Source organism: Phycisphaerales bacterium, assembly GCA_020852515.1.
GTDB lineage: Bacteria > Planctomycetota > Phycisphaerae > Phycisphaerales > UBA5793 > UBA5793.
In genome coordinates, this window is sequence record JADZAS010000015.1 from 114,007 (window position 1) to 171,209 (window position 57,203).

Sequence of the window (57,203 nt, forward strand, 5' to 3'; positions counted from 1 at the left end):
TTCTCCAATAAGCAGGTAGGTCAGGTAGTACCTGACGGCTGGGCGTGTGTTGGAGCGGCGGCGTGGCGCTTCTGCTGGGCCGGGTGTTTCTGTCGCCCCTTCGGGGCTTTGGTCGGGGTTTGATGTGTTCCACGGGTTGCGCTTTGCCTCCGGTGCGGCTGCGCTTCACCCGTGGCTACGTTCTCTGACCCCGCCGGGGTCGAGGCGTTGCACGGGTGGCACGTTCGACTGGGTGCCTGCCTTCGCAGGCATGACGAGGTCGGCGCATGTTCGGCTGGATGCCTGCCTTCGCAGGCATGACGGGGTCGGCGCACGTTAGTGGGTAGGTCAGGTGGAACCTGACGGTTGGGCGTGTGTTGAAGCGGCGGCGTGGCGCTTCTGCTGGGCCGGGTGTTTCTTTCGCCCCTTCGGGGGCTTTGGGGCGCTGCGGCTGCCGGTGCGGTTTCAGCCGGATGCTGAGGCGTTGGCGTGGCATCGGGCGAATGTGTTCTGGTAGGGTTGCGGGGCGGCGAGCGGCGGGGCCGGGCGGCGTGGGGCGCGTGACAGCGCCCAGGCATGGGATGCCTGGGCGCTGGGAAGGAGTGGTTGCTGGTGGAGCGGTGCCGGCGGGGTCAGCGGCGGCCTTCGCCGGGCTCGCGTTCGGGTTCTTCTTCGGGCTCTTCGGGTTCTTCGGGCTCTTCGCGATCGCGTGGGTCCATTTCATCGTCGTCCTCGGTGTCGCGGCCGAGGTAGGTGCCATCTTCGGCGACGGAAAATTCGAATGCGCCGGTGCGATCGCGTGCTTCGACGTCGTAGACCCAGCGGCCGTCTTCGTAGGACATGTCGATGGTCTCGACGGCGGCGCCGTTGAGGCTGGCATCGACGGTTCGGCGGACGGCGGGGGGCAGTTCGGCGTAGGAGACGGTGCGATCGCGATCGTCGTACTCTTCGGAAGCGCAGGCGCTGAGTGCCACGGCGAGACCCGCGGCGGCGAGCAAAGGGAGGCGGCGCAGGCCTTCGAAGTGGTGGGAGATGGGTGACATGGGGTGCTCCTTTCGTGGTTGGCGCGGCGGGCGGCAGTCGTGGCCGCACTGCTCGCGCCTCGGGTGATGAAAGGGCCGGGGCGGGGTGGTGGGTGATGGGCAAGATGCTGAAAGGAGGGAGAGGAAAGGGCGGGGGCCCGTTTGACTGGCGGAGCCTGGCTTTGGGCGGTGAAGCGCCGCGGCGGTTCATCGCGGGGCTATGCTGTAGGCCCATGAGTTGGACTGCTGCTGCATTGCTGCACCGCTGGGTTGACGCCGGCCGCGCCGGTGAGGCGGTTGGGCGCGACGAGGCGCTGGCGATTCTTGCCGACGATCGGCTGCCCCTGCTGGGGCTGATCGAAGCCGCGGGGCAGGTGCGCGAGGCGCACTTCGGCCGCGACGTGCTTATTCATCAACTGCACAACGTTCAGAGCGGGGCGTGCCCGGAGGACTGCGGCTACTGCGGGCAGAGCCAGCACAGCGAGGCGCCGATCCAGGCGTATCGCCTCAAGAGCCGCGAGGAGATTGTCGCCGAGGCCCAGCGGGCCAAAGACAACGGCGCGTATCGCTACTGCATGGTGCTGTCGGGGCGCGGGCCCAGCGATGAAGAGATCGACCACATGGCCGCGTGCATCGCCGAGGTGAAGAGTCGCTTTGGCCTGCGGACCTGTCTGAGCGCGGGGCTGCTGGATGAGGCGAAGGCCAGGCGCCTGGCCGACGCGGGGCTTGATCGCCTGAACCACAACCTTAACACGAGCGAGCGGCACTACGAGCAGATCTGCACGACGCACACGTTCGCCGACCGCGTGAACACGCTGGCGGCGGCGCGGTCGGCGGGGCTGGACCTGTGCAGCGGGCTGATCGTGGGCATGGGCGAATCGTTCGAGGACCTGATCGACGTGGCGTATCGCCTGCGCGAGTTTGCGGTGCCGTCGATTCCGGTGAACTTTCTCGTGCCGATTCCGGGCAATCGCGTGAACGACGCGGCGCTGCAGGGCCGGCCGCTCACGCCGCAGGTGGTGTTGCGGGTGCTGTGTCTGTTTCGGCTGGCGAATCCGACGGCGGAGATTCGCATTGGCGCGGGGCGCGAGGGGCACCTGCGCAGCATGCAGGCGCTGGCGCTGCACCCGGCCAACAGTCTGTTTGTCGATGGATACCTGCTGACGCGCGGCTCGGCGACGCGCGAGACTATTGCGATGATCATCGACGCCGGGTTCGAGGTGCGCCTCGATGGCGCGTGGCCGGCGGGACTGGAGCAGTTTGTTGCGCATGTCAAAGCGGGAGGCAGCGGCACCTTTGACGTCGACCACAGCGGCGAAGTCATCCGCGACGACCGCCGGCGCCAGCGCAATGCGCGCCTCGCCGAGGCCCCGGCGACGCTGCGGGTGAACGGCTCGCCGATCTGAGATCGAAGAGGCGCGGCGCAGACTCACCGATGCGGCGGTGCCGTGGTCAAGCGAGGCATTGCGAGCGCAGGCCACGCGAGTGCGCGGCTCGTAGACGAATCATTTTGAACGCCCGTTGCGCGAAGACGTGGGCCGCCGGTCGCAGCCTTCGATCAGACTCAGGCCAGGAAGCCGACCTCTGAACCACGGCACCGCGCTCACGGCACGCGCATTCCTCGACGCCGAACCCGCCTTACTCCAACTGTTCGCGGTACTCCGTCGGGCTCATGTTCTGCAGTCGGCGGAAGGTTGAGGTGAAGTGGCCGTGGCTGGCGAAGCCGGTCGCCTTGGCGATGGCCGCGATGGGCACGCGCTGGGTGGCGAGCATCCACTTGGCCATCTGCACCTGCCGCTGCAGGACGTACTGCTTGGGCGTGGTGCCGACCAGTTTCGAGAACGTGCGGTGGAAGTGGAACAGGCTCACTTCCACGAGTTCGGCGATGGTGTTGAGGCTGGGCGACTCGGCGTAGTGGTCGTGGATGTAGCCCACGGCCTTGGCCACGCGCATGTCGTCGAGGCTGCCAAGCGGCGGCAGATCGCCCCGATCCAGCGGCCGCAGCTCGAGATACCACTGCTCGGCCGACGCGGTCGGCAAGGCGCGGCGGCGCTCGAAGCGGATCCAGATCGGCTCGCCCGAGAGGTTGAACACCACGTCGTGCATCCGGTCGTCTTCGAGTTCGGGCCAGCGCTGGCTCGCCACCACGCGCAGATCGACGAGCACGCGATTGATGTCGATGTGTTCCGCGGCCAGCCAGAACTCGCCGCCCGGATCCGCGTGGATGACGCGATCGTCGTAGCCGACGAGCAGGCGGCAGACGTTTGGATCGCGCGGGCGGTTGAACTGCGCCGCCCAGCGCCGCATGAGCAGGCTGAGCGTGTGCAGATCGGACTCGCTGAACGTGCCCGACGGGCGCGCGGCGATGGCGATCCAATGACGCCGATCCGGAAAGCCGTCGGGCAGCGTGACGCAGGCGACGGGGGTCTGCGCGGGCAGATCCGCCGAAGCGAGCCGCGCCTGTTCGGCCGTGTCGGCCGCGGCGCCGCTGCGCATCGCCTGGAGGAAGACGCTGTCGTGCCGGAAGCCGGAGTCGAGCCATCCGCCGATGGTTTCCATGCTCAAGCCGTCAACGAGAATGAGTTCATCGCTGCGCGGCCGATGCGGCGCGATGATGCCGAGCATCACGCGGTCGCATTCGAGTCGCTCGCGAATTTCAGATCGAAGTGCGTCAATCCGCCTCATCCACCCGAACGGCTCGCCGGGCTGTGCCGCGTGAACCATGCCGTTGCCTGCAGCGGACGAGGTCGCGACTGATGTGGAACTGGACATTGAGAATCCTCCGAGAGTCGTGCTCGGGAAGGGAAGCTATTGCGGCGCAAACCGCACGGCCCCCGTCGCGGGGGGCATCTTTAAAGGATAGGTTCAAAGCGACATATGAGCCATGAGCGAACACACTATTGCCTGATTGCAACGCGTGTGCGCGAGCCGGTTTAGCGTTCATTCACATGGCGGTTCGGCGCGCGGTGCATCTTCATCCGGCGCCGGCGGACTGCTCGATCGTCCACTTCATCTCGGATCCGGTGCAGTCGATGTGCACCATGAAGAATCCGCCGCGATGGCTCAGAAACGCGGGCCAGATGATCTTTCGATCCGACTCGGGGATCGACAGGTAGGTCACGTTGTCGAGCGTGTGCCACTCGAGGCGGCCTTCATGAAGATGCGTGCGCACCACCTTCACCGGCCGCGTGACCTCGTAACAGAAAAGCAGCCAGTGCCCCTGGCCTTCATATGAACATTCGCTCACGATGCCGGCGAGGCGCAGGTCTTCCGCCGTCACGTCGATGTCGGCCTCTTCTTTAATCTCGCGAATGGCGCACGCCGTGGGGCTCTCGCCGAGGTGCTGCTCGAGTTTGCCGCCGATGGGCGAGTAGAGATCGGCGTTGGGCGGCTTGGCGCGGTGCAGCAGGAGCACCCGACCCTGGGCATCAAAGAGGTAGCAGAGTACGGCGATCCGGTATGGCAGGGCGGTGGACACGAGTCGGAATGTATCCTCCTTGCGCCGCCGCCGCCACACCATTCCATCGCCGACTCAATTCCGGCCGGCGAATTGGTCGATCCTTGCAGCAGTGCACTCGTATCATCGCGGCATCGCAACGGAGGCGGCAAAAGGTGGGCAAAACGGTCGTGAAGCCGGGCAGGGCGAAAACCAGCAGTCGTTCACTTCAGGCGGCCAGCGCCGAGCCGGCGTGGGACGTCGCCGGGCAGCATCTCTACTTCATCGGCATCGGCGGCTGCGGCATGAGCGGCCTGGCCCGCATGCTCGCGGCACGCGGCGGCGTGTGCAGCGGCAGCGACCAGACCCGCAGCGACCTCACCGACGCGCTCAACCGCGACGGCATGAACGTGGCCTTCGACCAGGAGAGCGGCCACCTTCCTGAGGAGTGCGATCTCGTCATCGCTTCGGCCGCGATCCGGGCCGACCACCCGCAACTGCTCGAAGCCCAGCGGCGCGGCCTGACCGTCATGCACTACGCCGAAGCGCTCGGCCGGCTCATGCTCGGCCGCACCGGCGTGTCCATCGCCGGCACGCACGGCAAGAGCACCACCACCGCCACGCTGGCGCACATTCTCATCCAGTGCGGCCGCGACCCGTCGTTCGTCGTCGGCGCCACCTGCGCGCAGATCGGCGGCGGCGCCCGCACCGGCGCCGCGGTTCAGCCCGGTTCGGGTCAGCCCGGCATCCTGCTGGGCGAGGCGTGCGAGTTCAACCGTTCGTTCCACCATCATCGCCCCACCGTCGCCGCGGTGCTCAACGTCGAGGAAGATCATCTCGACATCTACGGCTCGCTCGACGCGATCATCGAGGCGTTCCACGAGTTCGCCGCGCTGCTGCCGGCGCGCGACAAAGGCGGGTACCTGCTCATCGGCCATGACGCCGCCCATCGCGGCCAGGTCGCCGCGGGTCTGGAGTGCGCCGTCGAGACGATCGGCTTTTCGACGCAGGCGGACTGGGTCGTGCACTTCGATCCGCACTCGCACCGCGTCAGCCTGTCGCACGGCGGCGAGGACGTCGCTTCGTGGGTCGCGCCGATGCCCGGCGAACACAACGCCTACAACTCCGCCGTCGCCTGCGTGCTCGCGAGCCGGCTGGGCTGCGCGTGGGAGCGCATCATCTCGGCCGTCGAGTCGTTCGCCGGCGTTGATCGGCGGCTGCAGCGCCTGGGCAAGCGGGCCATTCCCGGCGGCGAGGTGATCGTCTACGACGATTACGGCCATCATCCCACGGAGATCGACGCGACGCTCCGCGCCTTGCGCGCCCACGAACGGCCCAGCCGGCTCGTGTGCGTGTTTCAGCCGCACCAGCACAGCCGCACGCGGTTTCTGCTTGAGCAGTTTGCGACGAGTTTCAGTTCGGCGGACGTGGTCATCGTGCCGCATATCTATTTTGTGCGCGACAGCGAAGCGGAGAAGCAGCGCATCAGCGCTTCGGATCTCGTCGATCGTCTGCGCCAGCGCGGCGTGCAGGCGATGCACCTCTACCCTTTCGAAGCAATCGTCGAGCAACTCGAGAACGTCTGCCGCCCGGGCGATCTGCTCGTGGTGATGGGCGCAGGCCCGGTGTGGAAAGTCGCCCGCCAGTTCCTCGGGCGGAAGTAACGCGCAAGAGTCCGCGCGGGGCATCGCTGGTAAACCACCGCGCGCCGGCAGTTGCCCCGAGTATCATCCTCTGCGAGCGCGCACCCACGCCCTCGGGAGGATGGCCATGAATACGCAACTGCTTTTGCTCATCGCTCTGCTGGCGACCTTCTGCACCGGCTGCCAGGCCGCCGGGGGCTCAAACGGCGCCGGCGAGAAGTTTCAGGGCTGGGGAACGGTTACCACGCTGTTCGCCCTGCCGCAGCGCCAGCCCGACTGGCCCGCGGGCGAACTCACCGGCAGCGGTTTTCAGCCCGACCCCGATGAGGACGGCCAGTCGCCGGGCACGCGCGCGATGCTGCTGAGCAAGGATTTCAAGGATGCAGCAGCGCTCAATGCCCGCCTCCAGCCCGGCCGGCGCGCGTGGGTGAAGGGACAGGTGTTCGAGCAGGTGATCCGCATCGATGAGATTGAAGTGCTGCCATTCACACGGGCGGGCGAGATTCCCATGAAGATGGTCAAGCCGGCGGCGCGGTTCGATCTCATGGAAGTCGGCGCCTGGCACAACCGCATGCCGCCTTCGAACGACACGCGCCACCTCACGCTGATGATCCGGGCCGAGAACACGGCCGCCGACCGCAAGCCGCGCACGGTGAAACTCGAGCGCGTCTTCTACTCGTTCGACAAGGAGCAGGAAGGCGTGCTGGCCGAGGATATGTCGCTCATCAACCCCGACACGGGCATGGCGGGCGGCAAGATGGAGATGACGCTCCCGCCGGGCCAGGCCGTGGACCTGGGCATCCGCGGCGAGGGCGTGTACCCCGCCGGCCACATCGACGAGGAAATCTACGTGACCGTCATTCTGAGCATCGACGGCGAGCGCATCATCCTCCGCGGCCACACGAGAATCATCGCGGCGGTGTGAATTCTCCAGCCCATGGCCGCCAACTTTCGATATCCTTTGGCGGTGCCTGGCGATGCAGTTTCCAGCGTGCGGTCCATTGTCGAAGACCTCGATGTCGAGGTCGAGTTTGATGCGCCCATCGGCGTCGAGATGACCTGGTACCGCGTCGGCGGGCGGGCCGATGTGCTCGCCAGGCCGCGCAGCGTCGAAGCCCTGTGCACGCTGATGCGCCGCTGCCATGAGACCGGCACGATCGCCCGCGTGCTCGGCTCGGGGGCGAATCTGCTGGTGGCCGACGAGGGCGTCGATGGCATCGTCGTTCACCTCGACCACGCCGCGTTCCGCGAAGTGTCCACCATCCACCGCCACCGCGTCCACCGCGCCGGCGTCGAAGGGCGGGCGGGCGACGCCGTGCGCGTCATGGCCGGCAAGTCGCTCGAGCAACTCGTCATCTCCACCGCCACGCAGGGCCTCAGCGGCATCGAGTGCATGGCGGGCGTGCCCGCGAGCGTCGGCGGGGCTATCCGCATGAACGCGGGCGGCAAGTTCGGCTGCATCGGCGACGCCGTCGCGGCCGTCGGCTGCATCAACGTCAAGGGTGACCTCGTCGTGCACGAAGCGCCGGACATCGCCTTCGAATACCGCCGCTGCTCGATCATCGATCCGGTCATCCTCTGGGCCGAACTGGCGCTCACGCCCGACGACCCGGCGCGCACGCACGCGAAGGTCAAAGAGATCTTCGCCTACAAGAAGCAGTCGCAGCCGATGGCCGCCAACAGCGCCGGCTGCGTGTTTCGCAATCCACCCGCGGGCGACGGCTCGGGCCGGCTGGTAAGCGCCGGCGAACTTATCGACCGCGCCGGCCTCAAGGGCACGAGCATCGGCGGCGCGACCATCAGCGAGCGGCATGCCAACTTCTTTACGGCCGAGCCGGGCGCCTGTGCCGATGACATCATCGCCCTGATCGATCATGCCGCACGCGTCGTGGAGGAAGAGTCAGGCTACGAACTGGTTCGGGAACTCGTCGTGTGGAAGCGGCAGGAAACGCGGCGCTCCGGCGAGCACGTTTAGCCGCGACCCGAAGGCTCCGCACAGCGGAGCGCCCCCTCGCGCAAGAAGCATGAATACCCACCCCATCAACGTCGCCGTCCTCGCCGGCGGGCCCGATGCCGAACGCGAAGTCAGCCTCATGTCGGGCCGGGAGATCGCCGCGGCGCTCAACGCAACCGGCCGCTACGCCGCGCGCCTCGAAGTGGTTGACCGCCTCACCGGCTCTGAACTCGCCACGATCGAAGGCGATGTGATCTTCCCCGCGCTGCACGGCCCGTGGGGCGAAGGCGGCCCGCTGCAGCGGTTGCTCGAGACCGACGGCCGGCCGTTCGTGGGCTGCGGTTCGACCGCCGCCGAAATCGCCATGGACAAGATGCGCACCAAGGAGATTTCAGAGTCGATCGGCGTGGCCACTCCGCCTGCGTGCATCCTGCACACGCTCGACGACGCGTGCACCGTGTCGCCGCCCCTGGTCCTCAAGCCCATCGACGATGGTTCGAGCGTCGATGTCCTCATCTGCCGCACGGCGGATGAAGTGAAGCACGGCCGCGCCGCGCTTCAGCCTCGCCGCAGCCGCATCATGGCTGAGCGGTTCATCCCCGGCCGCGAACTGACCGTTGGCCTGGTGGGCGATCGCGTCGGCTCGCTCATCGAGATCATCCCCAGCGTGGAGTTCTATGACTACGAGGCGAAGTACACGCGCGATGACACGCGCTACACCGTGAGCCCCGACCTGCCGCCCGAGCACGCGGCGCGGATCAAGGATGATGCGCTTCGCCTGTATCGCGCCATCGGCTGCCGCGACCTGGCCCGCATCGACTTCCGCTACGACGACGTGACCGACCCGGCCCGGCCGGCGTGGTGGATGCTCGAGGTGAACACCATGCCCGGTTTCACGAGCCACTCGCTGGTGCCGATGGGCGAGGCGGCCGGCGGCGTGCCCATGCCCGAACTGTGCGCCCGCCTGATCGAGATGGCCCGATCGCGCCACGAAGCGGGGCGTTCAGCGGCGCCGGGCCGATCTTGAAGCCGGCCCCCCGCTTTCTGCCGACATACTGGAGATACGCTCACTCCGAAACGGGAGAAGGTTGTGCATTTCTGGCCTTTCGGCGGCAAAGAAAAGTCAAAGCGGCCAAAGACCCGCGCCAAACCGGCCCAGGCGCCGGCCAAGCGCAGCGCCCCCGCCGCCGATCGATTCGGCTGGCGCGAGGCGGGGCTGTACATCGCCACTTTTGCGGCGCTGATCGCGCTGGGCGCGGGCGCCTGGGCGTGGTGGTCGTATCAGCCCGTTGATCTGCTCCGCGCCGAAGTCGCCTCGCGCCAGCCCCAGCGTGCGGACATGGCCGAAATCGTCTTCGCCGAGCCGGTCGTCGGCGTCGAGGGCGTGCGCGAGTCGCTGCTCGCCGCCGCTTATGCCGCCGCACGGCCCAACCCCTTCGACCGCGATGCGCTTCGCGCTATCCACGAGAGCCTCGTCGAGAGCCGGTGGATGGAGGATGCGACGATTCGCGTCACGCGCGACCTCGCTACGGTCGAGGTTGATGGAAGAGCGCAGCGCATCGACCGCATCACTATCCACGGCCAGTTCCGCCGGCCGTTTGCGATGGTGCGGCGCGACGAGACGGATTACGTCGTGGATGCGTCCGGCACGCGCCTGCCGGTGACGTATCGCGCGGGCCAGATCGCGGCCCTGCCGGCCATCGTCAACGCCATCGGACCGGTCCCCCCCATCGGCGGCATCTGGCGCGGCGGCGACATCACCGACGGGCTGCTGCTTATCGGCTACCTGCGCAAGCAGAATCGCGAGTGGTTCAGCCAGGTCCGCGCCATCGACGTGCAGAACTGGGATGGCGGTGACCGCAAGCGGGCGCATCTCGCGCTCATCACCGATCGCGGCTACCGCATCGCCTGGGGCCGCGCTGTCGGCCAGGAAGCCGGCATCGAACACCCCGCCTCACACAAGGTGCAGGCGCTCGACGCCTACTACCTCACGCGCGGCAAGACCATCGGCAGCCCGCAAGGCACGCTCTACATCAACCAGCCCCTGCTCACCCAGGACCGCCAGGTCCGCCTGACCGACCCAGGCGAAGAGCCGGGGTGAACGGCGGCGAAGCGCCGAGAGAGGTGAGAGGAGACAGGAGAAAGGAGAGCGGGCCTCGATGCCTTGGCGCCTTGCTGCCTCTCCCCTAATGCCCAGTGCCTAGTGCCTAGTGCCCGGCGCTTCGCCGCCCTGTCGACGATCCTGAGCCCAGTCGAAGGGAGCGAGGCTTTGCGAGTCGAAGGGTCACTCAAACTCATGCACGACGAGCTGGCTGATGGTGCACTCGTTCTGGACCACAGCCTGGAAGAGGATGGTCTGGCCGCGGGCGATGAGGGGGACGGGGCGCGTGATCGATGCGACGCCATCCTGGTCCGCAATGGCGCTGCCGATCACCGTCGGCTGATCGAGTTGCAGGGCGTTCTGCTGCAGGTCGCAGCCGGGGATGCGAGTGCCGCCGCTGTGGAGGGCGTAGAGGAACACGACCTCCGCGCCCGGCGTGGCGCCGGTGAGCGTAAGCGTGTTCGGACCGGGTGCGGCGCCAGGCACTGGCGAACTGAGTTCCATCGTCGGATTCACGGGATTGATCAGGAACGGATACAGCGTCAGCGGCTGGCCGGCCACGTATCCCTCGGCTGCAATCTGCCCAGCATCATTGACGTCCCGCGCCATGCTGATGCGCCAGTTCCTGCGGGGCTTGGGAGGCACGAGGTCGTCGAGGCGGCGCATGCCGTTGGTCTGGTCCCAGAGGAAGCCGTACACGTTAGTGGGCTGGCGGCCGACCCATCCGACGACTTGGCCGAGGTTGTTGATGCCCCAGGCGGAACTGCCGATACCAAGTTCTGAGTTGTGCAGATCGACAATCTGCCCATCCACCCAAGCGACGGCGTGAGCATTATCGTTGGGGCCATCCGATTGACCAACGATCTGGCCGAGTTCATTGATGGCAATTGCCGTGCTCGGGTCTGATCTCAAGGTGGGCAGAGCAATGACATCACCGTTCTCCCAAAGGACTGCCTTGCCGTTTCCGTCGGGGTCAACAGACCTGCCCACAAGCTGGCTCGCATTGTTGATGTCGTAGGCTGTTCCACCGCTCCGCCCGAGCGTTGGCAGGGTAGCCATCTTCCCGTTTTCCCAGAAGAATCCTCCTCCACTACCGCCCTCATAATCTGAGTACCCAGCAACTTGAGAGAGGTCGTTAATGGCATGTGCTACGCTCTCTTCACCACCCAGCGTTCCAAGGTCGATCATCTGACCATCGCGCCACAGAAATGCATGTTGATCGCCAAAGACTGATTCGCCGCCCCAGCCCACGACTTCACCGAGTTCATTGATATCTTGCGCCGAGCTCAGATGACCTCGAAACGAACCTAGGTCGGCGAAGTCGCCATTCGCTTCCCACATTGTCGCGTGGTAGTAGGTTCCCGACTCGAAATCCGAGACTCCCGCGAGGCGCCCTGTTTGTGTGAGCGACGCCGCCGCGCCTCCAATGCCATCCACGGCAGGCAATTGGAATAGCGCATACCGATAGTCCTGCGCGGCCGCGCTGTGAATGCAGCCAACGGCGCTCACGATTGCAGTCAGACTCATCAGACTGCTTCTAAGTGTCATCTCAATGATCTCCATTCTCGCAAATCCGCGCAAGAGTTTTCACTCTTCCGCTGATGAGTGAGTCGCCTAGTTGCAATCCGGACAGACGTCTTCAACGTCGCACCCTTCACCGTGCGGCACGAAGTTGCTGATGTTGTACTTCGCGGCGGCGTCCACGTAGGCCGTCTTCAGCGGGGTATACCGCGCCGTGTTCGTTTGCTCGAAGAAGCTGGCACTTCGCACCTGGTTGCCGATCAGGCCCTCAATCAGGAACGGGCTCTGCGTGTCCCAACTTGAGCCCGTCTGCCATTGGCGCGCCGACCAGCACGCTGCGGCGAAGCGAGCCTGTACGAATGTGCTTGAGTCCATCATCAGTGCTTCAACTCCTTTACTCAAATTGGGGCAGGAAAACGGGACTGGTACGATTGTTTGGCATGTTCTTCTCTGCGGTGTCACTCGGGCTCGCTCCTACTGAAACTCATGCACGACGAGTTGGCTGATGGCGCACTCGCTCTGGACCACGGCCTGGAAGAGGATGGTCTGGCCGCGGGCGATGAGGGGGACGGGCCGGGTGATGGTGGCGACTCCGTTGGCGTCGGCAATGGCGCTACCGATGATGGTCGGCTGATCGAGTTGCAGCGCGTTCTGCTGCAGGTCGCACCCGGGGATGCGCGTGCCGCCGCTGTGGAGGGCGTAGAGAAACACGACTTCTGCGCCAGGCGTGGCTCCGGTGAGCGTCAGTGTGTTTGGACCCGGCGCGGCGCCCGGCACGGGAGAACTGAGTTGCATCGTCGGATAGACAGGACTCATGATGAATGCGTGCGTCGTGAGAGGGCTGCCTGATACATACCCATTCGCTGCGATCTGACCGGCGTCGTTAATGTCGAAGGACATATCGATGCGCCAGTTTCTGCGGGGCTTGGGTGGCACGAGGTCATCGAGCCGGCGCATCCCATTGTTCTGGTCCCAGAGGAACCCGTACACGTTGGTCGGCTGTCGGCCGACCCAGCCCACGACTTGACCGACGTTGTTGATGCCCCATGCGGAACTGCCGATGCCAAGTTCTGAATTGTGGAGATCGAGAATCTGCCCATTCACCCATGCTACCGCGTGAGCATTATCGTTGGGTCCATCGGATTGACCCACAATCTCACCGAGTTCGTTGATGGCGATCGCGATGCTCGGGTCTGATCTGAGAGTCGGCAACTCGACCACATCACCGTTTTCCCACAATACCGCTTTTTCAGATCCATCTACGGTCCATGAGGAACCGACGATCTGCCCCAGATTATTGATGTCGTAAGCTGCCCCGCCGGATTGACCGAGGCTTGGCAGCGCTGACATCTCCCCGTTCTCCCACAGAAACCCGCCGCCACCCTCAAGCGCTTCGGCGACACCTACGATTTGAGTCAGATCATTGATGGCGAATGCTTCACTTTCTTTGCCACCAAGTGTGCCCAAGTCGATTATTTGTCCGTTTCGCCAGAGCACAGCGTGCTCATCGCTGCTCCTTGGCAGATTGCTCCAGCCGACGGCCTCGCCGAGGCTGTTGAGATCCTTCGTTTCGCTGCGCGTACCCCCGAGCGTGCCCAAATCGAAGAGCTCGAGCGACATCCACCCAACCCCATGGAACCCGACGGCGTCCGTGCTGGAGGCGCCTACGACATTGCCGGCTTCATCGATCGCACGCGTCCACGTGTGCGGTTCCTCTTGATTCAGTACGTGAAGTTCGAAGAGCGCGTAGTGAGAGTCTTGCGCCGCCGCGCCTTGAATGCAGCACAGTGCGCTCAATACTGCCGTCAGACCTGAAACACCATTGCTGAATGCCATCTCGGACACCTCCATCTGTATAAACCAGCGGAAGAGCTTTCACTCTTCCGCTGAAGAATGATCTACTAGTTGCATTCCGGGGCCGGAAAACGGGGCTGGTACGATTGTCTGACATGTGCTTCTCTGCGACTGCACGCGGACTGGCTCCTGCCGGAACTCCCACACCACCCACTGGCTGATAGCGCCTTCGTTCTGCACGGCGCGGCAAAAGATGCCTGCTCCCCCGCCTCGGGCGGCGGCAAAGGCGTCATACAACCTACCCGATCCTGCGGACTTGTGCAAGGGCGAATGAGGAATTGCGACTCAAAACGGGGAAGATTCCGCGCTGGCGCCCTCGCCGCTCAGTACATTCCCGCCGGGCTGGCGGACAAGGTGAGGTCGTCGATCTGGCCGGCTTTGAGTTTCAGGCAGGCTAGGCCGGCGATCATGGCGGCGTTGTCGAGGCAGTAGGCCATCTGGGGCAGGTGCAGTTGCAGGCCGTGGCGGTCGGCCAGGCTCTGCGCGTCTTTGCGCAGGCGCGAGTTGGCGCTCACGCCGCCGCCGATGATGATGGACCGCGGCGCCTGGCTGCGCTGGCGCTGCTGCTCGATGGCGCGCTGGAGTTTGAGCATCACCGCGCCGACGGCTGCGCGCTGGAACGACGCGCACAGGTCGTCGATCTCGCTTGCGGAGAGGTCGGCCGCGTCGCGCTCGAAGGTCGCGCCCTGGCCGCGGCCCGTCGGCGTGCCGCGCACGGCATAGAGCAGCGCCGTCTTGAGACCGGAAAATGAAAAGTCAAGGCTGTCGGGCTCGAGGCGCGAGATGGGGAAGTCATAGACATCTTCGCGGCCGCGGGCGGCGCGGGCATCGACGCGCGGCCCGCCGGGATAGCCCAGGGCCATGATCGTCGCCGCCTTGTCATACGCCTCGCCGACGGCGTCGTCGATGGTGCGGCCGATGCACTGCACATCGAGTGCGCTGCGCATGTCAAACAGGCTCGTGTGCCCGCCGGAGACGACCAGGCCGATGGCGGGAAACTCGGGGCAGCGCTGCGCATCGAGGCACGCCGCGTGCAGGTGCGCGATGATGTGATCGACGCCGATGAGCGGCTTGTCCCACGCCCACGCGAGCGCCTTGGCCGCCGCCACGCCGACCAGCAGCGAGCCGATGAGCCCCGGGCGATGGCCGACGGCCACCGCGCTGAGGTCATCAGGCCCGACGCCGGCCTGGTCGATGGCGCGCGCGATGACGGGGTAGATGCGTTCGAGATGGGCGCGGCTGGCGATCTCGGGCACCACGCCGCCGAACTCTTCGTGCAGATCTTCCTGCGTGGCGACGATGCTTGAGAGCACCTCGCCGCCGCCGCGCACCACGGCCGCGGCGGTTTCATCGCAGCTCGACTCGATGCCGAGCACCATGCTAGGGTCGGGTTCGTCCGGCTGATCCGGACCTTCTGTATCGTCTGGCATCATCACACCCCGCGCCCGCGAAGCGGCGCGTCAATTTTCCTGTTCGTTCTCTTTGGTGACGGGTTCGACGCCGGCCTGGCGAAGCGCCGGTTCGAGCGAACCGCTTTCTTTGATGCGCAGCACGGCGACGACGTTGCCCGCCGCGTCATGCACCTCGACCGTGCCGCCGGCGACGTCGAGTTCATCGGGGATCAGGTCAACCGGCTGCCGTTCTTCTGCGGGGATGAACGAAGTGAGGTTGTTGAGCCGCTCGTCGATCTCTTCGAGTTGCTCGATGAAGAACTCGCGCTGACGCTCGACGAGGTGGAGTTCTTCGATGAGGGCATCGGAGGGTTTCATTTCCGAGCCGGTGGGGATCCACTCGTTCTTTTCCAGGCGCAGGCGCAGGGCCTCGATGGCGGCGCTGAGCTGCTTGTCCTTGAGCGTCTCCTCCACCCACTGCGGGTCGGCCCACTCGCCCTTGCCGTTGTCTTCGCGGATGACGCTGAGTTCGTTGCGCACGTCGAACATGGCGCGGTATTCGTCGTTGGTCATGGGGACAAAGAAGCCCGGATCGGGATCGACGCCCCAGGTCTTGGAGTCGGGCCACTTGTGCAGGTTGCGGCCGCTGGGCAGGTAGTACGCGGCGGTGGTGATCTTCAATTGTCCGGCGCCCGAGTGCAGTGTTCGCACATCCTGCACGAGGCCTTTGCCAAAGGAGCGCGTGCCAAGCACAATGGCGCGGTGATCGTCCTGGAGAGCGCCGCTGACGATTTCGCTGGCGGAGGCGGACTGGCTGTTGACGAGCACGACGATCGGGAAGTCGGGCAGCGTGCCATCCGCGTGCGCGCTGTAGGAGCGATCGACTTCGCGGCCCTTGACGGAGACGATCACGCCTTCGGAAATGAGCATGTCGGAGATTTCGATCGCCGCCTGGAGCGAGCCGCCGGGGTTGAAGCGGAGGTCGAGCACGAGGCCGCTGAGTCCCTGCTTGACCAGCCCCATTGCCGCCTGGTAGAGATCGAACGAAGTTGTTTCGGTGAACTGGCGGATGCGGATGTAGGCGAGTTTCTGATTGGGATCGAGCCAGTAATCCCAGTCCTCGCCGACGCGATGGACGCCTTCGACGGTGGAGACCTGGATCTGGCCGCGCGTGACGACGACGTCTTCGGTTTCACCTTCGGGCGCGCCTTCGCGGTGCACCGTCACGATGACTTCGGTGTTGGGCGTGCCCATGAGGCGGTTGATGGACTCGTCGATCGGCTCGTCCCGGGTGGTTTCGCCGTCGATGGCGCGGACCTGGTCGCCGGCGCGAATGCCCGCCTGGATCGCGGGGGAGCCGGCCATGGGGCTGACGATGGTGAGCCAGCCGTCGCGCATTTCGACCGAAGCGCCGATTCCGACGTAGCGGCCGCGCACGTTTTTGTCGAAGTCGCCCTGCTCCTGCGTGGGGATGTAGTTGGTGTAGGGGTCGCCGAGTTCCTTGAGCATGCCGTCGATCGCGGCCCGCTGGAGGTCTTTGTACTTTGTGTCGTCGAGTTCATCGACGTAGTTCTTGCGGACTTCGAGCAGCACATCCTGAATCGGATCAAACCAGGCCAGCGCGTCGAAGCGGTCCCCGGCGGCGGCAGCCAGTTGGACGATGATCACCATCAGCAGGCCGAGCATGCATGTGGGGGCCAGCACTCGCTTCATCGAACGCATCAAAAACTCCTCTCAGGCTCAGGGCAATGCGGCAGCAGGCGGGTCGCGCGCCGCTCATCAGTGATCGGCTCGCGCGGCATGCGGATGATAGCAGAAACGATTCCGAGGCATCCGGCGTTCGATTTCGTCTCCAGCCGGCACCAAACAGCGTCCCGGCTTGTACAGCCGGGACGCCGTTGCGTTGTCTGAATTTCACGGCGCCGGGCGGCACCGGCTGCCATTACTGGATAACGCGATCTTCAACGTCGGTCGTGTGGCCCTGTTCGCAGCCCTGGAACCAGACTGCGTTGAAGTTCCACGTCCATTCGAAGTACGGCCAACCGCTGCCGCCGGAGTCGGCGCTGTTGCTGGCGGCGGTGCCGTGGACGCCACGTCTCTGACTTCGGGTCAGTTGGATTTGTTGGTGGCGTAGCCCGCCGCATCAGCCGCCAGTTAGAATCAGGTGCATTTCGGAAATCACCCTGAGAGGCTCCGCACAGACGCATGGCCGAGCGACCGGACCAACTCGTGATCGGCGTGACCATGGGCGATCCGTGCGGCATCGGGCCGGAGGTCGCGGTCAAGGCGCTTGCTGATGCGCGCATCCGTAACTCCGCCGGATTCCGCATCTTCGGCGATGCTCCGACGCTCGCCCGCGCCGCCGAACAGGCCGGGATCGAACCCGCGTGGTGGATCGAGACCCCGCAGCAGCGCAGCGGGGTGCGGCCGGTGCCCGGGCAGGTGGTGGTGGTCGATCACCCGGCCTTCGCCCCCGCGGTCGCCGAGGCGCGCACACGGCGCATCGCCGAACCTTCGCGCGCCGGCGGGGAGGCGTCGCTGGCGTATCTCAACGCCGCCATCGACGCGGCGCTGCTCAATCGCGGCGATCCACAGCTCATCGATGCGATCGTGACCGCGCCGATCTCCAAGTCATCCTGGCATCTCGCGGGCCTGCGCCGCTTCCCGGGCCACACCGAACTGCTTGCCGAGCGCACGCGGGCCCGGCAGCACGCGATGATGTTCGTCGCGCCTCAACTGCGCGTCGTCCTTGCGACCATCCACCTGCCGCTGATGGAAGTGCGCCACCGGCTGACCATCGGCCGCGTGCTCGAACCGATCCTGCTTGGCGAGCGGGCCTGCCGCGACCTTCTGGGGATCGAGCATCCGCGCATCGCCGTGTGCGGCCTCAACCCGCACGCCTCGGAAGGCGGCCTCTTTGGCGATGAAGAGCATCGCATCATTGAGCCGGCGATCCGCCAGGCCGTCGAGCACGGCGTGAATGCGACGGGGCCATATCCCGCAGACACCGTCTTCAACGCCGCCGTCGATGGCCGCTTCGATCTGGTCGTGGCGATGTATCACGATCAGGGGCTGATCCCGGTGAAGTTGCTGGCGCGCGATGAAGCGGTGAACGTGACGATCGGTCTGCCCATCATCCGAACGAGCCCGGACCACGGCACGGCGTTCGACATCGCCGGGCGCAACCTCGCCCGCCCCGGCTCGATGGTTGCTGCGATCGGCCTGGCGTGCACCTTCGCGCGCCGCCGCGCGTGAGGGCGGTTTTGCGGCGAAGCAGCACCCGAGGGCGGCCGCAGCTCGCCGTAGTGTTTGCACGGCAAGGCGCGCGGCGCTACGCTCGCGCCGCGGCCCGCCGGGGCGGCCCGCGGCCGCTGAAGGATCGATTGCATGAGGCATCGTCGTCGCCGATTCACGCGCCTGCGGGCGATCTGGATCCGTGCCCGCCGTGGCTCGCGCGAAGGGTGGCGGCGAATGCTGCGCCTCGAAGGCTCGCCGCGGGCCATCGCGCTGGGACTGGCGATCGGCATCGTCGTTGCATTCTCGCCGACCATCGGTTTTCAGATGATCATTGCGGCGTTTCTCGCCTCGATGGTGCGGGCCAATCCGGCGCCGGCGATGATGGCGGTGTGGATCACCAATCCGCTCACCATTCCGCCCATCTATACCGCGACTTATTACCTCGGCCGCCACTTCTGGCCGGGCCGGCCCGTGGACATCAAACTGACGCTCTCGCGTTTCGTGCGCGAACTGGGCCGCTTCGAGTTCTACGAGGTGTACAGCCAGTTCCGCGAACTGCTCGAACTGGGCGTCGATGTGCTCGCGCCGATGTTCATCGGCGGCGCGATCATCGGCATCGCACTGGGCGCGATCAGTTATCCCATCGCCCTCATCGCCGTCAACCGGGCGAGGCGGCTGCTTGAGGCCGGCCGGCACCGGCTGGCTGAGCGCCGGGCGCGGGCCGGACACGAACACCGCCCGTGAGCATTGGCGGCCGGCGGCCTTGACGCAGCGCTTCTCCTCTCCGATACTCTCACAGCGCCGCTCCGCCTCTCCAATCCCGCCCATTGCTCAGCGGCGCACCCGCCAAAGGAGGCGCACCATGACCACGCGCACGCATCGGGGCATCAGCGCCGTGGCGATCGTCATCCTCCTCGCGCTCGTGGTGATCATCGGCCTGGTCGTGATGAAATCCGGCGTCGGGGTGGACGGCCTGATGATGCACGTCGATGACTACATCGGCATGCTCGACAACCGGCCCACCGGCGCGCCCGGCGGCACAGCCGTCAGCCCGGCAGTGGTCGTCGATTCGGAAATGAAGCGCATCGACGAACTGCACGACCGGCTGCCCGGCTCGCTCCGCGCGGCCAACCACTCCGATGTCAACACGGTCATCGTCCTCGTGCGCACGGGGACGGGCATCGGCGCCGGAGTGGCCACGGGGCTGGGCATCGTGAGCAGCAACGAAGGCTCGTACTCGATCAGCGCGTTTATGTACGACAAGTCCGGCAATCCGATCGGCTCGCACACGGTCACCCACAAGACCGCCATGAGCGGCGCGGGAGCAGAGAGCGAAGCCAAGGCCAAGTGCGACGAGGAAATGCTCGCCTGGCTGCAATTGCAGTTCTGATGCCGGCACCCGACACTGAGGCTGACCTGCATTGAGCACAGGATTCCCGGGGGCCCGCGCAGAGGAGGCTTCGCCGCCGCTTGCGAGATGGAACCGCGTTTCCCTGAGTCACCTGGAGAGGTCCCCGGATCATCGATGCGACAGCGGAGGCTGGCTACTGGACTCAGATCATCCCCGCGGCGCGGAGCAGCGAGCGGAAGTTGTCGGTGAACACGAAGTTCTCTTCGGGAAACTCCGTGCCGGCCATGTTCTGGTCGATGTGCGAGAAGATCAGTTCGACGTTCGCGACGTGTTCGTGGCGCCCGGTCTTGTGATCGAGAACCGTGATCGTGCCCGTGGTGTTGGCGCCGCTCGGATCCATGCGTTCGAGATGCGCTTCGAAGCGCACCGTCTGGCCTGGCGTGACTTCGCGCTCGAACGTCGCCTTGACGATCTTGCCGAGGATGACTTTCTCTTCGAAGTCGCCGGTGTAGCCCACGAGCAGGCCCGCGGTCTGGGCCATGCCCTCGATGAGCAGCGAAGCGGGCATGACCGGCGCGGGGTCAAGCCTTTCGCCGCCTGGCCCGACCTGCGCTGCAAAGTGATCGTGCAGCACATCCTCGGCCATCGAGACGTTCTTGATCGCGACGAGCCGCTGGCCCTTCTCGACGTGCGTGATGATGTCGATCCACGACCAGCGCATGATGCACCCGTAGCGACGCGTGCCGCGCGCGGCTTATCTGTTGAGCTTCTTCTCGACGAACTTGACGATCGCCTCGACGGTGAACACCTCGCCCACGTTCTCGACCGACGGATCGGATTCGAGGCTCGAGAAATCGGCGTGCGGCAGTTTCGCCTTGAGTTCGGCGATGCCCTTGGGCGTGACCTGGCCGTTCTCGACGTAGTCGGGGTTCTGGGCGACATTGTCGGGGAAGAGTTCGCCCTGGTCGATCTTGATGCCGAAGGTCTTCTCGAGGCGGAAGACGATGTCGAGAAAGTCGATCGACTCGGCGCCGAGATCGCCGGTGAGCGTGGCGTTGGGGCTGACTTCATCGTCATCGACGCCCAGCGCCTCGACGAGCACTTCAGTCACCTTGGCGTAGATTTCATCGCGATCCATGGGGCTATTGCTCCGTTGTCTCTCACTCGTGTTTTCTTGCGCCTGTCTCTAATCAGGACGCAGCGCGGATCGGCCGCAGGCTGAATCGCCCGCTTACGGCGGTGGGCGGCTCGCCGGCCGGGCTCTCTTCGCCCGGCCGCAGGACGTAGCCGACGCCCTTGCAGTTGTACCGTCCGTCTTCCTGGCTGACCAGCGACACCTCTACCTTAAGCGCCTCGCCCGGCCGTACGAAACTCCCGTACCGCAACGCCCTGACCTCACCGAGCACCAGCCGAGGATTGCCGCTCACCGGCGTGAGCATCTGCCGCGCCGCCTGCACGAGGGCTTCGATCATCAGGACGCCGGGCAGGACGGGATAGGTCGGAAAGTGGTCCTGGAGGTATTCCTCGGCGATGGTAACAGCCTTGATGGTGACGATGCGCTGCTCGGTCTGCTCGATCACCTTGTCCACGAGGTTGAATTTCATGCGCAGGGCTCAACCGAAGCCGGACAGGCGGCCGAGCGGCCGAAAAACCCCGCCGCAGCCACACGCCGCGTCGGGCCGCAAGGGTAGGCGTTTTGGGCTGCCCATGCCACCGCCGAGGGGTCGGGCCGCACGCCGCGCCGAACCATCACCCGCCGATGGTGCGCTATCCTTGTGCCCATGACCAGCAGCACCATGCCGCCCAGAGCATCCGCATCCAATCCCGGCGACAAACCCCTCACCTACGCGGACAGCGGGGTCGATATCGCCGCCGGCGACACCATGGTCGGCATGATCCAGTCGCTCATGCGACGCACCCACGGCCCGCGCGTCATCGACCGCCCGGGCGGCTTTGCCGGCCTCGTGCGCCTCGACTTCAACGAAAAACTCTTCCGCCGCAACTACAAAGAGCCCGTCCTCGTCGCCTGCACCGACGGCGTGGGCACCAAGGTCAAACTCGCCAGCCAACTGGGCGTCTACGACACCGTCGGCATCGACTGCGTGGCCATGTGCGTCAACGACATGATCGTCGAAGGCGCTGAGCCGCTCATGTTCCTCGACTACCTCGCCGTCAACCGCCTCGACCCGCAGGTGGGCACGGCGATCGTCAAGGGCGTGGCCGACGGGTGCCGGCTCGCGGGCTGCGCGCTCATCGGCGGCGAGACGGCCGAGATGCCCGACGTCTACAGCGAAGGCGACTTCGACATCGCCGGCTTTGCCGTGGGCGTGGTCGAACTCGACCGCGCCATCGACAACTCGCGCGTCGAAGCGGGGGACATCATCATCGGCCTGCCATCATCAGGCGTGCACAGCAACGGCTTCTCGCTCGTGCGCAAGATCGTCAAGGTCGCGGGGCTCGATCTCGGCAGGATCTATCCCGAACTCGATGCGACGCAGACGCTCGGCCAGGTGCTGCTCACACCCACGCGCATCTACACGCGATCCATCGTCCGGCTGCTGCGGCGCTACACGGTGAAGAAGGTCGTTTCGGGCATGGCGCACATCACCGGCGGGGGCCTGCCGGGCAACGTCTGCCGGGCGCTGCCGGGCGATCTCGATGCGGTGATCGACAGCAAGTCGTGGGAGATGCCGCCCGTGTTCCACTTCCTCCAGAAGCACGGCCGCATTGAGCGCGGCGAGATGCTCGACGTCTTCAACACCGGAATCGGCTACGTGCTGATTGTGCGGCCGTCGTTCGCCAACTCCGTGGTCAAACACCTGACGAAACTGCGCGAAGAACCGATCGTCATCGGCCAGATCGTCAAGGGCGGCAGCGGGGTGGTGCGGGTGGAGTAGCAGCGGATTCGCGCAGTGCGACGACGGCGGATGCCGTCATTCCTGTGCAGGCAGAAGCCCACGAACGTGCGGCGACGCGCAGCGCCATGACCCGCACGAACGCCTCTGGATGCCTGCCTGCGCAACCATAACGAAGGACCACTCCGCGGGAACCTGAATCTACGGCCCATCCGCTCCGCGCCGTGTCGTTCCGCGTTCAAATGTGCCGGGCAGTGGACCACCACCCTGCGGCTGAGTCAGAATGGGCCGCAAATCGGCCGGCACTTCAGGATCGTCGGCCGTGTCATACCAGGTTACAGGAATGTCGCTGAATTCGATGGGCTGGCCGTACCAAGTCTGGTCTGAGCGCTGCTGAGGAAACATTCGACCGTTGGCGTCGTTGACATCGGCTGTGAACTGAGCGGTTATGTACTGCGGCTCGTCCTCGGGGCGAGGATGGATGAACAGCCGCACCTGCATTGACGAGCCGCGCTGGAGGTTCAAAGGCATCTGTCCGCTCCCAGACGGCATTCCGGAATGCCGCGTCACGAGTTGCAGTTGAGCCGCGATCGGCACGTCCCGCCAGGTAACGAGCACCACGATGCGCCCGCCGACGAGTTGGCCGCTCGGCGTACCCATCACCTGTGGCGGCACGCGCAAACCGATCGCCTGCACCTCAATGCTCTCTCGAAGCGCCGCGGTCACTGCTTCATCGGTCACGAGTTCTGTGGCGCCCTCCGCGGGCGGCAGCACGGTGATTGTCGTCGCCAGCGGCACATCCCATGTCGCTGGCGACGCCACCGTGCGGGGCTTGACCATGGATGACTGGGTGCGCGGTGCGAGCGTCGCGCTCCAGGTAATGTTCAATTCGCGCTCGCCCGGCTCGGGCAGCACGGCGAATGTTTTGGTCATCAGCGCATTGGTATTCGCGCGCAGTGTGGTGAACATCGCGCCTTCACCGGGATTGGCGCGAAGTTCGATGCCGCCAAACGACTGATCCACAATCGACAATTGAAGTGTCAGGTCGCCGCTACCCGCGCGGAGCAGCGTCGGCTGCGGCCCGGCGCGAGCGATCTCCCATCGCCGCACCTTCGGCGCTTCGGCGACCATCTGGATGTCCACCGCATGCTGCGCGTACTTGAGAATCTGTTCAGGTGAAAGTGAACCATTCTTCCACGCGGCTTCGATTACATCCCCCCAGCCGGCGCGCCATGCGGCACTCTCATCCGCCTGCAGTTCCAGCCCGTCGGCGGCAAGGGCGACCAGTCGCGCGCTGCTGAGTCCACCGGCGTCGATGCGCTTGACCAGTTCAGCCAGCGCGCCGTCGGCCGTCTCACCATCCGACGAGTGTGCATTCCGCACGATCCACCAGTCCGGCTTGTATTGCATCCAATCCACCGGGCCCAGCGTTTGGACGATGCTTCGGCTCAACCAGACGCCGCAGCCGATAACGACCAGCAGGCCGATGGCGGAAAGCGCCCAGCGCCGCCGGCGCTGTCCGATCTCGACGGCGCCAACCGTTTCCAGCGAGGCGCCGCATTCGGGACAGCGGTTCGCCCCCGGCCAGCGACCCTGAAGGTCAAAGCGGCATGCGCGGCACCACGGGTGGTTATCCAGTCGTCGGCCCCGCCAGCCGCGCGCGAAAAGCGTCAGGCCGAGCAGCGTCAGGAAAACAAACAGGATGGTCAGGAGATCAAGCATGATTTCGCGCCGGTCGCGAGACCCGTCTCGATCCTATCGCCGCCGTGCCGCCGGAGCGGCGAAGTGGAGCGATTCCGTCGTTCGCCATTCCTCCGCGAGCGGGTGTCCACTCGAGTGTGCGCGAGAATAGCGCCCTGTCACATCTCATTTCGCTCGCGCTGCCAGCGTGACTTGTCGCGGATCGCGCGCTCGCGGAGTTCGTCATCGAGGCCGGGCGAATCAACATCATCAAACCATTGCACCGGCGCCCGAAGGGTGAACGGGTCGCCGAACCACACCGGCTTGTCGTTGAGGGCGCCGGTGTCTCCGCGGCCGAAGATGTCCGGCGCCTGGCTCGGAAACACCATGAGATCGAGCGACTCGATCTCCGTGCCGGCGGGGAGCGCGAAGTGAAAATGGGCGCGGCGGCCGAACCCCTCCGCGAGTCCGGTCTGGTCCATGACCTCATCTCCGACCATGATGTCGATGCCCAGGCCCGGTCGCCACTGCTGCGGCTCCATCGTCACGATTCCCACCACGTCGCCGAGGCCATCGTGCAGCGCATTGCGCAGCCCGGCGACGTCGATCCGAAGCGCCTCGCGAACGTGCTGGGTGCTCTGCTCGTCGGTCAGGTACGTCACTGCATCAGGCCCCGCCGGTTCGATCATCAGTGACTCGTCAAGCGTCTCACGCCACGACAGAACGCGCTGTTTGTCGTCGCCGAGTCTGCAATCGATTTGCCAGACGGTGTGCAGCGTGGCTTCGCCAGGCTGGGCGAGAATGGGGATCGCATACCCCGAGCCGCCGCCGCCATAGCCGCCGCCCCTGGAGAGTCCGAAACTTGTGACGGACCTCTGCAGCCTGAAGGACTCTTCGGCCAGAGCGACTTCGACCGGCCAGGCTTCGATCCGCATGCGCTCGGTCCGACCGCGAAAGGGCGGCTGAAGGCGGATCTTGAACGTGAGCAGGCCGCCGCGCCGGATCGGTTGCCTGCGGGAGATGTCCAGTTGGATGGATGCGGCGGTGCGGGCGAACTCCAGCCGCCGCTGCTCGCTGAGCAAATCATCCATCCAGGCTCGCTCGACCAGCGGCACCCACTGCACCTTGGTCGTCTGCAGTTGAGAGACGAGTGATTCAAAGACGTGGTCGAGCAGCGCGGCGCGATGATGCGGCGCGAGATCGCCCGCCTCGTCGCGCTCGACCAGTTCCGCCAGCGCCGCTTCGACGCGCTCGCCCTTGGTCGAATGCAGATCGCGCACCAGCCACGCGGCGGGCTTGTACGAGTTCCAGTCGATCGGCGCGATGCGCTGGTAGCCGGCACGGATGCCGATGGTCATCGCGAGAATCAATATGAACACGCCGGCGCCGAACACCACCGGCTGCGCAGCGCGCTGGCCGTGCGCGACGGCGCGTTTTGCAGAGAGATCTGAGCCGCACTCGGGGCACGTCGAAGCGGGCCACGAGCCGACGAGATCGAAGCGGCACCTGCGGCACCACGGATGGCCGTCGATGCGCCGCCACCGCCGGCCGAGAACCACCGCCCACGCGCCGAGGAGGGCCAGCGCGCCAACGAGGTGCCAGACGGTGGTGAATGACTGACTCATAAGCCGGCGGCGTCCGTTTCTCCCTCTCCTGTGCAAAGGCGCCAGGCGCCTCTTTGGTTCATTGGCTCGGCTCGGTGGGGTCTGGCGTCACCGGCTTCCAGTCGCCTTCGAGGCAGCGCCGGCGAAGGTCCTCGGGCAGATTGGGATCATCAATCGAGTCGTACCACGTTACTGCGATCGATCCGGTCGAGAGCGGTGGGCCATACCACAACTGCTGAAGTTGCCAGGCGTCTCCTCCGCGTCCGATGGTCGGCGCGATCGACAACTCAACGTGTTCTATTTCGTCGGAGAGGCGGGGGACGACGATCACGCCGCGATACGACTGGCCGATCATGAATCTCATGTTCGATGCGCGCTGAACCATGGGTCGGGGGCCGGTGATCGCCACTTCGGCGCTGAACGGAAAGACGCTCGTCTGGCCGAGCACTGCCACTTCGGACCGGGCGCGTCCCTCGCTGAATGGACTGAGCCGAAAGCCGATGGCCTGGAGACTGAAGCATTCAAGAAGTCGCTCATCCGCATCCGGGCCGATGACCAGCGCCGGCGCATCGGCATCGGGCGGAAGCACTTTGATCGGCGCTGTGAACTCGATGTCCCACGTTGCCGCAGCGCCTGATGCCTTGCCAGGTTGCGCCGTCACGCGCCACGTGCTGCGCAGCTCGTATTCGCCGGGCGCCACCGCAATGGGCAGCAGCAGCGAGCGACCCACGCGTCCGGCTCGAGGCGACAAGTTCATCTCCTCGCTCTCGCTCGGGTCGAATGGAACTTCGACTTCTCCGATCGACAGCGATGAAGGGGAGACGGTGTACATGAGTTCGCGTGCGCCGGCGCCCGTGTCGCGGTAATCGAGTCGGACTGTACTCACGTCCCACTGCCGCACCAGGTCCGACGCGGGCGCGAACGCGAACGAGGCGCTGCGCTGGGCGAACGCCAGGCATTGCTCGGGCGTGAGCGTACCGTCGATCCAGGCGCCCTCGATCAATCCGCCGAGGAAAGGAGTCCAATCCGCCGAGTCGTCCGCCTGCATCTGCAATGCATGTTGCACGAGGCGGGTGATGTTGGCCTCGCTCAGTTCGTCCTTCGCGATGCGCGCATTGAGAGCATCGAGCGCGGCGGCGGCCGTCTCTGTGTCGCTCGAATGCACCTCGCGCATGAGCCACCAGTCGGGTTTGTGATCCGACCAGTTGACGGTCCTGGCGGATCGCCAGAGGCCCACGCCAAGCCAGCCGGCCCAGCCAAGCAGGATGAGCGCCCCGAGCACCGCCAGCACCGGCCGACGCGCCCGCTGGCCGAGTTCGACGGCGTCGATTCGTTCGAGATCGACGCCGCATTCCGGGCATTTCGCCGCACCGGGCCAGAGGCCCTGCAGATCGCGGCGGCACTTGCGGCACCACGGATGGTTATCCACCCGCCTGCCGCGCCACCCGACCGTGAGCAGCCAGCCCCCCGCCGCGGCCAGGCCGATGAAGAGGATGGTGAGGAAGTCGGGCATGGTGTCTGTTCCACGGAAGAGAATGCGCTGGTCGGATCGCCTGAGACCCGCACCTTAGAACGGTTCCACACGCTGTATCGATTCGAGTTCGTCTTCGCTCAGATCCACCTCTTCGATCGTATCAAACCAGGTGATGGGCACGTCAGGGATGTCGAAGGGCGGGCCCATCCAGAATGGCTGTGGTATCTGTTGCGGAGGGCCGAAGCCAGGTCCCGTGCCGACGATCAATGATCTGCCCGTTCTGCTGTAGTGGACCCTGACGTCGACCGACTTCAACTGGTCATCATCCACGATGAACGGCACCCACCCCGCCGGCAGATCCGCTCCGACTCGGCGCAACTCTTCGCCGCGGCTGGAGATCTCCACGTCGATTGACCCATTGAACGGAGCGAGAGGACCTTCGGCCTTCAGCCGTTGGTGGGGCCCGCAGTCAAACCTGAAGTAGACGATCGTCACAGTGTCCTTGCGATGCTGCGTGAGTTGGTATGAACGAAAGCCCAGTGCGCTTGCGGCGAAGGCGCTGCGAAGCACCTCGGTCGCGGCGGCGTCCGTCTCGATCGGGACCGACCCTTCACGTGGGCGGCTCACAACCACGGCGTCGTGCAACTCGAGAACCTCCGTAACCGCGGTCTCCGGCGGCTCATCTTCAAGCCGCACGTTGACTTCCCAACGAAGTGACACTTCGTAGCGGCCCGGTGCGACCGCGATTGGAATCCAGAACATCCGCCTCGCTCGCACGGGACTGCGGAATATCGAACTGCTCACGACTGAAGATGAAGCGCGCTGCACCGGGAAGTCGGGACATGCCCAGTCGCCGATGGTCGCGCTCAGGCAACGCACGTCAAGAGCCAGCCGCGATCCCTGGGCGAAGCGCTCGGGGCTCACGATGAACTCGACATCCATGAGGTCATACTTCGCCACGGCGAGCGGCTCACGGCTGCGCCGTCGCGCTTCGATTTCTCCGTCGGTCTGAGGGCCACCGGAGAAGCTCTGGCTGTATCGCGGGTGTTGCAGAGCCATTGAATATTCCAGACACCGCCGAAGGTAATCCCGGCGTTCGTCTTCGGTCAGCAGGCCGCGGCCGATGGCCTCCTCAACGAGCGTGCCCCAGAGCGGTTGCCACGGGGCGGCTGCGTCCTCCTGGTGAGCCAGCCCGCGACGCGCCAGTTCGGTCAGGTCCGCATCGCTGACGCCGCCGCTATCTGCTCGGCGGATCAGTTCCTTGAGGGCCGACTCTGCCACCGTGGTTCGCGCCGACCCAGCGCGGAACGCCAGCCATGCAACGGGCTTGTGAGCGGTCCAGTTGATGCGATCAAAGCGCTGGACGAGGCGCACACCCAGCGTGATGGCGGTGAGCGCGAACACTGCGAGGCCCAGCCCGAGCAGGCGCGGCTGAGCCGCGCGACGGCGACAGGCCACTGCTTCGTACGCGCCGAGACCTGATCCGCATTCGGGGCAGTGCAGCGAATCCACGGCGGCGCCGTCGAGGCTGTAGAGGCAGCGAGCGCACCATTTCCGTCCGGGCGTCCTGCCGCCGCGCATCGCCGCCGCAATCAGCAGCCCAGAAGCCGCCGCGCCGCCCAGAATGAACTGCGCCTCGCTGATCATCGGTCACTCCAACCTTGCGGATCGGCCCAGTGGCTGCCCCTGCGTTCGACAACGACGGGCGGCTCAAGCCGGCGGAGAACCGACTCCCAGCGCCGCCTGCGAATCGTCTCGGCGATGCGCGGGTCGTCAATCGAGTCGAACCATTCCACCGGCTCCGGCTCGATCAGGACGGCCGGGCCGTACCAGATCGCCCGCCGGTCGTGCTTGATCCGAGACGACCCAAAGTCCGGTACGCGCAAAGCGCGCGATCGCATGATGATGCGGAGAGCCGCATCACGAGGCCGATTGCCGAGCGGAATGCACACGAAGAGCAGCTGACCCTGCGTGGAGCTCTGCACGAGTTCGGCGCCGAGCCACACCTCGTAGTCCGGGCTGAACTGCATATCGTCGGGTTGAGGCTCGATGACGCCGATAATGACGTCTTCGCCGGTCTCCGGGTGCAGCCCGCGCACGCCGACCAGATCGACTCGCGTCGCGGTGCGCATGGCCTGCGACGATTCGCCGTCGATGCGGATTTCTCTTGACCGATCGTCCGGCGGCTCAACGGTGATCACTTGCGAATGCGTCTCCGTCCAGGCTAAGGCGGTCTCAGGCTGATCGCTGATCTGGAATTGCACTTTCCACTTTGAGTCCAGTGTGTGATCGCCCGGGGCGACCAGGATCGGAAACTGGATGCGCATGCCGCCCCCTTGCTGCATCCCCGGGGCGATGACTGCCGGGCCATTGGAGTCGTCGATTTCAGTAGCGACCGGCTCTCCATCGAGAGTAACTTCAAGCGGCTCGGTGTGCACGATGACGGACGATTTCGCCAGGCGCTCGCGCGGCTGCGGACTGAGTGCGAAGCGCATGAACGTTCCCTGGCGCGGGGCATCGCGACTTGGAATGGAACCTATCAGTCCGGTGACGCGCTTGGCCAGTGCCAGAGAGTGCTCCCGGCTGAGCCGGCCCGCGAGCCACTCTGGTTCGACCAGCGGAAACCATCGAGTCGCCGTCTCATGATCGCTGGGCATCACTCGATCAAGCAGCAGACCGACCAGTTCGCTGCGCCGATCATTCGAGAGCGACCCTGCCTGCTCGCGACGAAGCAGCTCATTGATAGCCGCAAGCGAAGTGGCGATGTCGTCAGATTCTGCCTGGCGAAACAACAGAAACTGTGGCTTGTGCGCCGGCCAGTCCACCGCATTAAACCAGTCAATGCCGCGAGCCAGCACGACCGACAGCGCCGCCCAGAGCAGAAGCGAACCCAGCGCGATCAGCCCCGGTCGCCGTCTTCGCCTTCCGACTCCAACCGCGACAACTGCCGAAACGTCGCCGCCGCAGCACCCGCACTTCGCCTCGGCGAGGCGTTCCGCAGGGAGAATGCTCCGACACGCCCGGCACCACCGGTCGCCGAGGCGTTGCCGCGTGCGCCGGCCGTGAACGATGAGCAGAGCGCCGACGGCCGCAAGCGAAAAGCAGAGGTTAATCACAGAAGCAAACATGCGCGGTCAGCGACCTCCTGCTGCCTTTGGCTCCGGCCGAGTGCGCGGGACGCCGAGGTTAGCGCGGATCGCGTCCGCGACGAGCGGTGTGTCGCGGTCCACCCACTGCACCGGAAAATCGCACCAGCGGATCTCGCCGCACCACATGCGGATCGGCGAGACCTTCGGCCCGGACATCTCCGGATAATCGAGACAGCCGGTGGCCAGCACGATGTCCACGCTGGGAATCATCAAGCCGGCAGCGCCGTAGTAGAAGCCCGTCCCGCCGCGATACGGAGTCTCAGATGTATCGCGTACGTGGGTCTTGACGTGGGTCGAATGGACCACGCGTCCATCGGGAGATTCCAATCGGACAGCTGCATCAACGGCAACCGGGAGATTGTCCAGCGAGAGATGCATGTACATCGTCGGAGTCTCCCGGCCGTGGCCGCGCGCTGCATACAGCTCGATCGACGTCGCCTCCACGATCGCCGCCCGCGTCTGGCTGTCTGAGAGCAACACGAGCGGCGCCACGGTGGGATTCGCGGCGGGCTCGGTGAAGGTGCAGCGCTGCGAATACGTCAGCCGGCCCGGCGGATTGCTGGACGACCTGAACTCGTCGGCGGTGTGCGTCGCCAGCGTCCACTGCACCGTCGCCTCGACGCAATGCGGCCGGTGCGGCGAGAAGTCGATCGCGGGCGAGAGCAGATGAGGCCGCTGGCTATCGAGGCTTTCGACGATGGTTCGCTTGGGCGGCAGTTCGATGCTCACGCCGTCAACGCTCAACTCGACGAGTTCGCAGACGTAAAAGCCGCTGGAGAAACGCCGCGCCGGCACGACGCGGGCGCCCACGACCCCGGCCGGCTGACCATCCAGCGTGGCAGCTTCCAGGTACACCTCCGGCTGAAACGCCTTCACCGCATATTGCCACGCCGTCGCGTCATCCAGATAACCTCCGGCCCAGGCGCCGGTCACGAAACGATCCCAATGGCGCGAAAGTTCAGCCGGCGGCGAATCGAAGAGCGAAGTGGCTGTGGCAACGAGACCGTCGATGCGCCGCTGGCTCAGTTCCTTGTCACCAAGGCGAACCACCAGTTCGCGCAGCGCCGCATCAGACTTGGCCATATCAGCCGACTGCGCTTCGATCGCCAGCCACCATGCCGGCTTGTAGTGGTTCCAATCGACCTTGGACAATGTGCCGCTGGCGCTCAGCGCGACCCAGGCGCTGCAGGCCAGCAGCAGCACAGCGCCCAGCGCCGCGATGATCGGCCGGCGCCGGCGCAGGCCGCGAACCACCGCGCGCGGGCCAGCCAGGTCGGCCCCGCACTCCGGGCAGCGCGCTGCCGCCGCGCCGAGCCCGAAAAGATCGAACCGGCAGCGCCGACAGTGCGGGTGATCATCCACGCGCCTGCCGCGCAGTCCGAGCAGCAGTGCAGCGAGCCCGGCGAAGCCGAGCAGGATCAGGAGGATGGTGGTTGGAGCGTTCATGGCAAGGAGTCAGGTTCGCGGCTAGCGGTCCGGCCCGGTGGATCTGTCCATGCGTTCCCACATTTCGACGAAGCTTTGAATCATCTCGCGATGCTCAGGGGGGCAGGCCGGATCGTCGATCGAGTCGTACCACTGCACGTCATCGATGTGCAGGGTGAATTCAGGGCCCATCCACCTGGGCTTGGGCTTGCGGGTCTTGCGGTCGAGAACGCCGGAGGAGCGGCTGTTCGTGCTGGGACGCACGACCAGGTCGAGTGAGGTGAGATCCGGTGCGCTGACGTGGTTGAAGGTCGATGAGTTGGGAAGGCTGACCGACATCGTGTCAACGTACACGCCTCCGGCAAACAAACTGATGTCCAGATTAGCATTCAGGGGGCAGTCCGCACCTGCATCTCCGAATCCGAACCAGCCGCCGCCCCCACTCGAAACCGAGCAGATCATCCCCGGCGACGTAACCTGCGGCTCAAGGTCCGTCGGCAGGCGCCGGAAGCCGACCAACGTGATGCGCGCCGCTTCGCGCACGAGTTGTGACGATTCATCGTCGATCACAATCTCCTCGGCATCAGGCGCAGCGGGTGCCACGATCACCGGCGCGCTCAGTTCCAGATCCAGCGTGCGCAGAGGGGCGCTGTCGGTCGCATGCGCGAAAATCTCGACATGGACGCTCGCGCGAACTTCGTATTCGCCTGGCGGGACGACCACAGGGATCAATGGCGCGATCGATTCGGCGTAGCCGTAACCCGAGCCGAGCGTGATCGAGTTCGGATGCTCCGGATCGCGATAGAGGGAGTCAGGCAGCGCCACATCGCCGAGCGCCACGCTTGATACCTCGCACTTGCCTTCGTAATACCGGCGCTCCGATGCGACCCGATTCCACTGAGCGATCAGATTCAATTCGATCGAGTCCCACTGGCTGGATCTGAAAGTCGCCGTCGGCGCAGCGCCCGCTCCGGGAGAACTTCCACGGAGGGGCCATCGTTCTTGCGTTGAGAAGCGTCCAGGCGAGAGCATGAGTTCAAACGTGAGCGCGTTGTCGAAGTAGGCGCCGATCTGCTCAGCGCTGAGCAGTTCGCGATCGATCGCTGCATCGATCATCGAGCCCCAGAGCGGCTCCCATTCGATGCTCTCGTCGCTCTGGTGTGCAAGGCCCATCTCCGCCAGTTGGAGCATCTCGTCAGCGCTGACTTCGTCATGCACGGTGCGGCGCAGCAACTCCTCCAGCGCCGATCGGCGAGTCTCTGGCGCATCGGCGCGGACCGAGCGCATCAGCCACCACATCGGTTTATGCTGCTCCCATTTGACCGCCCGCGCCCAGCCCCATGTCTCGCCGGCAGCCAGCACCGCACAAGCCACCAGCAAGAGCGCACCGAGGGCCATGAGCGGCCGCCGCTTGCGCCAGTGCCCGCGTCGCGTGGCCCGCCGCGGCGTCAGATCGGCGCCGCACTCGGCGCAGCGCGTCGAATCGGATCCGAACAGGTCGTGGCCGCACTTGACGCACCACGGGTGATCGTCGAGGCGTCGGCCAAACCAGCCGGCCGCCACGAGCAGTCCGCCGGCGCCGAAGAGAAGAAACATCACCGCCGCCATCGCTCCGCGACCTCCGCTCATCCGGGAATGCCGCCCGGGTCAGTCGCTGCCCTGTGCTTCTCTCAGTCTACCCGATCTGGATGCGCGGCGGGAGCGAAATGGGTACCGATTTCAAACTTATCTCGCCGCTCGTGCGGCCCGGTCGCGCCTTGCCCTGCGGCCGCGGCGGTCGGGTGAACGCTTGATTCCCGCCGCCCGATCCTGCCGATATGCAGGCGCTGCATACGATCATGCTTCGCGCTTCGCGGGTGTTCGCGGAGGCGAGTTGCGCGGGCGGCGGCTGCACCGTCCGACTCCGCGGCCAGGCCGCGCAGCCTGCTGAGGCGTCCGCCACCGCCCATGCACTTTCTGACTCCCAAGTGGGTCGTCTGCCTCCGCGAGGGCTACACCGCGCACAAGTTCGCCGGCGACCTCCTCGCCGGCATTACCGTCGGCGTGATCGCGCTGCCGCTGGCGATGGCCTTTGGCATCAGCAGCATTCCCGAAGACGTCGCCGCCGAGCTCGCCGCGACGCACCCCTGGCTCACGCCGCCGGCGATGGGCCTGTTCACCGCCGTCGTCGCCGGGTTTCTCATGTCTTTCTTCGGCGGGTCGCGCGTGCTCATCGGCGGCCCGACGGGCGCATTCATCGTCATCATCTATGGCATCGCAGCGCGCCACGGCTATGAGGGCCTGGCCACCGCCACGCTCATGGCCGCCGTCATCCTTATCCTCATGGGGCTGTTTCGCTTCGGCTCGATGATTAAGTTCATCCCATACCCGGTCACCACCGGCTTCACCACCGGCATTGCCGTAATCATCGCCTCGCAGCAGATCAAGGAGTTTCTCGGCGTGGCGCCGCACGACGCCGCGGGCCAGCCGCTGCCGCTGCCGCCTGAGTTCGTGCACAAACTGCAGGTCATCGCCGCGTCGATCGACACCATCGACTGGCCCACGGTGGCGGTCTCGCTGGGCTCGATGGCGGTGCTCATCATCATGCGCCGCTTGTGGCCGCGCGTGCCCGGCGCCATCGTCGCCGTCATCCTCGCGTCGGTCGTCGTGCACTTTGCGGGTTTGGACAAGACCCTCGGCGGCAGCGTGGAGACGATCGGCTCGCGCTTTACGCAGGGCATCCCCAAGATGCTGCCCATGCCGCATTTGCCGAGTTTCAACTGGTCGATGGTGCGCGACCTCATTCCCGACGCCACGACCATCGCCGTGCTCGCGGGCATCGAGTCGCTGCTCGCCGCCGTCGTCGCCGACGGCATGCTGGGCACGCGGCACAAGTCCGACTGCGAACTCGTCGCCCAGGGGCTGGCGAACATCGGCTCGGTGCTCTTCTTTGGCATCCCGGCCACCGGCGCCATCGCCCGCACCGCGGCGAACGTCAAATCAGGCGGCCGCACGCCGTTTGCCGGCATGATCCACGCCGCCACGCTGCTGGCGTTCATGCTCTTTCTCGCGCCGCTGGCCAAGCTCATTCCCCTGCCCACGCTTGCGGCGGTGCTCATCATGGTCGCGTGGAACATGAGCGAACTCGACCACTTCCGCTTCATCCTCCGCGCGCCGCGCAGCGACATCCTCGTGCTGCTCACGACCTTCGGCCTGACCGTCTTTGCCGATCTGACGATCGCCGTGGGCGTGGGCATGGTGCTCGCCAGCATGCTCTTCATGAAGCGCATGAGCACCGTCTCGAACGTGAGCGAGATCACCGATGAGATGCTCGCCAACCACATCGACGAGCGCGAACTGGCCGACGAGCGCGACCCGATGGCGCTGGCCAACCGCACCATTCCGTACGATGTCGAGGTCTTCGAGATCGACGGCCCGTTCTTCTTTGGCGTGGCGGACCGGCTCAAGGACACGCTCAGAGGCCTCGAGCCGCCGCCGCGGGCTTTTATCCTCCGCATGCGCCGCGTCCCGGCCATCGACGCGACGGGCCTGCACGCACTCGAAGAGTTCTACCACAAATGCCACCGCCAGGGCACGACGCTGATCGTCTCGGGCATTCGCACGCAGCCTCGCGACGTGATGGCCAAAGCCGGCCTGGATCGCGTCATCGGCTCTGACAACATCGTCGCGGATCTCGACGCCGCGCTGGCCAGGGCGCAGCAAATCCCGCCGCGCGCTGCACACGGTGCGTCTTAGCGGTTCGACTGGTTTCCAACCTTCGCCGGCGCGACGGCATGAGTGCTGTGCGCTGGACAGTCAACCGCGCTCGCCGAGGAACCATCGCTTCTTCACGGGTTCTTCGTAGGAGAGCCCGAATCGATCCATGGCGCACTGGCGGATTTCGTGCGCCGCCTCTTCCGGGTCGTCGGTGAGAATGATGCGCGTGGCGTCTTCGGGGTTGATCGTCTTCTCGGGGATCATGCGCGTGCGGACGAACGCGATGAGCGGCTGCCAGTAGTCCAGACCCATGAGCACGAGGGGGAAGTCGAGGATCTTGCCGGTCTGAATGAGCGTGGCGGTTTCAAAGATCTCATCCATGGTGCCGAAACCGCCGGGCAGCGCGACAAACGCGTAGGAATACTTCACGAGCATGACCTTGCGCACGAAGAAGTAGCGGAAGGTGATGAATTCATCGACGTAGGGATTGGGCTCCTGCTCGACGGGCAGGACGATGTTGCAGCCGATGGATCTGCCGCCGACGTCTTTGGCGCCGCGGTTGGCGGCTTCCATGATGCCCGGCCCGCCGCCGGTGAGGACGGTAAAGCCGTGCCGGGCGATGTTGGCCGAGACTTCGCGCGCGAGTTTGTAGTAGCGGTGATCTTCCTCGAACCGGGCCGAGCCGAAGACGGTGACGCACGGACCGACGAAGTGCAGGCGACGGAAGCCGCGCACGAACTCAGCCATGATGCGCAGGAGGCGGAAGAACTCGGTCGTGCGTCCCTGCGGGCCGTGGAGGAAGCGGATCTGCTCTTCGGACCCGGGCGCGTGTCCCCAGATGGGTCCCTCCGGAGACTGCGTGGGCGGCGGCTTGGTCGAAGTCTTCGGTTCGGCGGGCTCGACGGTGTGCAGCGACTCGGGCATGGAGCACGTTAGCCGCAGCGGGCTCATTCTTCCGCGCGCTTCGCCTTGACCGCCGCGCAGCGCGTCGTCAAGATAACAGCATGGTCGTCCCGCACACGACGGCGTTCGACTGGTCGAGCCTGCACCCGGCCGAGGGTCGATTGGCGCGGTCGATCCGCACCTCGCCCGAGAGCTGCCGCATCGCGCTGCTGGGGCTGCCGGATGACACGGGCGTGTCGCTCAACGGCGGCCGGATCGGCGCCCGGCAGGGGCCGCGCGCGTTTCGCGAGGCGATGGCTCGCTACGGCACGGCGCATGACGCCATCTCCGGCCGCGACCTCGCGGCCCTGGGCGTTTTCGACGCGGGCGATGTCGAACCGGCCGGCGACGAAATCCACCGCACGCACATGCGGGTGAGCGAAGCCGTGGATGCGATCCTGCAGATGGGCCTGCTTCCCGTGTGCATCGGCGGCGGACACGATCTCACGTTTCCTGGCGTCACGGCCCTCACGAAGCGCCTGCGCGAGCGAAACGAGAAGCTCGGCGGCCTGAACATCGACCCGCACCTGGACGTGCGCGAGCGCGTCGGCTCGGGCATGTCGTTTCGACGCATCATCGAAGACGGTCAGGGCGTCGTCGAGCCGCGGTCCTTTGCCACCGTCAGCGTCGGCGCCTTCAGCAACGAGTTGCGGCACATCGACTGGCTGCGTGAGCGCGGCTCGAGCCTGCTCGTCTTCGACGGCGATCAGCACCAGTTGCTCGAACGCTTTCTCGATCTGCTCGAGCAGATGAGCAGCGCTGCGAACCTCTTTGCGAGTTTCGATCTGGATGTGCTCGACGCGTCGGTGGCGCCGGGCGTGAGCGCGCTCAATCCAATGGGGCTTACGCCTGTTACGGCATCACTGATCTGCCGCTCGCTGGGGCGCCTGAGGAACCTGCGCTACTTCGATCTCATGGAACTCAGTCCGCCGCACGACGTGCAGGGGCGCACGGCGAGGCTGGCGGTGCACCTGCTGCTCCACTTCCTCGCCGGCGTGGCGGAGCGGTCATGACCAGCCGCGGCGATCTGCTCATTCGCGATGCGCGGCTCGTGACACTTGCGGCCGGCGATGTGCCGCGCCGGCGCTCGGCCATGCGGCAACTGAGCATCATCGAGCGCGGCGACGTGCTGGTGCGAGGCGACATGATTGCCGCGGCCGGGCCGAATCTCGATGCGTCGACACAAAACGAAGTCGATGCTCGCGGGCGCGTGCTGCTGCCGGGCTTTGTCGATTGCCATACGCACGCCTGCTGGGCAGGGGACCGGTTCGACGAGTTTGAGCGCCGCCTCGCGGGTGAGGACTATCTCAGCATCCTCAAATCCGGCGGTGGAATCATGTCCACCGTCCGCGCCACGCGCAGCGCCTCCGTCGAAGAACTGCGCGCCCTGACGATCTCGCACCTCAACCGGATGCTCGCGCTCGGCACGACCACGGCAGAAGTGAAGACGGGCTATGGCCTGAACACCGATGCCGAGTGCCGCATGCTCGAAGCGATCCGCGGAGCGACGCAGGGAGAAGGCGCGAGCGCTATGCGCGTCATTCCCACGTTCCTGGGCGCGCACGCGATCGACCGCGAGCAGAGCGACTTTGTGCAGCGCACCATTGATGAGACCCTGCCGCGGATCGTGGAGATGCAGCCGGGCATCGCCTGCGACGCCTACTGCGAGGATGGCGCGTGGTCGCTGGATCAGACGCGGCGGCTCTTCGAGCGGGCGCAGGCGCTGGGCTGCCCTGTGCGGATTCACACGGACCAGTTCAATTCGCTCGGCGCCACGCGCCTGGCCGTCGAGATGGGGGCGATCAGCGTCGATCATCTCGAAGCCATCGCCGAGCCGGATATTGCGCTCGTGGCCGCTTCAGACACGACGGCGGTGTTGCTGCCGATCTCGGGCTTGTGCACGGACGGGCGCTACGCGCCGGGGCGGCGGCTCATCGACGCCGGGGCCGCGGTGGCGATCGCGAGCAATTACAACCCTGGTTCGGCGCCGTCGTCTTCGTTGCCGCTGGCCATGGCGCTGGCCTGCCGCATGATGAAACTGCTGCCGGCCGAGGCGATCGCCGCGTGCACGGTGAACGCAGCGCACGTGCTCGGGCTGGCCGGCCGCGTGGGACGCATCGCACCGGGCATGGCGGCGGATCTCGTGCTCTGGGACGAGCGCGATGAGCGGGCTCTGTGCTATGAGCTGGCGGGCCCGCCGGCCGCGCTGGTGGTGACAGGCGGCACCGTGGTGCGCTGTGAAATCTAAGTTGAGGCGGTGGCGCAAGCGGTTCCGGCTGGCGAGTGCGGACGACAACGCGTGCGGTACTGAAAAAACAAGCCCCCCGCGGGTTGACGCGGGGGGTTGCTGGAAGGGAGTGAAACACCGATGCCGTCAGCGGGGTCCGTCGCTGGTTCAGTTGATCATGCTTCGTCGTCATCCACGTCGTCGTCATCCTCGCCGTCTTCGACGCGGCCTTCGGTCAGCGTCTCGAGCATTTCGCGCAGGTACTTGTTCTCGCGGCGGGTGGCTTCGAGATCGAAGACGAGGTACTTCACGCTCAGGCGGAGGTAGTCGAGACTCTCGGTCAGTTGCGAGATGGTCTCGCGCATCTTGTCCTGGCGCGCCCGGGTTTCGGCGGCGAGGTCGCGGATGCGGGCCTGCTCATCGAGGGGCAGGTCCTTGATCTCGTCCATGAGTTGGGCGAGTTTCTCGTTGAGATGCTGGGGGTCCATCATCGCCTTCCTGTCTTCGGTTGTGGGTGCGTGCGGGCCGGAGCAAGCATGCACCACAATCGTCGCAGGGGAAGCAAATCAGCCCCTTCGAGAGGCTCGCGCGGTCAGTCTGTGCGGGCAGGCGCGATAATTCCGCGAGTGTTCGTGCGAACAGCCGCCGGCGGAAGCCGATGGGTTGAGGGGCTTGGATTCGGCGGCGGACTGTGCCTGAAAACCTAGCGCCGCGCGTGCGGGCGGCGGAGGACCTGGCGGACCTCCGGCTGGGCGGCGGCGAGCAGTTGATCCACCTGCCGCTGGTCGGTGCGGCTGGCTTCGCGAACGAGTTCGACGAGGTGGGCGTCGCGGTTGCGGGCCCAGCGATCGAAGAAGGTCTCCAACTCATGGCGCGAGAAGCGGGTGAGCGGATCCGTCAGGCCCGACTGCGCCACGGCCCAGTCGGTCAGCGCCCTTGGCTCGCGCGAGAAACGGTAGAGGCCGATGGTGAATTGCAGCCGCTGCCAGAGCGACTTGAACGGATCGGACGCGTCGGCCGGCAGGCGGACCATGATGTCGGCCGGCTTGTTGCCTTCGAGTTCGGCGATCCAGCCGCTGCGCTGGGCGACGCTCTGGGCGGCGGAGTTCTCATCGGCGGGGACGAGATCGACGGCGCCGGTATGGAGCGTCTTGAGGCCGACGGTCGGGAAGCGGACATTGAGCCGCTGCGCGACCTGGCCTTCGTGCACGACGCGCTCGGCGCGTGTGACGGTGCCGGGGCCCCACTCTGGACGGGCGGTGTTGAGGACACTGTCCCCGAACTTGAACGTTCTTTTTTCAGTCAGCATTTTTGAGATGTCACCTGTCGTATCACACACCTGTGGCACACAAGCGCCAGCCGAGGTCGGCCTGCAGGACGGAGCAGATGTGGAACTGAAAGGAACCGGAGGCGGGCAACGCGGCCTTCGCCATCACCGGGTCGATCAATGATATCGTCCAAAAGGCGTCAAGTCATTCGGATTTCTCGGAGCGGCCATCTTTTTGCGCCAGGGCCACGGAGGACGGCGTCGGCCGCACGTCGCAAGGATACGGCTCTTCGAACGGGCGGCGGTTGAGCCACTGCCCGCATTCGGGGCACTGGAACACGCTGCGACCGGACTGCAACTGGCTCGCCATGCAGAACCCGCACTCCGGGCACGACTGTCGGCAGCGGACATTTACCCGCCGCAGATGCGGCCGCATGATCTCGCCGCCCCAGGTGAGCGAGAGCGCCGCGGCGGCGCCGACGGTCACGAAAACGCACAGCAGATTCGCTGCAACGGTCGCCTGGTCGCTCCGCGAGCCGATCAGTTCGCGCACATCGACGAGTAGATTGAGCGCCCCGCCGAGGCAGGCAAGCGAAAACGAGACGCAGAGAAAGCCCCACATCTTCGGATCGTTCAGCGACGAGCCGAACGCTTTCCACCAGGTGCGGTGGCGCTCCCAGAACGACTCGATGGCGCGCATCTCGGGATATGAATCGTTGCTCAGGTACCAGCGCATGGGCGCCTCGCTGGATGAACATCGGCCGATCAGAGCAGCGGCTCGAACGCCAGGCCGTGCGCATCGGCGACGGGCTTGTTGGTGAGCCGGCCGCGATCGACGTTGATGGCGTCGGCAAAGCCCTTGCTCTGCCGGGCCAGGGCCATTGGCCCTTCGTTGGCCAGCCGCAGCGTCCAGGGCATGGTGGCGTTGTTGAGGCCGATGGTGCTCGTGCGCGCCACGGCGCCGGGCATGTTGGCCACACAGTAGTGCACGACCCCATCGACTTCGAAGACCGGATCGTTGTGCGTCGTTGGGTGCGTCGTCTCCACGCAGCCGCCCTGGTCCACGGCGACGTCCACGATCACGCTGCCCGGGCGCATGAGTTTGAGATCATCGCGGCGGACGAGTTTGGGCGCGGCAGCGCCGGGGATGAGCACGGCGCCGACGACGAGGTCGGCCCAGGCGAGGTACTCGCGCACGGTGTGGGCGTCGGAGTAGCGCAGCGTCACGTTGGCGGGCATCCACTCATCGAGTTCGCGCAGGCGGTCGAGGTTGATGTCCAGCAGCGTGACCTTTGCGCCCAGGCCCGCGGCCATTCGCGCGGCGCAGGTGCCCACGACGCCGCCGCCCAGGACAAGCACGTGGCCGGGTTCGACGCCGGGCACGCCGCCCAGCAGCACGCCGCGCCCGCCGAAGGGGCGCTCGAGGTACTTGGCGCCTTCCTGAATCGACATCTTCCCGGCGACTTCGGACATGGGCGTGAGCAGCGGCAGCCGGCCGCGCGCATCGGTCAGGGTCTCGTAGGCCACGCCGATGCACTTGCTTCGCAGGCAGCCTTCGGTGAGCGCCTTGTCGGCGGCGAGGTGGAGGTAGGTGAAGAGGATCTGCCCTTCGCGGAGCATGGCCAGTTCGCCCTTTTGCGGCTCCTTGACCTTGACGATCATGTCGGCCTTGGCGAAGACCTCGGCGGCGGAGTCGCACAGCACCGCGCCTGCGTCGGTGTAGAGGTCATCCGGAAAGCCGCTGCCAAGCCCGGCGCCGCGCTCGATGAGCACCTTGTGGCCGGCTCGAGCGAGCATCTCCGCGACAACCGGCAACATGCCCACGCGGTATTCCTGGGTTTTGATCTCTTTGGGGCAGCCGACGATCATCGCAATTCTCCGGAATGCAGGAACAGAACCTGATTCGACTCGACCTCGGCGCGGCGCCGGAAGATTGTCGGCGCGCGGCGGGTTTAGACGGGTCATCACGGCCCGGCGCGGTGTCGCGCCGCCCGAAACGGTTGACTATGCTAGGATGACAATCCACGCAACTTGAGGCCCGGCGAGGTGCTTTGGACCGGATCGGGCCTTTCCCGGAGCGCCGCCCATGCCTGATCGCCTCGCACTGAACTCGACTCCACGACGCCGCCTGCCCATTCGATCGCGGGTGGGCTTGGCGTGGATTCTCTCCCCCGCGATGCTCGCCGGAAGCCTCCCTGCGATCGGCCTGGCACAGGACAAGGACCAGCGCCGCTTCGTCGATGAACTCAACGCACCCATTCTGGCGGTCTCCGAGGACGAGCGGGCGTACAAGATCTACTTTGAAGCTCACGAACTCATCGACGTCGCCGACGAACGGCTTGCAGCGGCGATGACGAGCCTCGATCCCGGGTCGAGCACGTTTCAGGACGCCATTGGCTGGGCGGGCGAACCCGGCCAGCAGGAGGCGGTGAACCTCATCCTCGAAAAGAACCGCCGCGGCTCCAACGCGACGCAGCGCAAGATCTTCGGCCTGCCGTACGGCACGCACAACGTCGATGACGACCTGATCATCAGCGACTTTGTGGTGTACCTGCGCGACGACCTGCTTTTTGACCGCGAAGAGGCCTACCTGCCGCGCTACCGCGAACTCGTCGCGCTGATGCGCGCCGAGGCGTTCCGGCGGGCTGAGAATGGCGACACGAGCGGCGCCTGCGAGGCGATCCTCGCTATGACGCGCATGACCCGGCAGTTGTGCGACCGGCGCTTCTACGACGAGAAGCACCTGGGCATGAAAATGCTGCTTGACGCGTTCATCGAGATCCGCGACTTCATGTGGTACTACCGCGACAAACTGACCATCGCGGACTTCAGCGGAATCGCCCTCGAACTCGAGCGCCTCGGCCTCGAGCGCATCCAGCTCCCCACCGGCGAGGAACTCATCGGCCAGCAGTTGATCGAACAGATCTACGGGGCGGACAACCGCGTGGACAAAAATAAGTTCCCCGAGGTCATGGCCACGTTCGACTCGCTCGATTCGCCGCTGCGCCGCTTCCAGGCGGAAGCATACTGGCAGCAGGTCGTAGACAAGCACCGCTCCAAGCGCGAAGTCGAAGTCGCGCTCCGCGAAGCCGTGGACAACTGGAAACTCCGCTGGCGCCTGCCGCTGCACGTTTCGCTCGCGCCCGATTCCGAATTCGAGCAGCTTGACGATCTCGAATACGCCGCGGTCAAGCGGCCCATTCGCGACCTGCAGAATCTCTTTGACCTGCGCATCCCGCTGGCGACGCAACTCAACGGCACGGCGACGGCGGCAGGGATCCACGCCTATATCACGCGCGAGCGGGCCAAACTCGTGCCCGGCGAAGCGATGACCGAGGGCGAAGTGCCGGCCCGCCTCGCCCAGGTGCAGCCGTCGTTCGTGAGCTACGAAACCACCCTGCTGGATCTCTATCAATCGGGCGACGTGAAACTGCACTACGCCGTGATCCGCAACACCGACCCCCGCTTCTCGCACGAGGGCTATCCGATCGACACGCCCGAGGGGCGGGTGACGCTTGAGGAATTCTGGCCGCTGCTGTATTCCTTCGGCCCGGACCAGTCCGAGGACCTCGGCAAGGCGCTGGTGCACAAGCCGCAGCCGCAAAAGGGCGACCAGTGCGACATTGTCTTCTTTCCCAACGTGGATGTGATGGCGCGGCAGGCCCGTCGCCGCTGATGGCTCTCCGAACTCCGCACCCGCTGCAGCCGTATCCTGAGGACTCATGAACCAGCACGCGTCAGACGCCGTCGAAAAGGTCGTCATCATCGGATCAGGGCCGGCGGGGTGGACGGCCGCCATCTACGCCGCCCGCGCCAATCTCAACCCCATCTGCTACGTCGGCGTGCCCAAGACCGACCCGAGCCCCATCCTCCCGGGCGGGCAGCTCATGCTCACCACCGAGGTCGAGAACTACCCCGGGTTTCCCGAGGGAGTCACTGGCCCGGAGATGATGGACAAGTTCCAGAAGCAGGCCGAACGCTTCGGCACGCGAGTCGTCGGCGAAGATATCGAATCGTGCGATTTCTCCCGGCGGCCCTTCACCCTGACCACTTCGTCGGGCGCGACCGTCAAGGCCCACAGCGTGATCCTCGCCACCGGGGCCGTGGCCAACTGGCTTGGCCTCGAAAATGAGATGCGCCTGGCCCGCAGCGGCGGCGGCGTGTCGGCCTGCGCCGTGTGCGACGGCGCCCTGCCCGCGTTCCGCGACCAGGTGCTCGCCGTGGTCGGCGGCGGCGACACGGCCATGGAGGAAACCTCGTATCTCACCAAGTTCGCCAGCAAGGTGCACGTCATCCACCGCCGCGGCGAGTTCCGCGCCAGCAAGACCATGCAGCAGCGCGTGCTCGAGAGCCCCAAGGTGGAGGTGCAGTGGCACTCGCAGGTCGTCGATGTGCTCGGCGACGGCGTGATCAGCGGCATCGTCCTGCGCGACACGCGCACCGGCGCCAAGCGCGAACTTGACGTCAAGGGCTTGTTCATCGCCATCGGCCACACGCCGGCGACGAAGTTCCTCAAAGGCTCGGGCATCGCGCTCGATGACAAGGGCTACGTGCAGATGCCCGTTGCGCACCGCTCGAACACCAACATCGAGGGCGTGTTCGTGGCCGGCGACGTGGCGGACGCGGTGTACCGGCAGGCAATCACGGCGGCGGGCATGGGCTGCCGCGCCGCCATCGACGCCGAACGCTGGCTCGCCGACCAGGGCGTGCACTGACGCGCTCGGGCGACAACTGCTTCAATTCGAAACTCTGCAATCAGATCCCGCGCAGAAGGGCGATGCTCGCCGTGTGCCCATGCAGGAATGTCGAGTTGCCCACGGGGCCGATTTCGCCGGCCGCGGAGAAGCCCGCAATCGGCAGGCCCGGCATGGCGCGGCGAATCGTTGTTACATCGTGATCGGCCTCATTAAAGAGATGCGTGCCGCGACCGTTGCACGTGAACAGGATTCCAGCCAGCGGCGCTTCATCAAACTGCTGCGCTGCGAGGAGCATCTCCAGGTCTTCGTGCGCCGTCTGGGCGTCGCGCACGTGGAACTGCACCGTCTGCCCGACGCGGACGAGATCGCTCACCGCGAGCAAGCCGTGATCGCGATCGACGCCGATGACGTTGCGCACGAGAAAGTCGCCGCGGCCGAAGTGCTCGCGGTATTCGCTCACGACCCGGCCGACGAAGAGGCCCTTGTCCTGGATGAGTTCGCGCTCCTGGTCGGAGAGTTCGACGGCGAGTTCCTGGAACGCGGCCATGGCCGACTTGCCGCCGAGCGACTCGATGACGTTGCGCTTGGCGCCGGTGATGACCATCGGCCGGCCGATGGGCCGGCAGCCCTGGCTGACCAGGGTCTCGATGCGCACGGCCCCGGTGAAACTCAGGCCGATGAGCCCGCCGTTGCGGATCTCATCATTGCGCAGCAGGCGGTTATCGCCCGCCTGGCGCCCGGCCGACGCCACCCCGCCGAACATCGGAACGGCCGGCTCATCGAGCGAGCGCTCGAGCACGCTCGAAAGCGCCGGCAGCAGGCCCATGATGGGCGTGAACGGATCGGCCAGGAGCATCACGCCGCGCAGATCGGGATGATCCGCCTTCATCGCGGCCTTGAGGCGCTCGGGATCGTCCTTCGAACGCGGCCAGTCGATGTCGCTGTCGCTGAAGGTGTGCAGTTCGACGCCCGGCAGCGAGAGCGCGAGCACGACCAGGCCCGGCTGGTTTTCAAGTTCGCGCTCGTTGCCGGCGATGCTCACGCCGGTGCAGCCGATGACGGTGGAGGGCGCGAGCAGGTCGTAGACGGTGGAAGTAATGGTGTCGATGCGATTGACGTGATGGCCGCTGGCAAAGACGACGGCCAGATCGGTGGAGCCGCGCATCTGTGACGCGACGTTCGTTACGGCGTCGTGCGCGGCCGTGTCGGTGTCGGCCAGGTCGCTGACGTGGCAGGCGGCCTTGTAGGAGGTCGTGGGCATAACTCGATGGATGGTAGCCGTTTGAGAGCGGCGCGAGGGCCTACGCTTGGCGCGGCGAAGATGAAGATCACATGAGACCGATGCCGATGGTGGTGAGTCATGGCTGAACTGCAAGCGCCGCCGGACCCGACTCGCTCTGGCGACGCATCCGACCGCAATGACCGCCTGCTGCTCGAGTACCTCTCGAGCAACGATGCGCCCTGCCCGGTGTGCGGCTACAACGTGCGCGGCCTGACCCGCCCGGTGTGCCCCGAGTGCCGGCACCGGCTGCGGCTGACGGTTGGCGCCAGCGACGTGAGTCTGAAGTGGTTCCTCGCGGCGATCGTGCCGGGCGTGTTCTCGGGGATCGCGGCGATGTTCCTGGCCATCCCCATCATTGTCTCGCCGCTGACCGGCAACGGCGGCGCGCCGGGCTTCATCATCGCCACGGACACGTTCGGCTTTCTCAGCGGGGGCTTTGCCCTGCTCATGATGGCTCGTCGCAAGCGCATCGTCGCGATGCCGGCCAGGTCGCAGGCGTGGCTGGCGGCGATCGTTTGGATGATCCACGTGCTGGCGTTCGTCGCCCTGCTGGGCGTGGCGTTCGGGTGGTACTGATCGCGGGACAGCGAGGCAGCGCGGCGCGGCTCGACCCGACTTACCGCAGAGATCGCGAAGCACGCGGAGGGATTCAGAGTTGCTTTGATCCAGAATCGCCGCCGCCATTCTCTGCGATCTCTGCGGTAGATGGTCTTCGGCGACGGGCGTACTACTCTTCGCGCGAAGGTCTCTTTCGCCGCTGCTTGATTTCGCCGCGGATCTTCTTTTCGCGCAGGCGCTTCTGCACGGCGCCGCGGCCGGGCTTGGTCGCCTTGCGCGGCTTGGGCGGCACGCGGGCGGTGATGATCAGTTCGCGAAGCAGATCGAGGCACGCCTGGCGATTTCGTGCCTGCGAACGGAACCGGCCTGAGGCGAGGATGAGTTCGTCTTCCTTGGTGATGCGGCCGGCGGCGAGGCGGCGGAAGCGATCGAGCGCGGCCTGCGACAGCCGGCCCGGGCCGCCCAGCGCCGCCACGGGCAGGCGCAGTTCCATGCGAGTGTTGACCTTGTTGACGTTCTGCCCGCCGGGCCCGCTCGACCGGCTCGCGGCGAAGGCCACCTCCGAGTCATGCACGTGCAGACCCGGGGCGAGTTCGAGCGAGCCGCCCAATGGAGGTGATGGATCAGCGCCGACGCCGGCCATGACGAATCTCCCGCGATGTGCCGCGCGCGATGGTCGCGGCGCACGGCAGACTCTACTCTTGTCGAACTCGATGGGCCGGGTGTGTGGAGCAGCGCATGAACAAGGCAGCACTGTGGATGGGTTGGGCGGCAGCGATGTGCAGCGCCGCACAGGTTCAGATCGCGCAGGCGCAGGACGAGCCGTCCGCCGACGCGTCGCTTGAGACGCTCGCCGACGAGGCGCGCACGCGCGTTCGCGCCGCGGCCGGGGTGTGGTACGCCGCCCTGAGCGGCGACGTGCGCTTCGGCCCCGAATCGAACTCGGGCACGCAGCGCCTCGACACGTTCTTCGGCCTTGAAGACGACGAAGCCGCGTTCGCCGGAGACGTGGAGATCTTCATCGATGAGCGCTGGTTTGTCTGGCTCAACGCCTTTGACTTCTCAACCAGCGCCGACCAGACCACGGGCCAGAGCATTCTCATCAACGGCGTGTCCTACGGAGCGGGAACCGAACTCACCAGCGACTTCGGCCTGACCAGCCTCGCCGCAACTGCCGGCTACGACTTCTTCGGCAACCTCTATCCAATGCGCACGCCGGACAACACCGGCGAGCCGGTGGACATCCGCGTGCACGCGCTCGCCGGCGTGCGCGGCATCAACGTCGATCACCGCACGGCCATTGGGGGCGGGCCGACGGTCGCCTTCGACGAATGGGGTGCGATCGCCTGCGCCGGCGGGCGCCTGGCCATAGGCATCGGGCCGGACATCGCGACGCGCGGCCGGTGGGACGTGGGCGTAACGATCACTTACGGCATCGGCGCTTCGGCCCACGGCGATCTGAGCGCGTTCGACCTGCAGTTCAGCATTCACTACACCGTGCTGAACAACTTCGGCCTGCAACTGGGCTACCGGCACATGGATGTGGATATCGAAGCCGACGACGGCAGCCAGCCGTACAGATGGGACGGCCGCATCGCCGGTCTGTTCTTCGGCGGGGAATTGGTGTTCTGAGGCGCAGCGGCCAAAGCGCGAGTATGGAAGCGACCCGAGGTCATGCCGTCGTCAGTTTGGATCGGTCCTCTGAGCGCGTTAGACTCCCCGACATGTTTGACGCCTTGAAACAGTGGGTGGCGGTGATTACGGGCGCGGTCATTGCCTGGCCCGCCGCCACGTGGGTGCTCCACGGCATGCACACGAGCGACGGGTGGATCGGCGCGCCGCTGTCGGTTGCGAGCCCGCTCGGCGGGGCGCTGCTCTCAGCGGTGCTGGGCATGATCGCCTTTGGCGTGATCTCGCTGGTCGTCGGCCGGGTCACCAACCGCTACACCGGCATGCTCATGTACGGCCTGTGCTGGGTTATCGTCGCGCGGCGCGGCACGGCGATCGACGACATCCTGCGCCACATGGATGAGTTCGGCGGCGGCTTCGGCTCCATGTATTTCAAGTTCGCGATCGAAACGTGCTTCTGGGCCGCCCCCGTTGCGGTGCTCATGGCCCTGCACGTGAAGGTGAGCCCGAACCAGTATCCAAATCAGGAGAACCGTTTCAGCCCGACGAGCATCAAGGCGCTGGCGGTCAACATCGTGCTCGGCCTGGCGCTGGCGTGGGTGTTTCTGCGCACCGAGGCCAAGGGCCAGACCGTGTTCGGCTTCGCGGCGGGCAGCGCGCTGGCGACGATGGTGACGCGGCTCATCTGGCCGCGCTGCAACGCCTCGATTCTCTTCGTCGTGCCGGCGGTGGTCGGCGCGGCGTCGGCGCTGCTGACGATGATGATCAGCGCCGACGACGCCGTGGCCCGGCTGGCAGTGGGCAACTTCCTGGCGCTGGGCCGGCTCATGCCGCTCGACGCCATCGGCGCGGGTACGTTCGGCACCGCGCTGGGCATCGGCCTGGCGCGAAGTTTCGGAGCCGAGCATCATCCGGCGACCGAGCCCGCGCCGCGGGGCTGACGGCCGCGTCGAATGGCGGCTGATTTTCACGGGGAAGGGCCTGAAAGCGGCCGCCCGAGCGCGGCCCAAGCGGCATTGCATGGATGGTTTTGCCGCTTTCGACTAACATCCACTGAATCCGCGCGGTGGGACCGAGTGACTCGGGGCGGTGCGCGGCCACATCAGGAGCCGTACATGAACGCACCAACGACTCGCGGCAGCGCCGCCGCGGCGACCCTCGACAAGCCCATGGTCGATGTCCAGAGCCTCGCCGATTCGCGCCGCCTGGCCATCGACAAGGTGGGCGTCAAGAACGTCGTCTATCCCATCACCCTGCGCATGCCCTGCGGCAAGTCGCAGACCACCGTCGCCACCATCGACATGTACGTCTCGCTGCCCCACGATCGCAAGGGCACGCACATGAGCCGCTTTCTCGAGTCGCTCAACGAACATCGCGACTGCATCCGCCCCGAGCAGATCATCTCGATGTGCCAGGACCTGCGGCAGCGGCTGGATGCCAAGGACGCGCACATTCGCGTCGAGTTCACCTACTTCATCGAAAAGCTCGCCCCGGTCTCGAAGCAGCCGGGGCTGATGGACTACCGCGTGACGTTCGAATGCGCCAGCAACGGGTCCGACGACTTCGTCATGAAGGTGGCGGCGCCGGCGGCGAGCCTGTGCCCGTGCAGCAAGGAAATCAGCCGCTACGGAGCGCACAACCAGCGCTGCGAGATCACCGCCGAGGTGCGCTTCGAGGGCGAGGTGTGGATCGAGGACGTCGTGAGTATTCTCGAGAAATCTGCCAGCGCGGAGGTCTACTCCGTGCTCAAGCGGCCCGATGAGAAGTTCGTCACCGAGGCGGCGTACGACTCACCCAAGTTCGTCGAAGACATCGTGCGCGACGCGGCGACGGCGTTGAACGCCGACAATCGCATCATCTGGTATCGTGTGCGCAGTGAGAACTTCGAGTCGATCCACAACCACAACGCCTACGCCGAACTCACGCGCGACAAGCGAGCGTCCTGACGTGCGATGCCCGCCGTCGAACCGATTCTCGCCATCCTGATTCCCGCCGCAGCTGCCGTGCTGCTGACGCTGCTGCTGCGCGCTGCAGGTCTGGCGCGGGCGGCGATCGTCGGTGGGCTTGTCGCCGGCGTGCTCGTCGGCGCGACGGTGCTCGGCCGCGCGGCGCCCGATGTTCATGAACGCTGGTTCGTCGGCGGCGCGGCCGAGCGCCAGGCGCTGGAGAAGTTGCGCAGCCGCCAGGGCGCGGACGTCGAAGCGCTTCAGGCCACGGACGTTTCCGAAATCGCCATCGACGAACTGCTTGCACAGCACCGCACCGAGCGCAAGGAGGCGGCAGCCGCGCACGAAGCGGCCATGCGGCAGCACCAGCGGTGGCGCATGCAGACGCTGGCCATTGCAGCGCTGACGCTGCTGGTGGCCTGCTCGCCGCGCTCGCGCCGGCCGGCCTCGTGGTCGGAGAGCCTCTTTGCCGCGCTGTGGATGATCACGATCACCTGCGGCATCATCGGCCTGGCGGTGGTGTTCGCATTCGAGGGCACTCGCTCGCAGGCGATCGCACTGGGGCTGACATTTTCGGTGGTAGGAGCGGCCGCGACTCTCCCGCTGCCGCGCGAGGATGGATCGACAGCCATCGCCGTGCTGGCGCCGGTCGGAGCGCGCAACCGCCTGGTCAACATCGCCTTCGTCGTGTGGTTTATCTGCTTTGTCGCGGCGGTGACGGCGGTGCTCGCCGACGCTCCGTCGAGCGCCCTGGCGCCGGGCGAAGCGCAAATCGCGCTGCTGGTCGGCGCGGCGCTGGGCGTGGCGATGAAACTTCTGCCGTCGCGGGCGCGGCGGGCGCTGCTTGGCCTGGCGCTTCCCGCGATACTGGCGGCGCTGCTGGTCGTGAACGTCGACCTGCTCGCCTTCTCCATGATCGGCCCGCTCGTGCTCGGCGTCCTCGTCGGCGGCGATGCGCGATGGTTTGGCCTGGCCAGCGCGCTGCGCTGGCTCGGCTGGCCGTGGCGCAGCGCGTGGGTCGGCACGATGCCGCTCATCGACGCGGCGGCGGCGCAGGCCGCCCTTGCCGGGGTCTTCTTCGTCTCGGGCTGGCTCAACGAGCCGCTGCTGGCCAGCGCCATCGTTGCCGCCCTCGCGTGCGATCTCGCGCACCCGCTTCGGCCGCGGCTGCTGACTATGCTCAACGGGCAGTCAGAAAAGCAGTAGCGCTGCACGCGGTGGACACTGAGGTGGAAAGATGAACAGGGCCATCATTCTCGGCGGCGGCATGGTGGGCAGCGTCATGGCCATCGACCTCGCTGCCGACAGCCGCTTTGACGTCACCGTCGCCGACCAGCGCGAGCCGGCGCTGCAGCGCCTCGCCCGGCGCGTGCCCGACGTCCGCACGCTGCAGGCGGATCTCTCCAGCGCCGCGGCCGTGCGCGAACTGGTGGGCGGCTACGACATCGTGCTGGGCGCGCTGTCGAGCGCCATCGGATTTCAGACCCTGCGCGCCGTCATCGAAGCCGGCAGGAACTACTGCGACATCTCGTTCATGCCCGAGGATGCGATCGAACTCGATCAACTCGCGAGGGAGCGAGGCGTGACGGCGGTGGTGGACAACGGCGTGGCGCCGGGCATGTCCAATATGTTCGTCGGCTGGGCCCAGTCCCAACTCGACGACATCGAGTCGGTGAAGATCTACGTCGGCGGCCTGCCGCGCGAGCGGCGCTGGCCCTTCGAATACAAGGCCGGTTTCTCGCCTGCCGACGTGATCGAAGAATACACCCGGCCCAGCCGCATCGTCGAGAACGGGCAGGTGGTTGTGCGTGACGCACTCAGCGAGCCGGAGCTGCTCGACTTCGACGGCATCGGCACACTCGAAGCATTCAACACCGACGGCTTGCGCAGCCTGGCCCATACCATCGGCGCGCCGAACATGGTCGAGAAGACGCTGCGCTACCCGGGCCACATTGAGCTCATGCGCGTGCTGCGCCACCTCGGGCTCTTCAGCCACGAGCCGATTGAAGTCGGCGCCCAGCGCACCAGGATCAAGCCGATTGACGTGACAACCGCCCTGCTCTTTCCCAAGTGGACCTATGAGCCGGGCGAGGAGGACCTGACCGTCATGCGCGTGATCGTCGAGGGCTTGCGCGGCACACGGCGCGTGCGGCACACGCTGGATCTGTTCGATGTGTTCGACCGCACCAGCGGGTGCACGTCGATGTCGCGCACCACCGCGCTGCCCAATACGATCATCGCGAGGCGGGTGGCGGAGGGCGCGTTCAAGAGGCCGGGGGTCAATCCGCCGGAGTTCCTCGGGCGCGAACCGGGGCTCTTCGAGTTCGTCATTGAGCAGTTGCGCCAGCGCGGCGTGACGTATCACCTCGACTCGGTTGAGGTCGGCTGATGGCAGCGCTGGCCCAGAAGCGCGAACAGCCGCGACGCGATGACGTGCGGCACTTTCTCGAGACGATCGATCGTCTCGGAGATCTGCACGTGATCGCTCGCACTCTCGTCGATGGGCTGCGCCAGGGTCGCCACGCCACGCCGCAGCGCGGCGGCTCGACGGAGTTCTTCGACTATCGCATGTACGTACCGGGCGACGACGCGCGCCGCGTGGACTGGAAGCTCTACGGGCGAACCGACCGGCTCTACGTGCGGCGGCACCGGCGCTTCGCCGACCTGACGGTGCAACTCATCGTGGATTGTTCGGCGTCGATGGGTTTCGTCGGCGCCGCCTCGCCGCTGAGCAAATACCGATACGCGGCGATGCTGGCGGCGGCGCTGGCGATGGTGACCGTGCGCCAGGGCGACCGCGCTGCGCTGGCGCTCGCGGGCGAATCCATCGTCAGTGCGATGCCCGCGGGCGGCACCATGGAGCACCTGCATCGAATCATTCACGAGCTGGAGGGCACGGCGCCGGCCGGCCTGACCCGTCTGCCCGACTGCCTGCTGGCGGCGCAGCGGCTGCTGCCGCAGCGCCGCGTAGTGGTGATCCTGAGTGACTTTCTTGTCGAGCGCGACGAATTGCGACCAAGCCTGCACCCGATGGCGCACGCCGGCTGCGACGTCGTCGCCTTGCAGGTGCTCACGGCAGAGGAGATGGACCTGCGCGGCCTGGGGGGCGGGCGATTCGTCGATGACGAGACCGGTCTGGCCGTGCGCTCGCACGCGCCCAGCGTGCTGCGCGACTACCAGCGCCTCGTGCGCGAGCATACTAATTCGCTGCGGCGCGACTTTCACGCGCGGGGCATGGGCTTCCACCAGGCGCGGACCACTGATGACCCGGTGGACACCCTGCGGTGCATGCTGCGGCTGGGCGGTCTGAGAATGTAATGACGCGGCAGGCTCTTTCGCATCCGCCTGCTCGTACAATCGTGCATGGCGGATCTCTGGGAGTCGCGGCGGCGGGAGGCGCATCGGAAGGTCGAGCCGCTGGCGGTCCGCATGCGGCCGCGCACGCTCGATGAATTCGTCGGTCAGCAGCACTTTCTGGGTCCGGGCAAACTGCTGCGGCGCATGCTCGATGCCGACCGGCTCACGTCGCTGATTCTGCACGGCCCGCCGGGCACGGGCAAGACGACGCTGGCCGAGGTTCTGGCGAAGACGACGCGCAGCCGCTTCGAACGGGCCAACGCCGCGATGGTGGGCGTGAAGGAAGTGCGGCGCGTCATCGATGAGGCGGCGCGCGCCATCGAACTCAACGGCCAGCGCACGGTCTTCTTTCTCGATGAGATCCACCGCTTCAACCGCGCCCAGCAGGATGTGCTGCTCAATGACGTCGAGCGCGGCATCATCATCCTCATCGGCGCCACCACCGAGAATCCCTACTTCGCGGTCAACTCGGCGCTCGTCAGCCGCAGTACGGTCTTCCGCTTCGAACCGCTCACGATCGAAGACGTCGAGTCGGTGGTCCGGCGCGCCATCCAAGACCGCGAGCGCGGCTACGGGGTGCTCGATCTGCAGGTGAGCGACGAGGCAATCCACCACTGGGCCCTGATGTCCGACGGCGATGCGCGGCGGGCGCTGGGGGCACTCGAAGTGGCGGTGCTGTCCACGGCGAGTGAGGAGAATCGCGAAGCCGCCAGCGGATCACTGGTGATCGACCTGCGCGTCGCCGAGGAGTCGATCCAGCGCAAGGCGATCGTCTACGACGCGACGGGCGATGAGCACTACGACATCATCAGCGCGTTCATCAAGTCGATGCGCGGCAGCGATCCCGATGCGGCGGTGTACTGGCTGGCGCGGATGGTGGTCGCAGGCGAAGATCCGCTGTTCATCGCCCGGCGCATCGCGATCCTGGCGAGCGAAGACATCGGCAATGCCGATCCGCGGGCCCTGCAGGTCGCGGCGGCGGCGTACGACATTGTCGAGCGCATCGGCTGGCCCGAGGCGCAGCTCACGCTGTCGCAGGCGGCCATCTACATGGCCGTGGCGCCCAAGAGCAACGCTTCGGCCATGGCGATCTGGAGCGCCTGCAGCGATGTGAAGAAGGGCCGCACGATCGAAGTGCCGCTGCACCTGCGCGACACGCACTACAAGGGCAGCGCCAAACTCGGGCACGGCGAGGGCTACGAATACGCGCACGACCACGAAGGGGGCATCGTCGCGGGCCAGCACCTGGGTGTAGATAAGGTCTATTACGAGCCGACCATGAGCGGCTTTGAGGCACGCCTGAGCGAACGCCTCGCAGAGATCCGTCGGGCCCATCGCCGGCAACCGGGCGCCGGGGACTGATCACGCCGAGCGCGAGTGCGGCGCGTTGAGGCGCACCTTTTCCTGCGGCCCGGCGACGACGACGTGGTTGCGGCCGGTGCGCTTGGCTTCATAGAGGGCCGTGTCCGTCGAGTTGAGCAGCGCCTCGGGCGACTTGATCGTGAGCAGCGAAAGACTGGACACGCCGAACGAAGCCGTGACGCGCAGCTGCTCATGCTCCTGCCAGATGGCGCCTTCGATTCGGCTGCGGAATCGCTCCGCAACGCCTCGCGCTTCGACATGGTCCGTCTCGCAGAGGATGACCGCGAACTCTTCCCCGCCGTACCTGCACACGATGTCTTCCGATCGCGCGATCTCCTCAAGCATGTTCGCCATTTCCTGCAGGACGTGATCGCCGAAGGGATGGCCGTAGGTGTCGTTGAGTTCCTTGAAGTGATCGATGTCCGCCATCACCAGCGAGAGGTGGCGGCCGTGGCGGCGCGCGGCATCGACACACTCGCTCAGGCGCACGTCGAGATGGGCGCGGTTCCACAGCCCCGTCAGCCCGTCGAGGTGGGCCCGCTGGGCCAGCATCCGCACCAGGCGCTGCGTGCGCAGCGCGGAGCGCACGCGGGCTCGGAGTTCCGCCATGTCGAAGGGCTTGGTGACATAATCGACTGCGCCCAAGTCGAAGCCGCGCACCTTGTCCTGGCTGTCCACCGAGCCGGAAACGAAGATGACGGCAAGGTCGTGGGTCGCCGGGTCGGACTTGATATCGCCGAGCACTTCAAAGCCGGATTTGTCAGGCAGGTCGATGTCGAGCAGCACCAGTTCAGGCAGCACTTCCCGCGCCAGGCGAAGCCCTTCGGCCGCGGTCGAAGCGGTGATAATGTCGAGGTTTTGATCGCGCAGCCTGATCTTGAGCAGTCGATGGATGTCGACGGAGTCGTCCACAATGAGCACGCGTGATCGTTCGTTGTTGCCGGTCATCTTTGGCGAGGATCCTGCGGGCCGTGGGATTGATTCACGTCGAGGCGGCGCGATTGCACAGTTCGGACAGTTCATCGACGCAGCGGCGGATCTGGTCGAGGGCGGCGCCGGTCTTCACAGCAGCCTCGACGCGGGCGGCGCAGTCGCCGATGAGCGGAAAGCCGTAGCCGCCGCTGGCGCCCTTGAGTTGGTGCGCGATGCGCTGCACCTGTTCGAGCGCGTTGGACTCGAGACCCGTGCGGAGCACGGCGAGGCGCTCGGGCAGTTCGCTCACGAACAGTTCAACGAGTTCGGCCATGTCCGGATCGTCGGCGAACTCGCTGAGCAGGATTTCTGTTGGCTTTCCGGCCATGATTCCACCCCCGAAGCAGATGGCGGAGGCAGCCACGGCCGCATCGCCACGGCATTCCATCGGCATGATCGGCGGGGGTGTTTGGTACAAACAGGAGTGGAAAGGCGCGAAAGGCATCCACTTTGCGCCAGTCGGCCAGCGCCCGCCGCAACGCGCGATAACTCCGGCGCAAACGATCAGAAGCGGCCCGCAAGGGCCGGGTAGAGCCCGCGGTAGCGCTCGAGGATCGGCGCGTACGCCGCCGCGGCCGGCCCCGGCGCGGTGCACTGGGCGTGGAGGCGGAGCAGGCTCGACGCGGCGGGCACGCTCTCGAAGCAGCCGGCGGCGACGCCCGCGAGCAGCGCCGCGCCCATCGCCGCTCCGTGGGGCGATTCGCACGCCGTCACCGGCGCATCAAAGACGTCGGCGATCATCTGCCGCCACATCGCGCTCCGCGCGCCGCCGCCCGACACGCGGATCTCGCGGGGCTGCACGCCTGACTGAACCAGCAGATCAAGACTGTCGCGCAGGCCGAAGGTGATGCCCTCAAGCACCGCCCGCGCCAGGTGCGGCCGGCGGTGATGCAGCGACAGGCCGCAGAACACGCCGCGCGCATTGGGATCGTTGTGCGGCGTGCGCTCGCCGGTGAGGTACGGCAGAAAGATCAACCCGTCGGCGCCGGGCGCGATGTGGCTCGCTTCTTCGGTGAGCAGATCGTACGGGTCCTTGCCGAGGTAGCACGAGTGCTCGTTGAACTCGTCGCCGAGCAGATCGCGAAACCAGCGGAGACTGCCGCCGGCGCTGAGCATGACGCCCATGAGGTGCCACATGCCGGGCACCGCGTGGCAGAAGGCGTGCAAACGGCCGCGCGGCTCGGGTCGATAGGCCGCCGTCGGCGCGAAGACGACGCCGGAAGTGCCGATGGTAACGCACACCATTCCCTCTTCGACGATGCCCGAGCCCACGGCCTGTGCCGCCTGGTCGCCGCCTCCAGCGGCAATGGGCGTGCCTGCGAGCAGGCCCAGTTCGCGCGCCGCTTCGGCGCCCAGCCGCGTCGAGGCTACGTCGCTCTCGGTCACCGTCGGCAGCCAGGCGCGCGGCACCTGCAGCGCGTCGAGCATCTCGCTCGACCACGCGCGGTGCGCCACGTCGAGCAGCAGCGTGCCGGATGCGTCGGCGACGTCGGTGAAGCGCTCTCCGCTCATCCGGTAGCGGATGTAATCCTTGGGCAGCATGATCGAGGCGATGCGGCCGTGCGCCTCGGGCTCATGGCGCTGCATCCAGA

General features: G+C 66.2%; 52 protein-coding genes (2 of these 52 only partly in view). 24 read left to right on the forward strand and 28 right to left on the reverse strand.

Translation table 11 applies throughout. From position 1 onward, the window contains the following. On the forward strand, window positions 1-11 hold the 3' portion of the coding sequence (locus IT430_10335) for a DUF2075 domain-containing protein (protein ID MCC6908327.1). It extends 2,011 nt beyond the left edge of the window; the window shows 11 of its 2,022 coding nt (coding positions 2,012-2,022); its start codon lies beyond the left edge, outside the window; it ends in the stop codon at window positions 9-11. Window positions 12-611: 600 nt separating this feature from the next. Here IT430_10335 and IT430_10340 read toward each other — a convergent pair. Beyond that, window positions 612-1,022 carry a hypothetical protein gene (locus IT430_10340; GenBank protein MCC6908328.1) on the reverse strand — a complete coding sequence of 137 codons (411 nt, stop codon included), beginning with the start codon at window positions 1,020-1,022 and terminating at the stop codon, window positions 612-614. 212 nt (window positions 1,023-1,234) lie between these two features. Here IT430_10340 and bioB point away from each other — a divergent pair, with 212 nt between their 5' ends. After that, window positions 1,235-2,407: a biotin synthase BioB gene (gene bioB / locus IT430_10345; GenBank protein MCC6908329.1), complete on the forward strand. Its 1,173-nt coding sequence runs from the start codon at window positions 1,235-1,237 to the stop codon at window positions 2,405-2,407. 232 nt (window positions 2,408-2,639) lie between these two features. On the opposite strand, the gene IT430_10350 is transcribed toward bioB, so the two are convergent. Further along, window positions 2,640-3,773, reverse strand: a complete 1,134-nt coding sequence (locus IT430_10350) for a helix-turn-helix transcriptional regulator (protein ID MCC6908330.1) — start codon at window positions 3,771-3,773, stop codon at window positions 2,640-2,642. A 202-nt stretch (window positions 3,774-3,975) separates the two neighbouring features. Then, a complete protein-coding gene (locus IT430_10355) occupies window positions 3,976-4,479 on the reverse strand; it encodes an NUDIX domain-containing protein (GenBank protein MCC6908331.1) in 504 nt (167 codons plus the stop codon). Window positions 4,480-4,613: 134 nt separating this feature from the next. Between IT430_10355 and murC the strand changes: the two genes are divergently transcribed. From murC to IT430_10380, 5 genes are all read left to right on the forward strand, one after another. After that, window positions 4,614-6,101 (forward strand): UDP-N-acetylmuramate--L-alanine ligase, encoded by a 1,488-nt coding sequence (murC, locus tag IT430_10360; protein ID MCC6908332.1) that lies wholly within the window; start codon window positions 4,614-4,616, stop codon window positions 6,099-6,101. A 106-nt stretch (window positions 6,102-6,207) separates the two neighbouring features. Beyond that, window positions 6,208-7,005: a hypothetical protein gene (locus tag IT430_10365; protein ID MCC6908333.1), complete on the forward strand. Its 798-nt coding sequence runs from the start codon at window positions 6,208-6,210 to the stop codon at window positions 7,003-7,005. Window positions 7,006-7,071: 66 nt separating this feature from the next. Then, window positions 7,072-8,055 carry an FAD-binding protein gene (locus IT430_10370; GenBank protein ID MCC6908334.1) on the forward strand — a complete coding sequence of 328 codons (984 nt, stop codon included), beginning with the start codon at window positions 7,072-7,074 and terminating at the stop codon, window positions 8,053-8,055. 49 nt (window positions 8,056-8,104) lie between these two features. Next, window positions 8,105-9,061 carry a D-alanine--D-alanine ligase gene (locus IT430_10375; GenBank protein MCC6908335.1) on the forward strand — a complete coding sequence of 319 codons (957 nt, stop codon included), beginning with the start codon at window positions 8,105-8,107 and terminating at the stop codon, window positions 9,059-9,061. Between the two features lie 63 nt (window positions 9,062-9,124). Further along, a complete protein-coding gene (locus IT430_10380) occupies window positions 9,125-10,135 on the forward strand; it encodes a hypothetical protein (GenBank protein MCC6908336.1) in 1,011 nt (336 codons plus the stop codon). Window positions 10,136-10,318: 183 nt separating this feature from the next. Here IT430_10380 and IT430_10385 read toward each other — a convergent pair whose 3' ends face one another. From IT430_10385 to IT430_10405, 5 genes are all read right to left on the reverse strand, one after another. Further along, entirely contained in the window at window positions 10,319-11,662 is a 1,344-nt protein-coding gene (locus IT430_10385; protein MCC6908337.1) for a DUF3466 family protein, read from the reverse strand. 87 nt (window positions 11,663-11,749) lie between these two features. Next, window positions 11,750-12,034 carry a hypothetical protein gene (locus IT430_10390; protein ID MCC6908338.1) on the reverse strand — a complete coding sequence of 95 codons (285 nt, stop codon included), beginning with the start codon at window positions 12,032-12,034 and terminating at the stop codon, window positions 11,750-11,752. Between the two features lie 96 nt (window positions 12,035-12,130). Beyond that, window positions 12,131-13,276: a hypothetical protein gene (locus IT430_10395; GenBank protein MCC6908339.1), complete on the reverse strand. Its 1,146-nt coding sequence runs from the start codon at window positions 13,274-13,276 to the stop codon at window positions 12,131-12,133. Window positions 13,277-13,833: 557 nt separating this feature from the next. Next, window positions 13,834-14,940, reverse strand: a complete 1,107-nt coding sequence (gene tsaD / locus IT430_10400; GenBank protein MCC6908340.1) for a tRNA (adenosine(37)-N6)-threonylcarbamoyltransferase complex transferase subunit TsaD — start codon at window positions 14,938-14,940, stop codon at window positions 13,834-13,836. 30 nt (window positions 14,941-14,970) lie between these two features. After that, a complete protein-coding gene (locus tag IT430_10405) occupies window positions 14,971-16,614 on the reverse strand; it encodes a S41 family peptidase (GenBank protein MCC6908341.1) in 1,644 nt (547 codons plus the stop codon). Window positions 16,615-17,106: 492 nt separating this feature from the next. Between IT430_10405 and pdxA the strand changes: the two genes are divergently transcribed. The 3 genes from pdxA to IT430_10420 all read left to right on the forward strand — a co-directional run bounded on the left by pdxA (window position 17,107) and on the right by IT430_10420 (window position 19,528). Next, entirely contained in the window at window positions 17,107-18,156 is a 1,050-nt protein-coding gene (gene pdxA, locus IT430_10410; GenBank protein MCC6908342.1) for a 4-hydroxythreonine-4-phosphate dehydrogenase PdxA, read from the forward strand. A 132-nt stretch (window positions 18,157-18,288) separates the two neighbouring features. Further along, window positions 18,289-18,882: a DUF2062 domain-containing protein gene (locus IT430_10415; protein ID MCC6908343.1), complete on the forward strand. Its 594-nt coding sequence runs from the start codon at window positions 18,289-18,291 to the stop codon at window positions 18,880-18,882. A gap of 118 nt (window positions 18,883-19,000) precedes the next feature. After that, complete coding sequence (locus IT430_10420) at window positions 19,001-19,528, forward strand: hypothetical protein (protein MCC6908344.1); 528 nt, start codon at window positions 19,001-19,003, stop codon at window positions 19,526-19,528. A gap of 163 nt (window positions 19,529-19,691) precedes the next feature. On the opposite strand, the gene IT430_10425 is transcribed toward IT430_10420, so the two are convergent. From IT430_10425 to IT430_10435, 3 genes are read right to left on the reverse strand one after another with little or no spacing between them, the layout of a single operon-like run. Continuing rightward, window positions 19,692-20,210, reverse strand: coding sequence for a hypothetical protein (locus IT430_10425; GenBank protein MCC6908345.1), 519 nt, complete (start codon window positions 20,208-20,210; stop codon window positions 19,692-19,694). A 33-nt stretch (window positions 20,211-20,243) separates the two neighbouring features. Beyond that, window positions 20,244-20,627, reverse strand: a complete 384-nt coding sequence (locus IT430_10430; GenBank protein ID MCC6908346.1) for an acyl carrier protein — start codon at window positions 20,625-20,627, stop codon at window positions 20,244-20,246. A gap of 52 nt (window positions 20,628-20,679) precedes the next feature. After that, on the reverse strand, window positions 20,680-21,093 hold the full coding sequence (locus IT430_10435) for a hypothetical protein (protein MCC6908347.1): 414 nt from the start codon (window positions 21,091-21,093) through the stop codon (window positions 20,680-20,682). A 192-nt stretch (window positions 21,094-21,285) separates the two neighbouring features. Between IT430_10435 and IT430_10440 the strand changes: the two genes are divergently transcribed. Then, a complete protein-coding gene (locus tag IT430_10440; GenBank protein ID MCC6908348.1) occupies window positions 21,286-22,386 on the forward strand; it encodes a phosphoribosylformylglycinamidine cyclo-ligase in 1,101 nt (366 codons plus the stop codon). A gap of 159 nt (window positions 22,387-22,545) precedes the next feature. On the opposite strand, the gene IT430_10445 is transcribed toward IT430_10440, so the two are convergent. The 7 genes from IT430_10445 to IT430_10475 all read right to left on the reverse strand — a co-directional run bounded on the left by IT430_10445 (window position 22,546) and on the right by IT430_10475 (window position 33,275). Further along, the gene (locus tag IT430_10445) at window positions 22,546-24,066 is read right to left on the reverse strand and encodes a hypothetical protein (GenBank protein MCC6908349.1); all 1,521 of its coding nucleotides are present in this window, start codon (window positions 24,064-24,066) and stop codon (window positions 22,546-22,548) included. Between the two features lie 137 nt (window positions 24,067-24,203). Beyond that, window positions 24,204-25,649 carry a hypothetical protein gene (locus IT430_10450; GenBank protein MCC6908350.1) on the reverse strand — a complete coding sequence of 482 codons (1,446 nt, stop codon included), beginning with the start codon at window positions 25,647-25,649 and terminating at the stop codon, window positions 24,204-24,206. Window positions 25,650-25,707: 58 nt separating this feature from the next. Then, window positions 25,708-27,141, reverse strand: coding sequence for a hypothetical protein (locus IT430_10455; protein MCC6908351.1), 1,434 nt, complete (start codon window positions 27,139-27,141; stop codon window positions 25,708-25,710). A 54-nt stretch (window positions 27,142-27,195) separates the two neighbouring features. Continuing rightward, window positions 27,196-28,749 carry a hypothetical protein gene (locus IT430_10460; GenBank protein MCC6908352.1) on the reverse strand — a complete coding sequence of 518 codons (1,554 nt, stop codon included), beginning with the start codon at window positions 28,747-28,749 and terminating at the stop codon, window positions 27,196-27,198. After that, window positions 28,746-30,230, reverse strand: coding sequence for a hypothetical protein (locus tag IT430_10465; protein ID MCC6908353.1), 1,485 nt, complete (start codon window positions 30,228-30,230; stop codon window positions 28,746-28,748). The genes IT430_10460 and IT430_10465 overlap by 4 nt, the downstream gene beginning before the upstream one ends. A 6-nt stretch (window positions 30,231-30,236) precedes the next feature. Next, on the reverse strand, window positions 30,237-31,697 hold the full coding sequence (locus IT430_10470; GenBank protein ID MCC6908354.1) for a hypothetical protein: 1,461 nt from the start codon (window positions 31,695-31,697) through the stop codon (window positions 30,237-30,239). 21 nt (window positions 31,698-31,718) lie between these two features. Then, on the reverse strand, window positions 31,719-33,275 hold the full coding sequence (locus IT430_10475) for a hypothetical protein (GenBank protein MCC6908355.1): 1,557 nt from the start codon (window positions 33,273-33,275) through the stop codon (window positions 31,719-31,721). A 348-nt stretch (window positions 33,276-33,623) separates the two neighbouring features. On the opposite strand from IT430_10475, the gene sulP reads away from it, so the two are divergent. Beyond that, window positions 33,624-35,411, forward strand: coding sequence for a sulfate permease (gene sulP / locus IT430_10480; GenBank protein MCC6908356.1), 1,788 nt, complete (start codon window positions 33,624-33,626; stop codon window positions 35,409-35,411). A gap of 60 nt (window positions 35,412-35,471) precedes the next feature. On the opposite strand, the gene IT430_10485 is transcribed toward sulP, so the two are convergent. Next, on the reverse strand, window positions 35,472-36,296 hold the full coding sequence (locus tag IT430_10485) for a TIGR00730 family Rossman fold protein (protein ID MCC6908357.1): 825 nt from the start codon (window positions 36,294-36,296) through the stop codon (window positions 35,472-35,474). 80 nt (window positions 36,297-36,376) lie between these two features. Between IT430_10485 and IT430_10490 the strand changes: the two genes are divergently transcribed. Continuing rightward, a complete protein-coding gene (locus IT430_10490) occupies window positions 36,377-37,327 on the forward strand; it encodes a formimidoylglutamase (protein MCC6908358.1) in 951 nt (316 codons plus the stop codon). Further along, window positions 37,324-38,562: an imidazolonepropionase gene (locus IT430_10495; GenBank protein ID MCC6908359.1), complete on the forward strand. Its 1,239-nt coding sequence runs from the start codon at window positions 37,324-37,326 to the stop codon at window positions 38,560-38,562. Before IT430_10490 ends, IT430_10495 begins: the two co-directional genes overlap by 4 nt. Window positions 38,563-38,717: 155 nt before the next feature. Here the strand turns inward: IT430_10495 and IT430_10500 are convergent, their stop codons facing one another. The 4 genes from IT430_10500 to ald form a co-directional block, all read right to left on the reverse strand. Beyond that, the gene (locus tag IT430_10500) at window positions 38,718-39,029 is read right to left on the reverse strand and encodes a hypothetical protein (protein ID MCC6908360.1); all 312 of its coding nucleotides are present in this window, start codon (window positions 39,027-39,029) and stop codon (window positions 38,718-38,720) included. Window positions 39,030-39,244: 215 nt separating this feature from the next. Then, a complete protein-coding gene (locus IT430_10505; protein MCC6908361.1) occupies window positions 39,245-39,850 on the reverse strand; it encodes a DUF3553 domain-containing protein in 606 nt (201 codons plus the stop codon). 163 nt (window positions 39,851-40,013) lie between these two features. Then, window positions 40,014-40,544: a hypothetical protein gene (locus IT430_10510; GenBank protein ID MCC6908362.1), complete on the reverse strand. Its 531-nt coding sequence runs from the start codon at window positions 40,542-40,544 to the stop codon at window positions 40,014-40,016. A 29-nt stretch (window positions 40,545-40,573) separates the two neighbouring features. After that, a complete protein-coding gene (gene ald / locus IT430_10515) occupies window positions 40,574-41,677 on the reverse strand; it encodes an alanine dehydrogenase (protein MCC6908363.1) in 1,104 nt (367 codons plus the stop codon). 217 nt (window positions 41,678-41,894) lie between these two features. Here ald and IT430_10520 point away from each other — a divergent pair, with 217 nt between their 5' ends. Further along, window positions 41,895-43,484, forward strand: a complete 1,590-nt coding sequence (locus tag IT430_10520) for a hypothetical protein (GenBank protein ID MCC6908364.1) — start codon at window positions 41,895-41,897, stop codon at window positions 43,482-43,484. Window positions 43,485-43,530: 46 nt separating this feature from the next. Beyond that, entirely contained in the window at window positions 43,531-44,523 is a 993-nt protein-coding gene (gene trxB / locus IT430_10525; GenBank protein ID MCC6908365.1) for a thioredoxin-disulfide reductase, read from the forward strand. 40 nt (window positions 44,524-44,563) lie between these two features. On the opposite strand, the gene IT430_10530 is transcribed toward trxB, so the two are convergent. After that, window positions 44,564-45,766, reverse strand: a complete 1,203-nt coding sequence (locus IT430_10530; protein ID MCC6908366.1) for an FIST C-terminal domain-containing protein — start codon at window positions 45,764-45,766, stop codon at window positions 44,564-44,566. A gap of 99 nt (window positions 45,767-45,865) precedes the next feature. Here IT430_10530 and IT430_10535 point away from each other — a divergent pair, with 99 nt between their 5' ends. After that, window positions 45,866-46,363, forward strand: coding sequence for a hypothetical protein (locus tag IT430_10535; protein MCC6908367.1), 498 nt, complete (start codon window positions 45,866-45,868; stop codon window positions 46,361-46,363). Window positions 46,364-46,514: 151 nt separating this feature from the next. Here the strand turns inward: IT430_10535 and arfB are convergent, their stop codons facing one another. Continuing rightward, window positions 46,515-46,988: an aminoacyl-tRNA hydrolase gene (gene arfB / locus IT430_10540; GenBank protein ID MCC6908368.1), complete on the reverse strand. Its 474-nt coding sequence runs from the start codon at window positions 46,986-46,988 to the stop codon at window positions 46,515-46,517. Between the two features lie 95 nt (window positions 46,989-47,083). Between arfB and IT430_10545 the strand changes: the two genes are divergently transcribed. The 7 genes from IT430_10545 to IT430_10575 all read left to right on the forward strand — a co-directional run bounded on the left by IT430_10545 (window position 47,084) and on the right by IT430_10575 (window position 54,639). Continuing rightward, complete coding sequence (locus IT430_10545) at window positions 47,084-47,977, forward strand: hypothetical protein (protein ID MCC6908369.1); 894 nt, start codon at window positions 47,084-47,086, stop codon at window positions 47,975-47,977. 92 nt (window positions 47,978-48,069) lie between these two features. Further along, a complete protein-coding gene (locus tag IT430_10550) occupies window positions 48,070-48,915 on the forward strand; it encodes a hypothetical protein (GenBank protein ID MCC6908370.1) in 846 nt (281 codons plus the stop codon). A gap of 174 nt (window positions 48,916-49,089) precedes the next feature. Beyond that, window positions 49,090-49,920 (forward strand): GTP cyclohydrolase I FolE2, encoded by an 831-nt coding sequence (locus IT430_10555; GenBank protein ID MCC6908371.1) that lies wholly within the window; start codon window positions 49,090-49,092, stop codon window positions 49,918-49,920. A 6-nt stretch (window positions 49,921-49,926) separates the two neighbouring features. Beyond that, window positions 49,927-51,126 carry a hypothetical protein gene (locus IT430_10560; protein MCC6908372.1) on the forward strand — a complete coding sequence of 400 codons (1,200 nt, stop codon included), beginning with the start codon at window positions 49,927-49,929 and terminating at the stop codon, window positions 51,124-51,126. 31 nt (window positions 51,127-51,157) lie between these two features. Next, on the forward strand, window positions 51,158-52,309 hold the full coding sequence (locus IT430_10565) for a saccharopine dehydrogenase NADP-binding domain-containing protein (GenBank protein MCC6908373.1): 1,152 nt from the start codon (window positions 51,158-51,160) through the stop codon (window positions 52,307-52,309). Then, window positions 52,309-53,238, forward strand: coding sequence for a DUF58 domain-containing protein (locus IT430_10570; GenBank protein ID MCC6908374.1), 930 nt, complete (start codon window positions 52,309-52,311; stop codon window positions 53,236-53,238). Before IT430_10565 ends, IT430_10570 begins: the two co-directional genes overlap by 1 nt. Before the next feature lie 45 nt (window positions 53,239-53,283). Then, window positions 53,284-54,639 carry a replication-associated recombination protein A gene (locus tag IT430_10575; GenBank protein MCC6908375.1) on the forward strand — a complete coding sequence of 452 codons (1,356 nt, stop codon included), beginning with the start codon at window positions 53,284-53,286 and terminating at the stop codon, window positions 54,637-54,639. Here IT430_10575 and IT430_10580 read toward each other — a convergent pair whose 3' ends face one another. The 3 genes from IT430_10580 to xylB form a co-directional block, all read right to left on the reverse strand. After that, window positions 54,640-55,587, reverse strand: coding sequence for a diguanylate cyclase (locus IT430_10580; protein MCC6908376.1), 948 nt, complete (start codon window positions 55,585-55,587; stop codon window positions 54,640-54,642). A 34-nt stretch (window positions 55,588-55,621) separates the two neighbouring features. Then, a complete protein-coding gene (locus tag IT430_10585; protein ID MCC6908377.1) occupies window positions 55,622-55,975 on the reverse strand; it encodes an Hpt domain-containing protein in 354 nt (117 codons plus the stop codon). A gap of 140 nt (window positions 55,976-56,115) precedes the next feature. After that, window positions 56,116-57,203, reverse strand: partial view of a xylulokinase gene (gene xylB / locus IT430_10590; GenBank protein ID MCC6908378.1) — the 3' portion only. It continues 436 nt past the right edge of the window; only the last 1,088 of its 1,524 coding nucleotides appear in the window; its start codon lies beyond the right edge, outside the window; it ends in the stop codon at window positions 56,116-56,118.

Bases quoted from the DNA above. Each gene is read 5' to 3' on its own strand.
- IT430_10390 (MCC6908338.1), bottom strand. From the start codon at position 12,034: ATGATGGACTCAAGCACATTCGTACAGGCTCGCTTCGCCGCAGCGTGC.
- IT430_10560 (MCC6908372.1), top strand. From the start codon at position 49,927: ATGCCCGCCGTCGAACCGATTCTCGCCATCCTGATTCCCGCCGCAGCT.
- IT430_10465 (MCC6908353.1), bottom strand. From the start codon at position 30,230: ATGTTTGCTTCTGTGATTAACCTCTGCTTTTCGCTTGCGGCCGTCGGC.
- IT430_10545 (MCC6908369.1), top strand. From the start codon at position 47,084: ATGAACAAGGCAGCACTGTGGATGGGTTGGGCGGCAGCGATGTGCAGC.
- IT430_10575 (MCC6908375.1), top strand. From the start codon at position 53,284: ATGGCGGATCTCTGGGAGTCGCGGCGGCGGGAGGCGCATCGGAAGGTC.
- IT430_10450 (MCC6908350.1), bottom strand. From the start codon at position 25,649: ATGAGTCAGTCATTCACCACCGTCTGGCACCTCGTTGGCGCGCTGGCC.
- arfB (MCC6908368.1), bottom strand. From the start codon at position 46,988: ATGGCCGGCGTCGGCGCTGATCCATCACCTCCATTGGGCGGCTCGCTC.
- IT430_10405 (MCC6908341.1), bottom strand. From the start codon at position 16,614: ATGAAGCGAGTGCTGGCCCCCACATGCATGCTCGGCCTGCTGATGGTG.
- IT430_10440 (MCC6908348.1), top strand. From the start codon at position 21,286: ATGCCGCCCAGAGCATCCGCATCCAATCCCGGCGACAAACCCCTCACC.
- IT430_10415 (MCC6908343.1), top strand. From the start codon at position 18,289: ATGAGGCATCGTCGTCGCCGATTCACGCGCCTGCGGGCGATCTGGATC.
- IT430_10430 (MCC6908346.1), bottom strand. From the start codon at position 20,627: ATGGATCGCGATGAAATCTACGCCAAGGTGACTGAAGTGCTCGTCGAG.
- IT430_10570 (MCC6908374.1), top strand. From the start codon at position 52,309: ATGGCAGCGCTGGCCCAGAAGCGCGAACAGCCGCGACGCGATGACGTG.
- IT430_10445 (MCC6908349.1), bottom strand. From the start codon at position 24,066: ATGCTTGATCTCCTGACCATCCTGTTTGTTTTCCTGACGCTGCTCGGC.
- sulP (MCC6908356.1), top strand. From the start codon at position 33,624: ATGCACTTTCTGACTCCCAAGTGGGTCGTCTGCCTCCGCGAGGGCTAC.
- IT430_10385 (MCC6908337.1), bottom strand. From the start codon at position 11,662: ATGAGTCTGACTGCAATCGTGAGCGCCGTTGGCTGCATTCACAGCGCG.
- IT430_10495 (MCC6908359.1), top strand. From the start codon at position 37,324: ATGACCAGCCGCGGCGATCTGCTCATTCGCGATGCGCGGCTCGTGACA.
- IT430_10580 (MCC6908376.1), bottom strand. From the start codon at position 55,587: ATGACCGGCAACAACGAACGATCACGCGTGCTCATTGTGGACGACTCC.
- IT430_10340 (MCC6908328.1), bottom strand. From the start codon at position 1,022: ATGTCACCCATCTCCCACCACTTCGAAGGCCTGCGCCGCCTCCCTTTG.
- trxB (MCC6908365.1), top strand. From the start codon at position 43,531: ATGAACCAGCACGCGTCAGACGCCGTCGAAAAGGTCGTCATCATCGGA.
- IT430_10470 (MCC6908354.1), bottom strand. From the start codon at position 31,697: ATGAACGCTCCAACCACCATCCTCCTGATCCTGCTCGGCTTCGCCGGG.
- bioB (MCC6908329.1), top strand. From the start codon at position 1,235: ATGAGTTGGACTGCTGCTGCATTGCTGCACCGCTGGGTTGACGCCGGC.
- IT430_10375 (MCC6908335.1), top strand. From the start codon at position 8,105: ATGAATACCCACCCCATCAACGTCGCCGTCCTCGCCGGCGGGCCCGAT.
- IT430_10395 (MCC6908339.1), bottom strand. From the start codon at position 13,276: ATGTCGCTCGAGCTCTTCGATTTGGGCACGCTCGGGGGTACGCGCAGC.
- IT430_10350 (MCC6908330.1), bottom strand. From the start codon at position 3,773: ATGTCCAGTTCCACATCAGTCGCGACCTCGTCCGCTGCAGGCAACGGC.
- IT430_10455 (MCC6908351.1), bottom strand. From the start codon at position 27,141: ATGCCCGACTTCCTCACCATCCTCTTCATCGGCCTGGCCGCGGCGGGG.
- IT430_10505 (MCC6908361.1), bottom strand. From the start codon at position 39,850: ATGCTGACTGAAAAAAGAACGTTCAAGTTCGGGGACAGTGTCCTCAAC.
- pdxA (MCC6908342.1), top strand. From the start codon at position 17,107: ATGGCCGAGCGACCGGACCAACTCGTGATCGGCGTGACCATGGGCGAT.
- IT430_10500 (MCC6908360.1), bottom strand. From the start codon at position 39,029: ATGGACCCCCAGCATCTCAACGAGAAACTCGCCCAACTCATGGACGAG.
- IT430_10530 (MCC6908366.1), bottom strand. From the start codon at position 45,766: ATGCCCACGACCTCCTACAAGGCCGCCTGCCACGTCAGCGACCTGGCC.
- IT430_10425 (MCC6908345.1), bottom strand. From the start codon at position 20,210: ATGCGCTGGTCGTGGATCGACATCATCACGCACGTCGAGAAGGGCCAG.
- IT430_10535 (MCC6908367.1), top strand. From the start codon at position 45,866: ATGGCTGAACTGCAAGCGCCGCCGGACCCGACTCGCTCTGGCGACGCA.
- tsaD (MCC6908340.1), bottom strand. From the start codon at position 14,940: ATGCCAGACGATACAGAAGGTCCGGATCAGCCGGACGAACCCGACCCT.
- IT430_10365 (MCC6908333.1), top strand. From the start codon at position 6,208: ATGAATACGCAACTGCTTTTGCTCATCGCTCTGCTGGCGACCTTCTGC.
- IT430_10550 (MCC6908370.1), top strand. From the start codon at position 48,070: ATGTTTGACGCCTTGAAACAGTGGGTGGCGGTGATTACGGGCGCGGTC.
- IT430_10485 (MCC6908357.1), bottom strand. From the start codon at position 36,296: ATGCCCGAGTCGCTGCACACCGTCGAGCCCGCCGAACCGAAGACTTCG.
- IT430_10460 (MCC6908352.1), bottom strand. From the start codon at position 28,749: ATGATCAGCGAGGCGCAGTTCATTCTGGGCGGCGCGGCGGCTTCTGGG.
- IT430_10510 (MCC6908362.1), bottom strand. From the start codon at position 40,544: ATGCGCTGGTACCTGAGCAACGATTCATATCCCGAGATGCGCGCCATC.
- IT430_10565 (MCC6908373.1), top strand. From the start codon at position 51,158: ATGAACAGGGCCATCATTCTCGGCGGCGGCATGGTGGGCAGCGTCATG.
- IT430_10435 (MCC6908347.1), bottom strand. From the start codon at position 21,093: ATGAAATTCAACCTCGTGGACAAGGTGATCGAGCAGACCGAGCAGCGC.
- IT430_10420 (MCC6908344.1), top strand. From the start codon at position 19,001: ATGACCACGCGCACGCATCGGGGCATCAGCGCCGTGGCGATCGTCATC.
- IT430_10520 (MCC6908364.1), top strand. From the start codon at position 41,895: ATGCCTGATCGCCTCGCACTGAACTCGACTCCACGACGCCGCCTGCCC.
- ald (MCC6908363.1), bottom strand. From the start codon at position 41,677: ATGATCGTCGGCTGCCCCAAAGAGATCAAAACCCAGGAATACCGCGTG.
- IT430_10490 (MCC6908358.1), top strand. From the start codon at position 36,377: ATGGTCGTCCCGCACACGACGGCGTTCGACTGGTCGAGCCTGCACCCG.
- IT430_10555 (MCC6908371.1), top strand. From the start codon at position 49,090: ATGAACGCACCAACGACTCGCGGCAGCGCCGCCGCGGCGACCCTCGAC.